General features: G+C 35.7%; 25 protein-coding genes. 15 read left to right on the top strand and 10 right to left on the bottom strand.

Going from position 1 to position 41,001, the window contains the following annotated elements:
- The first annotated feature begins 179 nt into the window (after nt 1-179).
- The 13 genes from PL77_RS25940 (at nt 180) to PL77_RS25880 (ending at nt 14,078) form a co-directional block, all read left to right on the top strand.
- Nucleotides 180-941 (top strand): GNAT family N-acetyltransferase, encoded by a 762-nt coding sequence (locus PL77_RS25940; protein WP_044211711.1) that lies wholly within the window; start codon nt 180-182, stop codon nt 939-941.
- A 199-nt stretch (nt 942-1,140) separates the two neighbouring features.
- Complete coding sequence (locus PL77_RS25935; RefSeq protein ID WP_044211710.1) at nt 1,141-2,082, top strand: DNA-processing protein DprA; 942 nt, start codon at nt 1,141-1,143, stop codon at nt 2,080-2,082.
- Nucleotides 2,083-2,331: 249 nt separating this feature from the next.
- Nucleotides 2,332-3,393, top strand: a complete 1,062-nt coding sequence (locus PL77_RS25930) for an L-dopachrome tautomerase-related protein (RefSeq protein WP_052444740.1) — start codon at nt 2,332-2,334, stop codon at nt 3,391-3,393.
- Between the two features lie 143 nt (nt 3,394-3,536).
- A complete protein-coding gene (locus PL77_RS25925; protein ID WP_156152547.1) occupies nt 3,537-4,184 on the top strand; it encodes a hypothetical protein in 648 nt (215 codons plus the stop codon).
- A 301-nt stretch (nt 4,185-4,485) separates the two neighbouring features.
- Nucleotides 4,486-5,349, top strand: coding sequence for an HAEPLYID family protein (locus tag PL77_RS25920; RefSeq protein WP_044211708.1), 864 nt, complete (start codon nt 4,486-4,488; stop codon nt 5,347-5,349).
- 694 nt (nt 5,350-6,043) lie between these two features.
- Nucleotides 6,044-7,108 (top strand): ribosome small subunit-dependent GTPase A, encoded by a 1,065-nt coding sequence (rsgA, locus tag PL77_RS25915; protein ID WP_052444739.1) that lies wholly within the window; start codon nt 6,044-6,046, stop codon nt 7,106-7,108.
- A 308-nt stretch (nt 7,109-7,416) separates the two neighbouring features.
- Entirely contained in the window at nt 7,417-8,652 is a 1,236-nt protein-coding gene (locus tag PL77_RS25910) for a serine hydrolase (RefSeq protein WP_044211707.1), read from the top strand.
- 11 nt (nt 8,653-8,663) lie between these two features.
- Nucleotides 8,664-9,737: a serine hydrolase gene (locus tag PL77_RS25905; protein ID WP_044211706.1), complete on the top strand. Its 1,074-nt coding sequence runs from the start codon at nt 8,664-8,666 to the stop codon at nt 9,735-9,737.
- Nucleotides 9,738-10,024: 287 nt separating this feature from the next.
- Nucleotides 10,025-11,383 carry a fibronectin type III domain-containing protein gene (locus tag PL77_RS25900; protein WP_082026741.1) on the top strand — a complete coding sequence of 453 codons (1,359 nt, stop codon included), beginning with the start codon at nt 10,025-10,027 and terminating at the stop codon, nt 11,381-11,383.
- Between the two features lie 147 nt (nt 11,384-11,530).
- Nucleotides 11,531-11,764 (top strand): hypothetical protein, encoded by a 234-nt coding sequence (locus PL77_RS25895; protein ID WP_044211705.1) that lies wholly within the window; start codon nt 11,531-11,533, stop codon nt 11,762-11,764.
- Between the two features lie 35 nt (nt 11,765-11,799).
- On the top strand, nt 11,800-12,474 hold the full coding sequence (locus PL77_RS25890; RefSeq protein WP_044211704.1) for a CatB-related O-acetyltransferase: 675 nt from the start codon (nt 11,800-11,802) through the stop codon (nt 12,472-12,474).
- Between the two features lie 31 nt (nt 12,475-12,505).
- Entirely contained in the window at nt 12,506-13,090 is a 585-nt protein-coding gene (locus tag PL77_RS25885) for a Crp/Fnr family transcriptional regulator (protein ID WP_044211703.1), read from the top strand.
- A 145-nt stretch (nt 13,091-13,235) separates the two neighbouring features.
- Nucleotides 13,236-14,078: an oxidoreductase gene (locus PL77_RS25880; protein ID WP_044211702.1), complete on the top strand. Its 843-nt coding sequence runs from the start codon at nt 13,236-13,238 to the stop codon at nt 14,076-14,078.
- A 122-nt stretch (nt 14,079-14,200) separates the two neighbouring features.
- Here PL77_RS25880 and rocD read toward each other — a convergent pair whose 3' ends face one another.
- The 9 genes from rocD to PL77_RS25835 form a co-directional block, all read right to left on the bottom strand.
- A complete protein-coding gene (gene rocD, locus PL77_RS25875) occupies nt 14,201-15,454 on the bottom strand; it encodes an ornithine--oxo-acid transaminase (RefSeq protein ID WP_044211701.1) in 1,254 nt (417 codons plus the stop codon).
- A gap of 4 nt (nt 15,455-15,458) precedes the next feature.
- Nucleotides 15,459-17,549: a GEVED domain-containing protein gene (locus PL77_RS31400; RefSeq protein ID WP_063769055.1), complete on the bottom strand. Its 2,091-nt coding sequence runs from the start codon at nt 17,547-17,549 to the stop codon at nt 15,459-15,461.
- Between the two features lie 555 nt (nt 17,550-18,104).
- A complete protein-coding gene (locus PL77_RS25865) occupies nt 18,105-19,481 on the bottom strand; it encodes a YfcC family protein (protein WP_044211700.1) in 1,377 nt (458 codons plus the stop codon).
- Between the two features lie 67 nt (nt 19,482-19,548).
- Complete coding sequence (locus tag PL77_RS25860; RefSeq protein ID WP_044211699.1) at nt 19,549-20,478, bottom strand: isoaspartyl peptidase/L-asparaginase family protein; 930 nt, start codon at nt 20,476-20,478, stop codon at nt 19,549-19,551.
- 12 nt (nt 20,479-20,490) lie between these two features.
- On the bottom strand, nt 20,491-21,363 hold the full coding sequence (locus tag PL77_RS25855; RefSeq protein WP_156152546.1) for a cyanophycinase: 873 nt from the start codon (nt 21,361-21,363) through the stop codon (nt 20,491-20,493).
- Nucleotides 21,364-21,387: 24 nt separating this feature from the next.
- Nucleotides 21,388-22,623 (bottom strand): PKD domain-containing protein, encoded by a 1,236-nt coding sequence (locus PL77_RS25850; RefSeq protein WP_044211698.1) that lies wholly within the window; start codon nt 22,621-22,623, stop codon nt 21,388-21,390.
- 416 nt (nt 22,624-23,039) lie between these two features.
- Nucleotides 23,040-24,419: a RagB/SusD family nutrient uptake outer membrane protein gene (locus tag PL77_RS25845; RefSeq protein ID WP_044211697.1), complete on the bottom strand. Its 1,380-nt coding sequence runs from the start codon at nt 24,417-24,419 to the stop codon at nt 23,040-23,042.
- 11 nt (nt 24,420-24,430) lie between these two features.
- Complete coding sequence (locus PL77_RS25840; protein WP_044211696.1) at nt 24,431-27,397, bottom strand: TonB-dependent receptor; 2,967 nt, start codon at nt 27,395-27,397, stop codon at nt 24,431-24,433.
- Between the two features lie 21 nt (nt 27,398-27,418).
- Nucleotides 27,419-29,332 carry a cyanophycinase gene (locus tag PL77_RS25835; RefSeq protein WP_082026740.1) on the bottom strand — a complete coding sequence of 638 codons (1,914 nt, stop codon included), beginning with the start codon at nt 29,330-29,332 and terminating at the stop codon, nt 27,419-27,421.
- A gap of 575 nt (nt 29,333-29,907) precedes the next feature.
- On the opposite strand from PL77_RS25835, the gene PL77_RS25830 reads away from it, so the two are divergent.
- On the top strand, nt 29,908-31,326 hold the full coding sequence (locus tag PL77_RS25830) for a DUF4919 domain-containing protein (protein ID WP_044211694.1): 1,419 nt from the start codon (nt 29,908-29,910) through the stop codon (nt 31,324-31,326).
- A 1,147-nt stretch (nt 31,327-32,473) separates the two neighbouring features.
- On the opposite strand, the gene PL77_RS25825 is transcribed toward PL77_RS25830, so the two are convergent.
- Nucleotides 32,474-37,690: a T9SS type A sorting domain-containing protein gene (locus PL77_RS25825; protein WP_044211693.1), complete on the bottom strand. Its 5,217-nt coding sequence runs from the start codon at nt 37,688-37,690 to the stop codon at nt 32,474-32,476.
- Between the two features lie 555 nt (nt 37,691-38,245).
- Between PL77_RS25825 and PL77_RS25820 the strand changes: the two genes are divergently transcribed.
- Complete coding sequence (locus tag PL77_RS25820; RefSeq protein ID WP_052444736.1) at nt 38,246-40,744, top strand: glycoside hydrolase family 2 TIM barrel-domain containing protein; 2,499 nt, start codon at nt 38,246-38,248, stop codon at nt 40,742-40,744.
- The last annotated feature ends 257 nt before the right edge of the window (nt 40,745-41,001 follow it).

Raw genomic sequence — 41,001 nt, 5'->3', positions numbered from 1 at the left:
TAATCATAAGAGAAATGAAGAAGAAGAAAACTTGAAAGTAGGTCCTATTAATGCCCGTATAAAGCTCGATTGAAAGTTGGTGAAAATTTAGTTTATAATATGCAACCTAAATTTACGCACGTATGTGCGTATTATTGTTTAAACTCTTACCTTTGTATTTTATATAAAAATATAGAAGGATGAAAGACCTAATAGATCAAAATTTTAAAGAGCATGCCGCTACTTTACCTTCCACTTGTAATATTATGCAAGTACTTCAAGCCGAAGGTTTAAGTTATATCGATAGTGGATTAAAAGTAGATACATTTAATGTAATACATATACATAATGGAGAAGAATTAAAAGCAGAAGGCTTAAAATCAGCTGTTGCTTTTTATGAAAATAGACTTAGAGCATCATGTATTTGGATTAGTGAACATCAGCTAACTGATAATGTGAAAGCTATTTTCGATCAACTTAATATTAAAAATACAGGAATCAATAAGGGGTTTGGGGCTCAAGTAAAAGCACTTCAGTCAGGTACTCATGATAAGATTCGTATTGTTGAAGAAAGACAAGATATCATAGATAATGCATTTGTGATTGCCAATAATTGGGAACCATTTGATGTTAATGTATTACATTATTATAATCATGTGCACCCAGAAGTATTACAACGTACACATACTGTCATGTTCAATTATTATGAAGGAGAACAAGTTGTAGGAGTAATCGAATTATTTATATCACCTTCTAATCCTAAAGTTGCTGGAATTTATAACCTTTCAGTGATGAAAGAGAATAGGAAACAAGGAATTGGAGAGGCACTTGTAAAGCAGTCGATTGACTATGCAAAGAATAATGGTGTGGAAACAATTGTAACGCAAGCTTCTGAAGATTCTGAAAATATTTTTAGAAAAATAGGTTTTACAGAGGACGGAAAAGTATTTGAATTTGCTTAAAAAAATAAAAGCATCCTGAAGATCAGGATGCTTTTAGTCGAAAATTAATCCGACTAGTTTTTTTTTATATAGGTGACTAACCTATGATTCTTTACCCATGTGCAATATAATATCTTTTTTTTATTACTTCATAGAAAAAATCTAAAAAATCGCCGTAATATTACATTATATTCAATGCTTCATTAATAATCTTGGAAAAATGATAGAATTTCTTATTTTGTCAATATTAAATATCAAAGGATTTGGTCCTAAATTTCTTTTTAGAAACGAGAAAGCATTACGTAATGCTGAAAAAAAATGTTCTTCAGTACGAGAGGCAATAACGCTTGTGTTGGAGGAGACCAAAAGAATCAATAAGACAACACTAGAGGATATTGAAAAAGGCATAACTACTGCTTCTCAAATTTTAGATAATTGTAAGAAATATACAATTCATCCAATATCATTTTTAAATGATCATTATCCACAAAATGTGCTTCAAGCAAGTGAACTTTGGCCGGTACTTTATGTCACTGGAAATGAGCAAATTCTCAATGAATACAGTGTAGGGGTGATCGGAACGAAAAACCCTGATAAACATGGGCAAATTATCAGTCAAAAAATTACAGAATTTAGTGATGAAGAAGAAATAACATTGAATGTAATGCATCAGAAGGGCGTTTCTACTATTGTCAAAGAAACAAAGGATAACTTTTTGATTGAGGTAGTAGCTTCTGGAATTGATCAAGTATACCTTCCTGATAATGACATTTTTCATTCCGATTCGATCACAGTCGTTTCACCTTTTCCTCCTGAAGTAACCTATGATGATTATAAATATATTGAAGCTTGTAAAGTGTTGGCAAGCCTCTCTAATAGAGTAGTACTTATCCAAGATGCGACTTCAGATGATACTCGTTTTGTATTAAGTTATTTTGCTCGTTCTGAAAAGGTACTCGGAGTGATAAAACCGATCGATACAGCGATAAATTATCCTATAAACAGCGGTAATAAACTATTGATCTCTGAAGAAAAAGAAGGGATTATTTCTTATTGTCGAGCAAAAGATGTTCATAAAGATAGTGTGATTTGTGATATTAAAATAATTACATCAAAAAACGACTATCCACAATTTTTTAAAGAGGAGGAATTGCCTTTTTAAGGAAATTATAAATAATCCTACATTGTTACCAATAAATTTGGAGTGAATAAAAAGTTCAATTTTTTTAAAATTGTATTGCAAAATATAGAGTGTTGTAGTATTCTGTACAATTCTAAACACTTCCTAAAAATTGAGCTATTCCGAATAGCAAATTTTAAGATTCAGCGTAAGTTTTTTAGTTTTGTTCACTAAATAAATAAAAGTGCGAAGTGATTTTTGAATTTCGCACTTACATCTTGCTTAAAATAAATGAATATTAAACCTTTTTTAAATCTCATTTTTTGCTTTTGCCTTTTGTTAGGCTGTCAAAAAGCAGAGAAAACCTCAAATCAAGACCCACTTACTCTTATAGCACAATCTGCTGAGCAATGGACAGGAATTGCAGTGAGTAAAAACAATAGAGTATTTGTAAATTATCCTACATGGACGGATAGTATTACTTATTCTGTAGCTGAAATTAAAGATGGAAAAGCCTATCCTTATCCCTCTGAAATGTGGAATACCAAAATTGGTGATTTTTCATTCTATGCGGTTCAGAGTGTAGTATGCGATAGTAAAAATAGATTATGGGTCTTAGATACTTCCAATAAGCAGTTCAAAGGAGTAATAGAAGGAGGTCCTGTTCTATATGTTTTTGATTTAAGCACAGATGAATTGATTAGATCATATAATTTTCCTAAGGAGAATTATTTCAAGAACTCTTATTATAATGATGTCAGAATTGATATTGAGAACGATGTCGCTTATATCACTGACTCAGGCATTGGTGGAATCATTCTTTTAGATTTGAAATCAGGCTCCTCAAAACGTTTCCTGACAGGTCACAAAAGTGTACAATCTGAGTTGGATCACTTGATATGTGATGGGTTAAAATGGGAAAATAGCGTTGCTTCAGACGGCATTGCATTATCACCTGATTTCAGTGAATTGTATTTTATTGCACTTACTTCTCATACTTTATATAAGATAAAAACAGCAGTGTTGTTGGACGAAAACGCTTCTGAGGTAGATGTTCAGAACGCAGTACAAAAAGTAGCAAATATACCAGCCACTGATGGGATGTTATTTGATAGAAAAGGAAATCTTTGGTTAGGAGGTTTGGAAACGAATGGCGTGAACGTTTTGACAAAGGAAGGTAAATTGATTCATTTGCTGAAAGACAAACGTATCCGTTGGGCTGATTCTTTTGCTAAGAACCTAGAAAGAGAAATTTTCTTTACCACTTCTCAAATTCACCTTCCAGAAGAAAAAAGAGGAAAGTACGAAGTGTACAAGGTCTCAATGTCATTGCTCGATGAAATGACCCATTAAATCTTAGTTTCAAAACTATAGATCAAAGCTCATAAATTTCTTCAACTCTAGAGTATTTCATTTAAAATAAAGTGATACTTTAGAGTTGAAATGAGTTAACTAAACTAACTCAATTACTCTTCAGCAAACTAAAAAAGCTAATTATGAAATTGTTAAACATCACCCGATTATTCTCTTTGCTCATTTTACTTCTTTTTGGAGGATGTAAGGATGACGAATCCGGAATAATGGTAGATTTAGATGAGTTTAATCCAATCACTGATTCCTACCCATTTCAGAGCTTATCACCTCATGAAGATTTCGATTATTTAGAGTTAATTTTTTCTTTTGAATTCGAAGAAGAAGAAATTCTATTTAGTGATGGGTCGAAGTGTCAAAATGCTACAAATCAAGCTGATTGTGAGAAGTCATTTGATAATCATAAAAATGAAATCGGTGGTTTTGGTTCTGGTTGTCTTCCAGGGTATTGTTTTCATTATGTGAAATTTCAGAGAGGAGATACCATTAAAATTTTGACGAATAAGAATGACTTACTTTCATTTCTTGGGACTATCGATTCTGAGTCAGATGCTATATTATTGGCACTTTCTGAAAGTTATGGTTATAGTATCGAAAAGAAAGAAGTGGGAGCAATTCGAAAAACGTCAAATGGATATGAGTTGTTGGTGACTAAGCTTGTAGCCGATTGTGCTCCAATTTTGGTCAATCGATTTTTAATTGAGGTCACATCAGAAGGTGAAATTAATATTTTGGCAGAAGAAGAGTACTCTAGATCCGATGCTTGTATTTAGTAATTGATCAACTTTTTACGAAGTAAATGGTTATGAATTGAGCTTCTTGAGGACTTGCAATACAATGGCTTATATAACTGTACTTAAGTAGATTGATGCATAATGATCATTTAGTACACCATGTATTGTTACTATTTTTACTATAACAACCCTTACATTTTTAACATTGATTATATTTGCTCGTTGTGATTTAGAAGCCTAATTTTTTTAAATGCTGTGGCATTAAATACTTATAATTATTAAATCACAGAAATAAATAATAATTTACTTATCTATCATCTGTAAAATTTACTTTATCCTCATGACAATCAGGAAAATAGCGGTTGCTATACTGTTCAGTTTGTTCGCTTCTGTTGCTGTTTTTGCTCAAGAAGAGCTAAGAAGCAAAAGAGAAATAGACAGCTTATTTATTGAAAACTATCAAGACAATAATTTACCTGCAAAGGTACTTCACGCAGAACCCTTATATATAGACCTCATCAGAGACCTTGGTGCTCGTAAAGGTGAAAAGGAATGGAACGTCGGTATGGAGTTGGTAGATAATCTTGACTATGACAAATATGAAGCTTTAGTAGAGTATGAATGGGCACCCATTAACCGTTTAGGTTTTGAGGTAGAATTGCCTTTTACTTTTTATGCTCCGCAAAAAGGAGTGTCTTCGGATTCTATTCCTGCTGATCGTTTAGAAAGTATAAAACTCGCTACGCAGTGGAGTTTCTTTGTGAATGAGAAAATGGCAATGTCAATGGCTCTTGGTTATATCAATGAGATATTGTTGTCAGATTTTCAGCAATTTGGAAATCCCTTGGTAAGAGGTAATTTATACAATCCATTTTTTGTTATTGCTAAAAGGTGGGGACGTAATTTCCACTCTTTGATTTATACAGGGCCAAAAATTGAACAGGTTTTCAATAGTTCAGAAATCAATACCTCTTTTGAGTTTAACCCCAGTGTACATTATATGATTCCTGGAACCACTAACTTTATTGGTGTAGAATTTAACCAATCCTTTGAACATCAGGATTTTGATATGACCATTAGACCTCAAATGAGAGTAGCCTTATCCGATAACCTGTTGATTGGTATTGTGGCAGGTATTCCTGTAGCCAGAGAAAATGAAAGGTTAAGTGCCTTCTGTCGTTTGATTTGGGAACCAGGACATTAATATATAGTTGATTATTTTGGCTTAATACTTATCACAAATATTGAGCTTTCTAGAACCATAAATGATATCAATGTACTATTACTTAGTTGAATATCAGTAGTAAGTATATTGTAAACTAAATTTTCATTAACTAATATAATTACTTTTACAAAGGGAAATGGTAGTGTATTGTGGTTCGCGAGGACGTTGCAATGCAACGTCCCTACAGTACTGCATTTTAGATGATTATTATAAAACCTTTGTCTTTTGACATGTAATCAGACCATCATTTAGTGGTATCTTCCTTCAATGCCAGGGGGAAAACTACCAAACTAAAATGGTAGAAAACTCAATGGCGCGAATGTTAAGCGTCAGCGTCATTCGTGTCCTTCAGATCATCAGAAATCTCCTGATTTCTAAACAATATAAATAACGTAAACTTAGTTTACAATGTATTTACTTCTTACGCATTATTTCTTAATAACTATTTCTCTCGCTGATCAAATTTTGGAAATAACAATAGAATAAATAACCTTTGTATTGTATGACAACAACATTTACATATAGCTCACCTATGGTGCACTTGATCTCCGCTTAGTCCGGCAGGTGCTTCTTCTTACCATAAAATATGTAAGGTACTCCAAAGTACCTTTCGGTTTATTGTATCTGATATTCAGATGAATTAAATCAAAAAAGTCATATAAAATACAAGACATTGAAAACAATTTCACTTGAACAATTAGGGTTCAATTCAACGATATATTCTAATCATTCGACATTAAATAGAAACGAATGGGCGAGAGTCATTGCAGAGCATAAAGAACGTTATCTTGTGCAAAATGAGGAAGGTATATTTGATGCTGAAATTATGGGTCACCTTCGTTTTACAGCAGAAGATAGAACTGATTTTCCCATGGTAGGGGATTGGGTACAAATCATGCCTTTTGATGAAGGAAAAGCATTAATTCAGCAAGTTTTATATCGAGATAATATACTCAAACGACAAGCCATAGGGAAAGAGGGAGAAGCACAATACATTGCTTCAAATATAGACAAGGCTTTTATCGTTTTTTCTGCCAATAGGGATTTTAACCTGAATAGGGTAGAGCGTTTTGTGGTACTCTGTTACGATGCTAATATAGAACCGATTCTTATTTTGAGTAAGGCGGATCTAGTTAGTGATGAAGAATTACAAAGATTGGAACTACAGATTATCGATCGTTTTCCAGAGTTAGATATTCTAATCACAATGATAGAGGATACTGCTTGCATCGAACAATTAAAATCGCAGGTAGAAGTAGATAAGACTTACTGTTTCTTAGGGTCCTCGGGTGTTGGTAAATCCACTTTGGTCAATCTTCTTTTAGGAAAAGAGAAGATGCTGACATTAGCGATTGGAACTTCAACCAATCGTGGAAAACATACAACAACACACCGTGAATTAATTGTAATGGAAGAAGGTGGAGTCTTAATTGACAATCCAGGTATTCGTGAGGTGGGGATGACATCTTCTCAAAGTGGAATGGAAGACGCCTTTCCTCTCATTATGGAGCTTTCAGAACAATGTAAATTTTCAGACTGCACACATCAACATGAAAAAGGATGTGCAGTGATACAAGCTGTAAATGACGGAGAACTATCAGAAGCAGCCTATGAAAATTATCTTAAACTCCATAGGGAACAGGAACATTACACAAGTTCCGAAGCTGAAAAAAGAAAAAAAGGGAAATCTTTTGCAAAAATGGTGAAAACCGTAAAACAGCATAAACAACGTTTTTAAGCAGTTTTATACTTAAAATCATTTAGGTAAGAGAAATGGAATTCAACTTTTGACTTAGAAGCTTTGACCTTTTTGCTTCGTTTTTATGTTAAGACACAAATGAAGAAGGAGGAAGTTTGACAGTTAAGAAGAGTTTCGTTTACCCTGATTTTAAAATAGGGAACCAATTCATAACAATACATGCCTCATTGTCTTTTGATGGATGGGGTATGTATTTCTTTTTGATATTACTGATTTTTTTTACAATTTTAAATCAAAACTTTCATTGATCTAATCTTATAAACTAAGCTCTCTTTCTAAATAAAACCATGAGAAAATTTTTACTATTATTCATTGTAGGACTCTTTAGTTCGTGTCATCTTGGTAGATATGTAACACGTTTAAATGCCAATATCACCGACCATAAAATTTTTCCGAAAACAGAAATATCCACGGGTCAAGATACATTTCAATTTCTAGAACATCCAACGGAGTTTACCGTAGTATCAGAAGGGGTTTCAATGTCCTTAGATGAACGTTTACGACAAACATCAACCGTGTCTTTTTTGGTCATTCATAAAGATACTATCCTTTTTGAAAACTATTATAAAGGATATAAACCTGATTCTATTTCTAATATTTTTTCTGCATCTAAATCCATCACTTCTTTATTGGTGGGGATTGCGATTGATGAAGGAAAAATTAAAAGTGTGAAAGACCCAGTTGTCGACTATATCCCAGAATTAAAAGAGGGAGATCCAATGTACCTTCAATTAACGGTGGAAGATCTACTTGAAATGCGTTCAGGGTTGAAGTTTAAAGAAGCCTATTTAAATCCTTTTGCTCACGTTGCTCGATTGTATTATGGCAAAAATCAATTAAAACAATTTAAAAATTTAAAGTTTGAATATGAACCAGGAGAAGTTCATGATTATCAAAGTATTTCAACCGCTATTTTAGGAATGGTCGTAGAACGTGCCACACAGATGGAACTTGGTAAATACCTTGAGCAAAAAGTTTGGCAACCGATGGGAATGGAGTTTAATGCTTCTTGGAGTGTTGACGATAATAAAAATAGATCAACTAAAGCTTTTTGTTGCTTAAATACAACAGCAAGAGACCTTGCAAAAATAGGTCGTCTATACCTAAACAACGGAAATTGGAATGGGACTCAAATAGTAAGTAAAGATTGGGTTTTAAGGTCCAAAACTGCAAACATGGAAAACGACTGCTACCAATATCAGTGGTATAGCCAATCTGCTGAAAACGATAAAGATAAAGATGGAAATGCGTATACTGATTCTCTGAGTGCTGTGAATGCTGCTATTGAAAATAGCTATCAGAACTTTTATGTAGAAAGAGTATCCAATGCATCAGAGGAGTGGCAGATTAATTATTGCTCCGAGAACTTTTATGCAGTTGGTATTTTGGGACAAATCTTATACATGAATCCCTCTGAAGACATCATTATGGTTCGTTTGGGTGAAAAAAGAAAAGTCAGTTATGGAAAGATTTTTACTCAAATCATAGCTCAAATAGAGAATAAAGAAAAAGAAGTACTTTAATTATCACGTTTATGAAATTATATTTAGTGAGCATTTTGTCACTTGTGTTCTTAAATGTTCATGCTCAGCATATTTCACTCCAAACAAAAATCGATTCAATCGTTACTTCTAATATGGAACTGTATATGATTCCTGGAGTTAGTATTGGTGTGGTGCACAATGGATCTGTGCTTTATACGAAGGGGTATGGAGTGAAAGAGATCAACACAACTCAAAAAATAGAAAGTCAATCTGTATTTCATACAGCTTCCGTAAGTAAATTATTGACGGCCCAAGCCATAATGCTGTTGGTCAAAGAAGGTAAAATAAACTTAGAAGACCGATTAGTAGATGTGATCTCACCACTTAATTATTCCGATAAGAGCGTGGAGGAAATTGATATCAAGTCGTTATTGAACCATACTTCGGGTTTGCCAGATATCAATAATTATCAATGGAAAAACAACCATCAATCAGATAAAACGCTTTCATCTTATATTCAAAACTACAAGCTGAAAACAAAGTATACACCTAAAACAGCTTACAAGTACAGTAACTTGGGATATGATATTTTAGGTCTTGTGATAGAAAAAGTCTCAGGCCAATACTTTGAAGATTATATAGCAGATCAAATATTAAATCCCATAAAAATGGAGGATAGTGATTTTAGGTATTTCAAAATAAAGGATGAGTTGAAAGTAAAGCCTCATACTAAAAAAGGGAATAGTGTGATGGTGCGAAAAATCTATCCTTATACCAGAGAACATGCACCGAGTAGTACACTAAATGCTTCTTCAATTGATTTATCAAAATGGATGAATTACTTTCTGAAACAACTGCAGAATAGTGACTCCAACAATATTTACTATCAAATGCAAAACTCATCAACTCCGGTATATGACCATATTGGTTTAGGGTTTCAAATTTTTGAAATTGATGGATATAAGGTCATAGGTCATTTTGGTGGAGACAGGGGATTTCGAAGTCTACTTTTAATGGTTCCAGAGAAAAATATTGGGGCAGTCATTTTAGGTAATTGTGATTATAATGAAGATTATAGGCAAGAGATATTGAAGCCTATATTGAAGTTGCTTTTAAAAGAATAAACCATTGATGATTGTGAACTTCAAAGTAGAGAGGACTTCTCATGATCCTAGAGATCGGTTGATCTATTAAGCTTTGACTTTTGCTTCTCTATTGTGTTATGACTTAAATGAAGAAGAAGGGATCTGAAAAGTAGATTCTAGAACGAGTCCAACATGAATCTTGCTTGTTATTTTATAGAATCTGATTAAGAATTAACATCATAGGTCAAGTATTAATATTTTATTAATCATAAAATCGATTTTTTTAATTCTTTTGCCACATAAATTAAACTAATAAAAATGTAGTTATGAAAGTCTATACATCAATACTCACTTCAATCATTTTATTGTGTCTTCTTGGAAATCTCGCCATGGCACAACATCATCATGATCATAGCCACGATCATTCGCACTCACATGAAGGGTTGCATCATTGGGAAATACCAAGTAAGGATCCTGACAGAATTATATTAACTTTTCATGGAGACCCGGCCACAAGTAGAGCAGTAACTTGGAGAACGGATACAAGTGTGGAAAGTGCAGTTGCTCAAATAGCGGAAGCTACAGTCAACTCAAAGTTTACTGAAGCCTCAAAAGAATTTAAAGCTACTACTGAAGAGTTTGATTTGGGGTTGTACAAAAGTAATGCGTCTTTAAAAGTACACTATCATAGTGTGGTATTTGAGGGATTAGCACCTGATAAATTATATGCTTATCGTGTTGGAGATGGAAAAGAACATTGGTCTGAATGGATTCATTTCCGAACGGCCAAAAGTGAGTATGCACCCATTGAGTTTGTTTATTTTGGAGATGCTCAAAATGATGTATTAGACCATTGGTCACGTGTGATCCGAATGGCTTATCAGACCGCACCCAACGCATCTTTTGTAGTACATGCTGGTGATTTGATCAACAAAGCCCATCGAGATATGGAATGGGCTGAATGGTACAAAGCAGGTGGGTTTATTCATAGTCAATGGACAGCGGTTCCAGTAGTCGGGAATCATGAATTTCGAGGTTTGGAAAAAGGAGAGAAGAAGCAACTAGCAATTCAGTGGAAGCCTCAATTTACGTTACCTGTCGAGAAGTCTTTAGATAAAAATTTACATGAAACTGTTTACACCGTGGACTATCAGGATGTGCGTGTGATCGTATTAAATTCAAATGACTTACTTGAAGAACAAACTGCATACCTAGAGCAACAGTTAAAAGATTGTGATGCAAAATGGAAAATTATCACTTGTCATCACTCTGTTTTTTCGCCTGCAAAGGGACGTAATTTTCAATTTGCAAGAGACCATTGGAAACCGCTTTTAGATAAATATAATGTAGACTTAGTATTAAATGGCCATGATCATACTTATGCTAGAGGTCACGTTCCCACAAGAACTTCAGATAATAAAAAATCAAAGCATTTAAGTACTGTTTATGTTACTTCAGTAAGTGGTCCAAAACAATATAAATTAGACCCGGAGCAAATGAAGGAATATGAAGCAGATGGTTATGAATTGGATGAATCAGGTGAGCAGATACAGTTTTATCAAGTCATCAAAATTGATGGAGAAAAGTTGACTTATGTGGCGTATACAGCGATTGGCGAGGAGTATGATAGAGCTGTCATCACAAAAGACTTCAAAACGGGTAAGAAAAAACTTACTGAAAAGTAAAATGACAACATGGTCTTTCTGCTACTGTAATGAAATAGCGGAAAGACCATTTTAAAATACGCTTTGGACAATCTTGTGTCTACAGTCTAATCAAAATAATGTAAATTGAAATGTATTGACTTTTACCTTAATTAATTCAAAATCATCATGAATGAAATAGATTGGATTGGTTCTTTAGGCGTATTCCAAATTCTACTAGCCTATACTTTAAATGTTTCAGGAAAATTAGAGAGAAGAAGTATGGCCTATAAGCTCTTAAACCTATTTGGAGCTTCCTTAGCATGTCTGGCTTCTGTTTTGATGAATTATATTCCATTTATTGTGTTAGAAGGCGTTTGGGCTTTTGTATCTTTGGTTTCATTATTTCGAAAGAAAGAATAAATTATACAGTACTTATCATCAACTATTATTAATCCATGAATAAAGTAAATTTTGAAACACTCTATCCCATTGCTGAATTTAAAAATACGGTTTCTTTAAAAGTATTAGTGGAAGATAGTGGAGTGAATAATGTCATTGTTGGCGACTACTCTTACTACAGCGATTTTGATGACCCCACTAAGTTTCTAGAGAAAAATGTAATGTACAATTTTGGGATCTCAGGAACTGCATTGAAAATCGGTAAGTTTTGTGCAATAGCTCATGGTGCAAAGTTTATCATGGCAGATGCTAATCATTCTACAAAAGGCGTATCCACCTTTCCTTTTGCTGTTTTTGGATCAGAATGGTCAGATAAACTGCCAATAGGAGAATACCCTTTTAAGCAATACAAAGATATTGAAGTGGGCAATGATGTTTGGATTGGGTATAACGCTACCATTATGCCGAATGTAAAAATAGGAGATGGGGCCATCATAGGTAGCAATGCCACTGTAACCTCAGATGTACCTGATTATGCAATTGTGGGAGGAAATCCTGCGAAAGTCATTCGATATAGATACACGAAAGATGAGATTCATCTTTTAAAAGGTCTTAAATGGTGGGATTGGGAAAGAGCTTATATTGATGAAGCCATTGAAATCTTAGTGAAAGGTACAGTGGAAGATTTATTATTTTTCGCGACGAAGCAAGGATTAATAAAGGGTTCATAATTACTTATTTCTTACCATTATCCATTTCAAGTTGACAGAATATCAAAATATACTCCGTAATATCAACCGATATGTTGAGCTGAACGAGCAGGATGAGCAAGAGTTCACCAGCATTATAAAGACTTCTTCAGTAAAGAAAAGGCAGTTTATTGTTCAGCCTAACTTTGTTTGTGAGTTTCAAACTTATGTTGAAAAAGGAGCTTTTAGAAGCTATTTTGTAAGTGATGAAGGGGAAGATCATACCATACAATTTGCGATAGAGGATTGGTTTATTAGTGATTTCAATAGTTATATTAGTCAAGAACCTGCATCTCTTTTCGTAGAAGCATTAGAAGATGGAATCATTCATCAAATTGCATATCAAGATGTAGAAAATCTTTGCGAGAAGAATCCAAAATTTGAGCGTTTTTTTCGATTGGTAGCCCAAAAATCTTTTGCATATGCTCAAAAGAGGGTTTTGTCGAATTTAGGTAAATCGGCTGAAGCGAGATACATTGAATTCCAAGCGCAGTATCCGACTATAGTACAACGAGTGCCACAATATGCATTGGCTTCATATTTAGGTATGTCGGCTGAGTTTTTAAGCAAAATAAGGAAACGTTTAAGTAAAGCTTAAATTTTTAATCGGTCTTCCTACACGATTTCTATTTACGATATAAAATCTTGAACTAGTTCAAGAACATTTCTTGTTCTAGTTCATTTCTATTCGATTCGTGATCCCTCACTTTTGTATTATCAATAATCATTAAATACAAAAGCAAATGGAAAAGACATCAAAACGAGTTTGGTTGATTACAGGAATTTCAAGTGGATTAGGAAAAGCGTTAGCCACTGAAGTAATGCAAGAGGGTGATTTCGTAATTGGAACTTTTAGGCAACAATCGCAAACTGATCAATTCAATATTGAATATAAAGACAAAGGTTTTGGTATCACACTTGACATAACAAACACTAGTAAAGTGACAGAGGCTGTTGATTTCGTTTTATCTCAGTTTGGAAAAGTGGATGTTTTAGTAAACAATGCAGGGGTTGGTTTTGTGGGGGCTATTGAAGAAACATCTTTAGAGGAGACAAGAGAAGTAGTAGAAGCCAACTTTTTTGGAGCACTTCATCTAACCCAACTAGTACTCCCTTCCATGCGAAAAGTACAAAAAGGACATATTGTTCAAATTTCTTCTCATGGTGGTATCAAAGCTTTTGCAGGATTTGGGATTTATAACGCCAGTAAATTTGCCTTAGAAGGATTTAGTGAAGCTTTAGCGCAAGAAGTATTGCCTTTTGGCATCAAAGTTTCTATCGTTGAACCGGGGCCATTTAGAACTAATTTTGCCGGTAAAGGCCTAAAAATAGCGAAGAAAACTATTGAAGATTATGACACTACTTCAGGTGCTTTTAAAGCGAAATTGAAAGGCGTTGATGGAAAACAGGAGGGAGATCCAATAAAAGCTTCAAAAGCAATCATTGACTTGGTCAATTCAGAGCAACCTTCTTTACGTTTACCTTTGGGTAAGACGGCGTTGATGACCATCAATATGAAACTGGAGAGTGTGAAATCTGATTTGGAAAAACATAGAGAAGTAGCTTCTGAGGCCATCTTTCTTTAAGAAAAACAAGCACCAAACAAAAATTTGGTGCCTGAGTCATTTTCTAGGTTCTTCTAAAATAACCACAATTACCGAAAGTAATCAGTCAGCCATAACTAGTAAGAATAGTTATTTTTGACTGCTTACTCCGATTCAACCAATTCAAATTTCTTAATGGTTGCTTCAATTATATCAAGACACTTATTCAATTGATTTTCTGTAATGACTAATGGAGGTGCGAAACGGATAATGTTACCATGTGTAGGTTTGGCAAGGAGACCATTATGCATTAATTCATAACAAATTTCAGTAGCAGTACTACTGTCTTCTGTATCGTTTACAATCAGTGCATTCAATAAACCTTTTCCTCTGACACCCACCAAAAGGTCTGTTTGCTTACACAATTCAAGTATTCTTTCTCTAAAGATTTTTCCAAGGCGATAAGCATTTTCCGTTAACCTTTCATCCTGAAGAACTTGGAGTGCTTCCATCATTACTGCACATGCTAGTGGATTCCCTCCGTAGGTAGAACCATGCTGCCCTGGCTTGAAAATATCCATTACTTCTGATGAAGTCAACACTGCTGATACAGGATAAAAACCACCCGAAATGGCTTTACCGAGGATGATCATATCGGGTTTGATCTCTTCATAATCAGACGCCAATAATTTTCCGGTTCTTCCTACACCTGTTTGCACTTCATCCACCATGAAAAGAACATTGTACTTTTTACAAAGTGCTTGTGCCTTTTTCAAATATCCTTCTTCAGGAAGGTAAACACCTGCTTCTCCTTGGATTGGTTCTAACCATAAACCTGCCACATTGGGGTTTTGAAGCACCTCCTCCAAGACTTCTAGATTATTGTAAGGCACAATCTCAAAACCAGGCATAAAAGGCCCGAAATTGGTTGTGGCAACTGGATCTGTAGAAGCAGAAATAATAGTTGTTGTTCTGCCATGGAAGTTTTTTTCTACGCCTACTATAATCGCTTTATTTTGAGGAATACCCTTCTTTTCATATCCCCATTTTCTAGCGAGTTTAATAGCGGTTTCATTTCCTTCAGCTCCTGTATTCATAAGAATGGCACGCTCATAACCAAAAAGGCTACAAAGCATTTTTTCAGCTTTCCCTAATTGGTCAGAGTAAAAAGCTCTGGAAGTAAGTGTCAATTTTGACGCTTGTTTTGTCAAGGCATTCAGAATTCGAGGGTGCACATGACCTTGATTGACGGCACTGTAGGCAGATAGAAAATCAAAATATTTTTTACCTTCTACATCCCAAACATAAACTCCTTCTCCTTTTTCGAGTACTACAGGAAGTGGAGCGTAATTATGGGCCCCATATTTTTTTTCTAAAGCGATAGCCTCTTGTGAAGAGGTGGTATGGTTAGTATTCATTCCTTTATTTCTTTATGATTTTGTGCATTGACTTTTTACCGTTTTCGTCTATCTGAACGATGTAAATCCCTTTATTCAAAGAAGAGATGTCAACAGTATTGGTCTGTACTTTGATTAATGTATTTCCCAACATATCAAACACTGACATTTCAACAACTTCAGCAGAAGTACTGTATGTGATTTGTCCTTCGGTTGGGTTTGGAAATACTTGATTTGAAATTTCTATAGCTGTAAAATGCTTTGTTCTGGCAGAGGAACCATCACTGATCATCACGGTATAATCTTCCACTTCTCCATAACTAATCACATCACATGGATTGGGATAACCGTCATTTGCATATTGCATACTTACTCTCATTCTAGTAGTACCGCTTAATGCTGAGTTAGGAACAGTGAAGTTACTTGTAAAAGATCGTCTTGTTGAACGATAGGCGATTTCTTCAGTATTGGTATCAAAAATACCATCTTGATTGTAGTCAATCCATATCACAAATCGCTCTCTATCAGAAGTGTTTGGATCTACAAAAAGCGTATGCGTATTTCCTTTTGTAAGGTTGAAAGTTACCGAAGTATAATTTCCATACCCATTATCATTTCCTGAGAAATTGTAAATTCCATCAATTCCCACTTCATCGATATATTCATAACTAGTGGAGTTGCCATAAGATGAACAATAATCAACTGCTGAAGCCGTAGTGACAATTTGGATAGGAGAGTAGTTACTTTGATCGGTGCCACAAACACTTCTCACACGAAGATCATAGCTTGTAGAAGAAGATAGACTTTGGATTGAATAACTAGTAGTATTGACAGTAATAGTTGTCCATGAAGAAGTACCCGTCACCCTATATCTCAATTTATAAGAACTTGCCCCGGTGTTATTCCAAGAGGTTGTAATGCTTGAAGCGGTTGTTCCATCGATCGACAAATTGGGAATATCACAAACGGTTGGGGTTGTTCCACCATCACAATTGGGTGCAGTGGCTCCAGTTGTTGCACCACTTCCATTGATGTAATTAAAACCATTGTAACCATTGTTTGTGTACATGTCTAACCAACCACCACCTGATGCAGTTTTCCAATCGTTTAAATTAAATGAATTACCATTTCCATTGATAGATCCTTGAATCACGTAGGCTTTCACTGCAGCCGAATTGTTGTTCCATACTAAAGATTGACCAGAAGTGATATTCTCAGGGACTGCACAGTTGACAACCATAAAGTAGGTTTTAGTAGGGTATTGCGTTTGTCCTCCATCTCCAAAAACTTTTGCATTACCACTTCCATCTATACATACAAAAGTAGCTTCATCACATGCAATAGCATACCGGTTAGTTTCATTTTTGTCCGCAACGGTTCTCGCTAACAATCCGAAAGCTCTACCGTATCTGTTTTCATTATTTGTTCCATGTGTGCGGTCTAAATGTGTGTCAGTGATGACATTGGTGAGGAAAGGGTTGTCAATAAAATCGTTGTAAAAAAATGAATTGTTGGTATAAGGATGGTAGGGGTCATCCAGAATCTCTGAGCTTAATATTCCCGAAGTGGCTGGAGCATAATAAGTACCGCCCATAATTGCCATTCCTGCAGAAGTACCACCTACAGGAACCTTCTTATCATTAATGAGGTAATTTATTGCATCTTCTACAGCTGTCCCTTTCCAAAGGTCCATATATTCTCTTTGATCTCCACCCGCAATAAATACAGCCTCAGCATCACGAATGTATTGTGCTACCGTTGTATTGTTGGCAGCATTTCTAGTCGTAATTGATAGTTCAGCAGCAGCACTTATTGAGTTGCTGAAGTTACTCCATATCCATGAAGCCTGATTGCCCACTGCATCCGTTCTTAGTACCAAATAATCACCTCCATCTGCTTGATCTAAGAACCACTGCGTAGCATTTACTTCTCCATCACCACCCACTTCAGCACCGCCTACAAGCATTGTTGCACCATTAGGCGAAATGCTTCCGTGCCCGTTCCATGTACCACCTTCCAAAGAAAAGTTATACCCTTGAGCATAGGAGTTTAAAACATTTAGAAACAGAATAGCAATGAATGCAATTCCTTTTACATTGTAATAGTTACTTTTCATAATAGTTATAATTTAAGGTATGAATTTTAAGAGACATTCTTGAGGTAAATTATAGAGTGATGCATCACCAAAGCCAAACGAAATATGCTATGAATTAAGTGTTTACATCCTATAAGACAACCCCAAGATTGTACTTGAAAAAAGAGCTAATAAGTTATAGTTGGTTGAAAATATTTTTATGCTAATGAGTTGATTCTACTCATCAAGTATATATCTATAAGTTTACGATGGTCGACTTCCAAACACCCTTCTTCTTCATTTTTTCCATTGCTGAAAAAACAAAGCAAAAAAAGCTAGGCTTAGAAGTCAAAAGCTAAATTCCATTTCTTTCGCCTAAATGATTTTAAACTCGCTAAAGCTCAAACAGCAAAATCATTTTTAACGGCTCATTCCATGAAATTCTTCACGCTTTTCCCTTCAAGGCCGGGGGAGTACTACCAAACTAAAATGGTAGAAAGCTCATTCGTGTCCTTCAGATTATCAAAAATCTCCTGATTTCTAGAAACTAATAAATAATGAAATCTCAGTTTAAAATTCACTTATTTTAGGTCGTTATTATATCAAGTGGAAATAGAGTGGTAGTACCAACAAAACTCCTGCTGCGAGCATCAAAATACCTAGTAAAGGTAACATCCATTTGAGCCAAATTTCATAGGGTATTTTGGCAATAGACAATACTCCCATAGTGACCCCGCTCGTTGGAATCACGAGGTTAGTGAGTCCGTCACCAAATTGGAATGCTAATACTGCCACTTGTCTTGAGATGCCCAAAAGGTCACTTAAAGGAGCAGTAATGGGCATGGTCAAAGCGGCTTGTCCTGACCCTGAGGGTAATACGGTATTCAATGCACTTTGAAATAAGAACATCGCTTCGGCTGCTGCAAAATCTGGCAATCCATTCATAAGGTTAGAGATGGAAAATAAAACGGTGTCAATAATCTTCCCTTCAGTAGCTACAATCAATATTCCCTTACAAGATGCAATCACCATTGCAGCAGTCATCATTTCCTTAGCACCTTTTATAAAATGATCACTCATTGCGTTGGCATTTACACCACATATGATGCAACCTAAAAAGCCAATAACGAAAAATAGCGCTCCTATTTCAACCATATACCATTGGTATTGAGCCACCCCAATAACTAGGCCGATAATTCCCATTAGAAACAAAAAGAGTACAGCCTTTCTTTTGATATTAAAGTCGACAGCTTTGATTGTATTTTCACCTCCTTTTTCATCATTTGGAGCGATTAAACTTTTATGAGGATTTTTATCAATTTGTGAGACGTAATACATGATATACATTACACCAATCAAAGTGAAAATACTCCAAATGACGATTCTATATTCCCATCCACTGAAAAGAGGGATTTCTGCTATACCTTGTGCAATCCCTATGGTGAAGGGATTACTGATTGCACCTGCAAACCCAACACCAGCGCCTACAAAGGGAATGGCAATCCCAACGATAGGGTCCAACTTTAAGGCTTTAGCCATAGGAAGTGTAATTAAAATAAAGATGAGCACTTCTTCGGACATTCCAAAAGTGGCTCCAGCAAGAGAGAAGCATACAATCAAAAATGGAATCATTATCATTTTGTAAGTTGATTTTCTATTACTCCAAACCACCAACTTTTGTAAGCCAGCATCTATGGCTTCAGTAGAAGTGATCATACCAAAAGCACCTCCTACAATAAAAATAAATGCAATGATTTCGGCTGCAGCAATAAATCCTTCTATCGGAGCTGTAAAAAAAGAAGTGATACTCTGAGGTTGGGCTTCCACCAAATGATATGTATTGGGAATTAGAATATTCCTTCCGTCAATTATTTCTCTCTGGTATTCGCCTGCTGAGATTACCCAGGTTAGGCCAATAAAAAAGAGCAGAATAAATGAGGTAATCACCAAAGTATCAGGTAACTTCTTAATCATTATTTCTTTGTTTTCTTGTGATGAATTGTACTAAGAAAAAAGGGGATTCTTTATGATAGAATTGAGCTTATTTGAAAATAGCAACGTTAAGTTTTTGCTCATCAGATGATGTCCAACCTCTATACATGCCTTCTGAATTAAAAGAAAGTTCAATGTTTCCTTCATGGTCCACTGCGATAACTCCTCCTTCGCCTTCCATTTTTACTAATTTATCATGGACCACTTTGTCAGTAGCTTCCTTCAATGAAAGTTGTCCCATTTCCATATAAGCCGAAATATCTCTTGCTACTGTAGCTTTCAAAAAGAATTCTCCATAACCAGTACACGAAACTGCACAGCTTTCATTACTGGCGTAAGTACCTGAGCCGATGACTGAACTATCACCCAATCTTCCGTACTTTTTGTTAACCAATCCGCCAGTTGATGTGGCTGCGGCAAGGTTTCCGTCTTGATCTAAAGCAACAGCTCCAACCGTTCCAAATTTTCTCTCACCGTCATGATCCACCAACATTTGATTGGTTTCTTTGGCCATCAGCCATTGTTTATATCGAGATTGAGTGAAGAAATAATCATCTTTTTCTTCTTTCAGTTGATGTCTTCGAGCAAATTTTAATGCCCCTTCACCATGCATAAAAACAAAGTCAAGGTCGTCATGGATTTTCTTGGCCAATTGTATTGGATTTTTAACCCCACGGATTCCTGCCACTGCACCTGCTTCTAGTGTCTTACCTGACATGATTGAAGCTTCCATTTCAAATGAACCATCATGTGCCATTACTGCTCCTTTTCCAGCATTGAAAAGCGGACAGTCCTCTAAAGCCTTCACAGCAATTTCAACGGCATCTACAGCAGTACCTCCATCGGCAAGACATTTCTTTCCTTCGTAAAGTGCATGTTGCAAGGCTTCGTGTATTTCATCTGCTTTTTCAGGTGTAATTTCCGTAGGTAAAAGTGTTCCGGCTCCTCCGTGAATAGCAAGGGCAAATTTATTTTTCATATTACTTTTTGCTTATAATTTTATCTTATCACCACTTCGAAGTATACTTACATTCATTTTTCGAGTGCTGATTTTTGTTTTGTCTGTGTTGATATGTTGTGGTTTCTCTACAAGTATTACCTGACTTTCTCCCACCACTTCGGCAGTATTGTTCTCTACTAAAATTGCCGTTGATTCATCAATCCCTATTCCTTTTAATTCAGGATGTTCGATGACCGCAGAAAATAAACGATTATATCTACTTCTTTGGATAAAATGCTGATCTATAATCACGCTTTTGAGCATGCCTAGACCTGTACTATAAATTAGATTATTACTTTCTATGGTTCTGCCGGTATCATCATATTCTGGGTAGTTTTTTTCATCACCAGTGATCATAACATGACTCATTACGGCTGCTCCTGCACTAGTTCCGGCAATCATTCCTCCATTTTCAAAACAATCATGAATTGCTTTGTATATTCCAGTACCTTCGATTCTCTTCATAAAACGGTTTTGATCACCCCCTGTGATGTAAATTAATTTAGCATTTCTCAAAGAATCTAACGCAGTGAAAGAAGGCATGTTCTCAAATGTATAATACATTGATTGAATATTTGTGAATCCCAATTCTCTGAATTGCTTTATACCATAATAACTAGATGTATCGGGCTCAATGCTAGACATTGCAAGCACCACACCATATCCCTCTTTTAAATCTGCTTCATCTGCTAATCTCTGAATCAATGCAGGTGGCCTTTTCCCTCCTCCGATAATAAAGAGTTTTCCTTGTGCTAAAACAGAAGCTGACAAGAGCAGTAATGCGGGTAGTAATAATTTAATTTTCTTCAATGTCTTAAGATTTTTAGCTCCCTCTTCCAAACTAGAAGAGGGAGTGTTATTCACCTAAAATTTAGCTAAGCTAACCGTTTAAAACAAGCCTAATGCAAGCGCATATGGTCTCAATATTTTAACATCATCAACTGCAGGAATATTATCAATATCTAAAACCACTTTGATATCTGAACCATCTAGGTTGGCAGACATAATTTTACCATCTGTACCGTCATCATTTGTACCTCTGTCAGTCCAGTATACTCTTTTTGTAATAGGGTCTGCAATTGTCCCCCAAACAAACTCTTGTGGATAATCCACAAATTCTGTTTTAGTTTTAGAAGCAATTTCGTAGATCGTTCCTTTAGCCGTAATGAAATCAAAATAGTATAATTTACCATCAAGGTAAGAAATATCACCAGCATCAACCTCAGGGATGATTTCTTCTAAACCTGTACCGTCTAAATTAACTTTGTAAACACCTCCACCGAAGTCGTAAGCATCATTCGCAAAATAGATCACTTGATTTTCTGCGTCATATGAAATACCTAATGGTAATGAACCTTCAAATGCCCCGTTTGCTGTTGAAAATTCAACAAATGGTTTTAAATCAGAACCGTCTAAAGCAGAAGTATAAATACCACCTTCAGCACCCCAGTATAACCTTCCCTCAATCACTTTGACACCTGCTGGGTAGTACATCATATAAGCGTCATCACCAAGATCAGCTACATTTAATATTACTGATTTTTCTCCTTTTACAAGTGCATCGTATTGATACATTAATTCGTCTTCTTGGTCTACAACATATAAATTTTCGTTATCCAAGTCAGCAGCAATACCGTAAGGCTTGGTATGTTTTTCTCCAAAAGTCTGTACAATTGGTGTTTCAGCATCGTCATCCAAAATAATCATGTGAATTTGACCTGTAGCTCTATCAGTGTAGTAAAGAGTAGGTTTTTTACCTCCTAGCGGATCTTTAATGACAATCGTTTGAGTCGTAGTATCTGCTCTGTCATCATCAGCTCTTGCAATTAATGTAACGTCAAAAGTACCAAACTCTTCGTACGTGAATTCAGGATTTTCATCTGTTGAAGTTTCTCCTTCTATACCGAAGTTCCAAACATATGAAGTAGCTGCAATTGATGTATTTGTAAAAGTAACCGTTGAAGGAGCAACTCCTTCATTCGATAATTCATAATCAAATTTGGCCACCACACTTGCTATTGCAGGTAGCTCTTCATCAGAGCTACTACAGCTTGTGAATACTATAAATGAAAGTGGAAGTAAGGTTGCAAATAACCTTAGTAATAAGTTAGAAAAAGTTTTCATAGTTCGTAAATAATATAATTAAAAAGATACTCTGTTGTGGGGTAGACCTTAGGTCTGTCCGCTTTGAAATATTTTATCATTTAGCAGTTGAATAACTTAAAACTGGAAGTGTTGGATGTTCTTTTTCTATCTACTCTTCATTAGAATATCATCACATAGCTATGCTCTTCTATTCCGCTTTGATTAGGCTGAAAAATTCTAATTCAACGTTTCCCAATTTCAAATGTGCAACTGCGAGAGTCATGGAAAATGACCGTCAATGATTTGTTGAGGCAATAACTATCCACCCTGTAAAAAATACTTACAGGTTAAAATTGTCGTTGCTTTGTTTTCTCTTTTTAGTCACTGGAGTGATGAAGAAAGTAGACTTTTGAACTACTTTTTTTCGGCATCACTCCAATGATGATTACCAAAGTTTAGTATCCAGGATTTTGATCGTCCTGATTGATACTTGTATTGGTTTGGATTTCTTTGAGAGGAATTGGATACAATTGTGAATTTACAGAAATCCCTAATGTTGAGGTAGCTCTATCCGTTCTCACAAGGTCATTCCATCTATGTCCTTCAAAACAAAGTTCCCATCTTCTTTCATCAAGAATCGTTCTGATAGGATCGCTACCTAGACTCGTTAGAGGAGTAATTGCTCTTTCTCTTACAGCATTCAAAGCCTCAAGAATCTTCACTTCGGCACTCATTCCACTCATTCTATAATGCGACTCGGCTTGGATTAAATACATTTCTGCTAATCGTAGGATAACGATTGGATCCGCACCGTTGGCTGTATCTTGATATTTCGCGACTCTTTTACCTGTACCATTACCATCAAGTGTAGGGAACTCTTGGAAAATGAAGGTGGAACGTGCATCATCTTTTTTATAAGAGTTGGAAAGACCGTTGGTAAAACTCACTTCACCACGACCTCCCAATGAAGTAGGAGAGAGGTAGTAAGACATTCTGTTTCGGTCTTGAGCCGAGTAATTTAATTGGAAGATGACTTCGGTATTTTCTTTAGAAGTAAAGATTGATCCATAATCCAACACAAGTTCATGCTTACTATTTTCAGTTACTGAAGTTGCAAGGTCAAGTGCTTTTTGATAATGAGGTTGACCGTCTTGATTAGTATTCTGAAGATAGCTCCCATAATAAAGTTCTACCCTCGCCATCAAAGCATCAACTGCAGTTGAACTGACAAAGAAGTTTCCTTTATCCAGTGTAATTCGCTCTTTTGCTGCAGTTAGATCTTGAAGGATTAAATCATACACTTCCTCTCTTGATAACCTTGGTAAATTAATATCACTTCCTACACCTTGTGTTGAAGTTGCTTTGTAAGGAACTCCACCGAAATTTTTCAGTAAATCAAAATGTGCCAAAGCACGCATGAAGTAGGCTTCACCGATAGTATTGTTTCTTTCTGCCTCATCCATCACAATTGTTTCACCTCTTTCGATAATATTGTTGGTGGTATTGATAGCAGTATAGACACTTGACCAAAAGCTCTCTACAGTAGCATTGTCACTTAGGATGGAATGATTTTCAAATTGCTGATAATCTAATGATGTACCTGTTCTTTGGCCGTCATTCGAAGAAAGTGCCCCTAAAATATAAAGGTCCCTTCCGTAGTAGCTGTCCGATTGGAAGTCGTTGTACATACCCATCAAAGCAGAATTCAAACCGTTGGCATCAGTAATGGCATCTTTTGCGTCTATTGAAGCAACGGGCTTCACATCCAAATTACTTTCACACCCAATTAGAAGTGATATAAGTAAAATACCTGATATATGTTTTAATTTTTTCATGATTGATTGCTTTAGAATGAGACATTTAAACCTGCTGTGAAAACTCTAGCGTTAGGGTAGGTGAAGAAATCTGTACCCATTCTTACACCATCATCACCTGCATAATTTACCTCAGGATCCATACCGGAGTAATTGGTGAGTGTAAATAGGTTTTGACCTGAAACATAGACTCTCATTCGCTCAATAAAAGCCTTTTTTGTGAGTACTCTTGGAAGTGTGTATCCTAGTGTTACATTTTTCAAACGAATGTAAGATCCGTCTTCAACAAATCGACTTGAAGCTCTATTATTATTGTTGGGGTCATTGGCTGTAGCTCTTGGAATATCTGTGATATCACCTGGCTGTCTCCATCTGTCCAAAATTGCAGTAGTTTGGTTGTCTTCACCTTTCATTGATTCCAAGTAAACTCTCGTACCATTGTATATATCATTCCCTACAGAATACTGGAAGAAGATACTTAAATCAAAGTTTTTGTAATTCAATGTATTGGTAAATCCGCCATAGAAATCAGGGTGAGGATTTCCGATTTTTGTTCTATCATCTGATGTGATTTCTCCGTCACCATTTACATCTTTGAAAACCAAATCACCAGTAGAGGAGTCTACCCCTAAAACTTTGTAACCGTAAAAAATACTGATTGGCTCACCTTCTTCAATTCTATTATTTCCTCTACCAATATTATCAATAGGCTGTCCGTTATAAAGTTTTAAGACCTCGTTTCTGTAAGTAGAGACATTAAGTGATGTTTTCCAATTAAAGTCTTTCTTTCTAAAAATCTCATAACTTAACAAGACTTCAATACCTTGGTTTTTCATTTCTCCAATGTTGGAAATTACGGAAGAGAAACCAGATGTAGGAGGTAAAGGTCTTGATAATAACATATCAGTGGTCATTTTCTGATAGATATCTGTTGTCATCGTAAAGCGATTTCCCCATAATCCTAAATCAATACCGAAGTTGGCTTGTTTTACAGTTTCCCATTTCAGATCTTCATTTGGTAATTGTGTGGGAGCAATACCTGGCTGACCGTTGTAATCAGCACCAGAACTGTAAAGTGCTTGGTATCTGAAATCGCCAATAGCATCATTACCCGTTAAGCCGTAACTACCTCTGATTTTGAAGTCTGAAATAGCACTTATGTCTTTCATAAAGTTTTCCTCTACAATTCTCCAAGCTACAGAAGCAGAAGGGAAAGTACCGTATCTGTTGTTTGTTCCGAATTTTGATGAACCATCCCTACGAGCACTAAATGCGAATATATATTTGTTTGCATAACTATAGTTGATTTTTGTGAAGAAGGAATTCAATCCTCTATCCAATCCATAGCTGTCCGCTTCAATAATTTCTGATGCCGATGTGATGTATTCAAACTCTGGTCTTGAGAAATTTTGAGCTCTGATGTAATTGCTTCTATTCTCATAGCTTTCACTACTAAAACCAGCCATCACATCAAAACGATGGTCATTAATTGTTTTGACGTACTGTAAAGTGGCATTAATCGTTGAGTTGATCGAAGTGTTATTCGCACTGAAACCCAAACCATTGTAAGATGCTCCTTGGCGTGTATTCACTGGATCATAACTATGTTCTCTCAAATTATAATAATCAAAACCTACTTGTGTACGGAAGGTAAGGTCATTGATAATCGCTATATCCAAATAAGCATTTCCAAGACCTCTGTACGTGTAAGCCTTATTGATAGACTCATTGGCAATGGCCACTGGGTTAGCATAAGGGCCATCTTCATTATAGCTACCATCTTCATTATATACAGGGTAAATGGCAGGGAGTGAAAGTGCGTTTGGAAGAGGAGCATTTAAAGATTGATCACCTTCAATTCTGTTGTTTTCAGACATGCCGAATTGCAAACTAGTTCCCATTTTAATTTTGTCTGAAAAGTGGTGGTCAATGTTTGCTCTTAAGTTACTTCTATCATAACCACTACCTTTTACGACCCCTTTTTGATCAAAATAACTTCCCGAAAGATAAAAGCTCGTTTTTTCACCGCCACCTTGAAGAGAAAGATCATAAGAAGCGATGGGGGCATTTTGGAAAATTTCATTTTGCCAATCCGTATCATGCTCAAAATTATCAATGTATTCTTGTGTGTATTTTTCAATACCTAACTGATCATTTTTATATTCAAACCATTGCTGCTTGTTCAATAAATCTAAACGCTTATAAACTTGTTGTACCCCTCCAAAGGCATTAAATGTAATTTTTGTTTTTCCAGATGCACCTCTTTTTGTGATGATCTCCACCACACCGTTAGCTCCTCTAGCCCCATAAATTGATGCTTCAGTACCGTCTTTTAATATTCTGATGGATTCAATATCAGAAGGAGATAAGTCAGATAATGCACTAATCGTTTGTCCACTGAAACTAACTTGAGAGCTGTTTTCTGTAATGACAGGAATACCATCAATTACATAAAGTGGTTGGTTGGCGGCATTGACAGAACCTACTCCTCTTACTCGAACAGAAAGAGCACTACCTGGTGTTCCAGAATTGGAATTGATCTGAACACCCGAAGCTTGACCAGCCAAAGCGGCATCTAGTGTTGCGACTGGAAGATCTTGTAATGTTTCACTGTCTACAGACTGTAATGAGGATGTCAATAATTTTTTGCTTGTCGAAGAATACCCAATGACGGTTACTTCTTCTAACTCTTCTAGTTCTGATGCCATACTGACATTCAGGGTCGTACGATCACCAATGGTATGTTCTTGGTTGATCATACCAATATGATTGAAAACTAAAAGTTTACCTTTGTCTGCTTCAGTGAGTAAAATAGAGTATTTACCATGAAGATTCGTTACTGTTCCGTGTGTTGTTCCTTTTATAAACACCGTTACTCCGGGAATCGGTAATCCATCTGTCTCGCCAATCACTTCTCCTTCGATTTTAAAATCTTGAGAATAGGCTAAGCTTATGCTAAACAAGAGAATAGCAGTAAAAATTAGTCGAATATGTTTCATAATTATTGTACTTGGGTGCCTTTAGTTTCGTTTGATTTTCAATGTCTTCTGAGCCCCTGAATTGCGATCGATGGCTCTAATGATCATTGGATATTTGGTAGGGATAGGGAATTCAATGATTTGACTCGTACTATAGACTTCTTCTTTTATTCTTCCTTGAAAGTCGATGAGTTGGATTTTTCTATCACCCAGTTTTTGAAAAATCAATTGCTCATTTTTCCATTGAAAGTTAATGTCATTTACCTCATTTAAATCATTGATAATAATTGAATTGAAGGTTGGTTCGTAATCCTCAAAAGTAGAAGACTTTAATCGAATTTTGTTGTTATAAATGATATGAGATTTGATTTTATTGTAACCTACAATAGCTCGTTTACTATTGGCCAAACTATAATTTTCAGTTTGATTTTCAAGAAGTATAGAAGAATGCTCACCGCTGTAATCAACTTCCCATTGATCATCAATTACCGTAAATGTGATGGAAGAATTTTCCGTCAAACCAAGTGACCATTGTACATCTTGAGTGATGAGCCCTTGCTGAAGTACAGCTGTAAGGTTTTCATTGTACTCACTGTCATCAAAAATTGCAGTGGTGATTAATGTTTTCTCAACAAGCCCTAACCCAGTGTTATACCTTAAACTTCCATTGTAAGCTGCAGTAGTACTAGAATTGATATTTGATGCATAAAATTCACCTACATAAGGAATAGCCTCATCAAATACATACAAATGAGTTGTACTACTTTTCATTTGATTGTAGACCCAATTTAAAATGGAGGTTTTATCTAAAAAGGAATTTATGTGAGTGCTACTAAAAGGGAGTAAAAAGATATTTTCTGTTTCTTGTAAAGTAGTTTTGAAATCATCCAACTCAGATGTAGGGATTGCTCTCAAATTAAGAAGAGAGACATGATCACCCCAAACATTTTCAATTGATGTACTTTGATCATATACAATCATTGTTTTTTGATTGAGATTTTGGATATAATCTTCAAACTTCTTGTCACTAATTAATGATACTGTATTTTTATGTATCTTGGAATTGTTCAATTTATCAAGATTGTCAACATCCATTTTTTGCTGTTGAGTTAGGTCAAACTGCTGTCCATGTACACAACTAATGATTTCAGTTTCACTCAACTGAAGTGGTAATGAAGGATCAATGTTATGAGATGAATTCAACTTGATAAATGAAGCAGCTCCAGTTCCGTAAACAGTCCCAACTTTTTGTGTATTAATACATAAAGCAGTTCTGTCATCCACACCAATACCAATTGGGGATTCATCAGAATTATGAATATTCCAATAAGCAAGCATACTGATCAGTCTTGTCAAACGACCACGTTCGGCAAAGTGTGTATCCACTAAGGTATGGGGTAGGAGGTTTAAAAAGTCATTTCTGAAAGTAAAATACTTAGCATCCATACTGTTTAATCCATCCTCAGGATAGAGACTGCCTTTCTCAGCAGTATATACAATAGAGGCTAAAATAGCCATTCCAGCAGAGGTCCCTCCAAGTACAACACCATTGTCTACTTTATCAGTGATCAACTGATGGAAGAGGGTGTTTTTGTAGTAAGAATAATATTTGTTTTGATCGCCACCTTTGAAGAAAAATGCGGTATAATCGCCTAATTCGTCTATTATTTCATTATTGTTAGCGTTTGTTCGATCAATTTTAAAGTCCTTGACTTCTTTAGCTCCTAAAGAAAGAAAGTAATTTTTTAGCCAGTCATCTTCGACTTCGGCATAAGAGATAATTGCTATTTTTTTATTTTCCGACTGATCCACAAACCATTGATACGGTTCATCAGACCATCCTCCTTCTATCTCACTGCCACCACCTACTAATAAAAGTGGTATGTCTTGTGCGAATGATGATGAATAAAATAAAGAAGACACAAGGACAAGCATTAAAATATAATACTGTCTCATGAATCAAGTTATTTGAATAGGATTTAAACGAGAGATTATAAGATGATAAAATCTAAAAAAATTGGGTAAATTGATTTTATCAGCAATTAAAAATAGGCTGGAGTCCTTGTAATCCTAGATCCTTACAAGGCAAACATTCGGGCGATATGTTTATTAAAAATAATTTCATTTTCTCTGTTGCTTATCGCAATTAAGTAAATAAAATTTAACGAAACAAGCCTCCATTTATTTTTTTGTGACTTCTTGTTAAAATCTAATTTTTATTCTGCTAAAACGCAGATTTATGAATCATTCTTCATTGAAGAAGTTGGATTGCAGTGTAAATAAGCGACTTAGTAGTAGAATGCAATTTTTAATTTGTTGAATATAATTTCGATTTCTTTTCATTTTATACTTTCATAACTTAAATAACTCTAATAATAGAAGATGAATTAATAATTAATTAGTTATTCACTGATTGTTACTTTAACTTCATTACGGTATCAAAAAAATTCTGCATAAGCAGTGTGGAAGTTAATTATTAATATATAAAGCAAACCTTTTTATTTTCGAATAAAGAAACTATACAATAAATTATGAAAGCATACTTCAGTCTATTACTCCTTAATTGTTTACTGGCAACATCTGTTTTTTCTCAAACATTGAAGCAGCATCTTGATGTAGCTTATGAACTACGTGAGACCAAAAAGTATAATGAGGCTATTGCCTTACTTGATAGTCTAATTACAATAGATTCCGTAAGTGCAGAAGTCTATTATTTAAAAGGAAGTTGTTATCATCATACCAATCTTTATGATCTTTCGGTACTGAACTACCAAACTGCTATTGCAATGGATTCTCTTTACAGTAATGCAATATACAATTTGGCGAATAGCTACGAATCTCTCAGTAAAATGGATAGCGCTGAGCTGTACTTTAGGAGGTACATTGAGTTAGATAGTGGTGATGCCTATGGGTATATGAGATTAGGAAATACTTTAAGGAGCCAAGGAAAGGAAGACAGTGTCATGTATTTTTATGAGAAAGCCTATGCGGTCGATTCGGTGAATCTTTATGCTATTTATACTTTAGCCCAGGAGTACTTTATTTTAGAAGATGTTGAGAAATACAATACTTTTATTGAAAAGGGTAAGGCCTTGTCTGAAGGAGACGTTGATTTTTATTTATTAGAGGGGGCTCTTGAAAGTGAAAACAACAATTATGAGAAGGTAGTAGAAATTTGTGAGGAGGCCATGAAGTTGGATTCCACTAATTTTGAACTAAACCGATTATATATTGAGTCAGTCATGTTACAAAAAACAGATCCAAAAGCAATTTGTAAGATTGATTACCGAAGTAAGTTTGTTGACTATAATAACGAAAAGCTCCAAGATATTTTAGCAGACATCAATGAGGACGATCATGCCAAAAATATGAAATTGATGAAAGAGGGAACGATACTATCGCTGGAGGATTATTTCCGTTTTTATCTATCTCAAAAAAATAAGCCTGGTTTTTCCGCTTATTTTAGTCAAGCTAATCCTAATATCGATAAGTGTTGGGAAGAAGAAAATTATGAAGAATTGGTGAAATATGGAGAGGAAGTATTTGATAATACACCTTTGCGATTATCTGATTTATATAGAGTTTGTAGTGCTCATTATTCGCTAGGCAATATTGAGGAGTTTAGAAAGTACTATGCTATTTATTTTGGTATTTTAGAAGGTATGTTAGCGACAGGAAATGGTACAGAACCAGAGTCGGCTTATATTGTAATTACCGTTTCAGATGAATATGCAATCCTTAACTATTTAGGAATGAGTTCTTCTTCTCAAGCTTTAGTAAAAAATAATGGCCATAGCTATGATATCCTTACAGGCCAATATAGTGACGGAGAAGAAAAGAAAGTATACTTCAATGTTGATGTTCCACTGACAAGTTTAAACTCTAGTTTTACTTCATCAAAAGGGAAGAACAAGAAAAAGAAGAACAAAAAGAAACGTAAAAATAAATAATGATCATTACTCTGAAAACTCAGCTTTTGACTTCAAAGCCTAGATTTTTTGCTTCGTTTTTCATCAATGGAAAAATGAAGAAGAAGGAAGCTTGAAAGTAGGACATAAAAGCCTGCTGAATAGTTGATTGAAAATTTGTGGTAATCTAGTATACAATGTATTACTACACTGTAAACTAAATTTTCATTAATTAATATGACTCCTTTTATGAAGGATTAATGGTAGTGTGTTGTGGTTTGCGAGGACGTTGCAATGCAATGTCCCTACAGAACTGCATTTTAGAAAATTATTATAAAACTTTTGTCTTTTAATATGTAATCAGACTATCATTTGGTAGTATCTCCCTCGGCCTTGAAGGGAAAAGCGTCAAGAATTTCATGGATTGAGCCGTTAAAAATGATTTTGCTGTTTGAGCGCAGCGAGTTTAAAATCATTTAGGGGAGAGAAATGGAATTTAGCTTTTGACTTCAAAGCCTAGATTTTTTGCTTCGTTTTTCATCAATGGAAAAATGAAGAAGAAGGAAGCTTGAAAGTAGGACATAAAAGCCTGCTGAATAGTTGATTGAAAATTTGTGGTAATCTAGTATACAATGTATTACTACACTGTAAACTAAATTTTCATTAATTAATATGACTCCTTTTATGAAGGATTAATGGTAGTGTGTTGTGGTTTGCGAGGACGTTGCAATGCAATGTCCCTACAGAACTGCATTTTAGAAAATTATTATAAAACTTTTGTCTTTTAATATGTAATCAGACTATCATTTGGTAGTATCTCCCTCGGCCTTGAAGGGAAAAGCGTCAAGAATTTCATGGATTGAGCCGTTAAAAATGATTTTGCTGTTTGAGCGCAGCGAGTTTAAAATCATTTAGGGGAGAGAAATGGAATTTAGCTTTTGACTTCAAAGCCTAGATTTTTTGCTTCGTTTTTCATCAATGGAAAAATGAAGAAGAAGGAAGCTTGAAAGTAGGACATAAAAGCCTGCGGAATAATTGATTGAAAGTTTATAGTAATTTAGTATACAATGTATTACGTATTAAAAATCATCTCTAGTTTACATGATTGATATTGAAAATAAAAAAAGCTTCCCAATACATTGGGAAGCTTTCTATTTATTGAATTATTACTAAAATGTTGTGTTAGTTATTATTTTTTGATCACTTTTACGACCTCTACGGTATTTTCAGATTGAATATTAATCATATAAATACCGAAGTTGTAAGAAGAAAGATCAATTGTATTTTTACCTTTCAATAAGCTTACTGTTTGAAGCATTTTACCATTTGTATCCATCACATAAGCCGTAGCATTTTGTGTCACTTCAATATTGATGTTATTTGAAGTTGGGTTAGGATATGCACTTACAGTGTTTACCAATGAAGGGTCAACAGATGTAGGATCTGAGATTGGATTGACAGTAACGATTACTTCATCCATTACTTCTTGACCAAATGTATCTGTCACTTTTAACGTCAATGTGATTTCAGTGGCTTCGTCTACTTCTGGAGCAGTGAATGAAGGACTAGCTTTATCTGCATCAGTGATTGTGATGGTCTCATCACTTGAAGTCCAAGCATAAGTAACATTGTCAGCAGTTGACAGAGAACCATCTAATGTCACTACATCACCTTCAGTTACCGTTTGATCATCACCCGCGTTTGCAGTAATTACTGGATAAACCGTTACTTTAATTTCATCTGTTGCAGTTTGATTAAATAAATCTGAGACTGTTAAAGTGAAAAGAATTTCAGTTACTTCAGTAACGTCAGGAGCAGTGAAAGTGGCAGCAGCCATATCTGCATTTGTAATGACTACATTATCATTGTTTGATGTCCAAAGGAATGAAGCATCAGTTGTACCAGTGTTTGAGCCTGTTAAGCTGACAGTAGTACCTCCTTTTACCGTTTGATCATCACCGGCAGCAGCCGTAATTGTAGAGTAAACCGTTACTTTTACTTCATCCATTACTTCTTGACCGTAAGTGTCAGAAGCCTTTAAAGTGAAAGTGATTTCAGTAGTTTCATCTACTTCAGGTGCCGTGAATGAAGCTGAAGCCATATCCGCATTTGTAATTACGATATTAGCATCACTTGAAGTCCAAGCGTAAGTTACGTTCGCAGAAGATTGTGAACCATCTAAAGTGACAGTACTTCCTTCCATTACCGTTTGATCATCGCCTGCAGCAGCAGTGATTTCAGGATAAACGGTTACCACTACCTCATCAGAAACAGTTTGATTAAATTGGTCAGAAACCGTTAAAGTGAAAGTGATATCTGTTGTTTGATCGACTGCAGGCGCTGTGAATGAAGCCGAAGCCATATCCGCATTTGTGATGACTACATTATCATTGTTTGACGTCCAAAGGAATGAAACATCTGTAGCTCCTGTATTAGAACCTGTTAATGAAACATTTGTTCCTTCTTTCACAGTTTGATCATCACCGGCAGCAGCCGTAATTGTAGAGTAAACCGTTACCGTTACTTCATCAGATTTCATTTGATTGAATTCGTCCGTAATTGTCAAAGTAAATGTGATATCGGTAGTTTGATCTACTTCAGGAGCCGTGAATGAAGCCGAAGCCATATCCGCATTTGTAATTACGATATTAGCATCGCTTGCAGTCCAAGCATAAGTTACATTCGCAGAAGATTGTGAACCATCTAAAGTGACAGTACTTCCTTCTAATACTGTTTGATCATCGCCTGCAGCAGCAGTGATTTCAGGGTAAACAGTAATCACTACGTCATCTGATTTTTCTTGGTTATTTTGACCAGAAACCGTTAAAGTAAATGTGATTTGAGTCGCAGTAGTAACGACAGGAGCTGTAAATGAAGCCATTGCCATATCTGCATCTGTAATAATAACATTATCATTATCAGATGTCCAAGCGTAGGTAACGTCTGTAGAAGACATAGAACCATCTAGCGTTACTGTTTCTGTTGACATTGCAGCTTGATCATCTCCAGCATGTGCCATGATTTCAGGGTAAACAGTTACGATAACATCATCAGTTTCACTTAAGTTTTCATCATACGTCACTGTTAATGTGAAAGTGATGTCGGTTGCTGTAGTAACCTCAGGGGCCGTGAATGAAGCCAAAGCCATATCTGCATTTGTAATTACGATATTGTCATCACTTGCTGTCCAAGCATAAGTTACATTTTCAGTAGTTGATTGAGAACCATCTAAGTTTACAGTTGTATTCTCAATTACACTTTGATCATCTCCCGCTGCAGCCACAATTACAGGATAAACTGAAACTGTTACCATGTCAGTATCTTCTTTACCTTCATAAGTGACTTTTAAAGTGAAATCATAATCAGTTTTCTGAGTAACAACAGGAGCTGTAAATGTAGGCATAGCAGCAGTTTCGTCAGAAAGTGTAATTCCTTCAGGAGCCGTCCAAGCATATGTAGCTGTAGCCGGAGTTGAAGCCGATGCATCTAACGTTACTAACTCTCCAGATTGTGCTGTTTGATCATCACCAGCCACTGCTTTTGTAATTGGTAAAACAGTGACCACTACTTGATCTGTCACTTCCATTCCTTTATAGCTCGCAGTGAGTGTGAATGTGTAATCTGTTTTTTCAGTCACAAGCGGAGCTGTAAATTTCGGTTGAGCAATTGCATCATCATCAAGAGTAATTTGGTGCTCGTTTGTCCATTTTAATGTCACATTAGCAGGTAATGAAGCCGTTGCATCTAGTGTCACTTCTTGGTTTGCTTCAATAGTTTGAGCTTCACCAGCATCAGCTACAGCATTCGGGATCGCAGTATATACTACCTCTACTTTATCTGTTCTTAGAGCTTTTGTAACATTAAATGAGAAGGTATAATCCGTATCTTCCATTACGTTTGGAACTGTAAAAGAAGCCTTCATTTTATCTGCATCAGTTATTGCAAGATCTTCTTTTGAAGTCCACATAGTAGATAACATTTCACTTGAAACATATGAACCCATAAGATCCACCATGCTACCTGCTCTAACTTCTGAACCTTGACCTGCACTTTGCATAATGTCTGCATCATACTCTACAATGCTTAAATCATCTAAGTAAATTTCATCTTCAGGATCAGTATCTGCAGCAAGTCTTGGTGAAGGGTAGATGTTTAATTTCGCCAACACTTCATCACCAAGACCGTCTCCATCATTTGATGTAAACTCAGGTGAAATTGTAATGATTTTTTCGAATTCAATCCATTCGTTCAGCGTCAATTCTTTACCCCAAGTTACTGTTGGTCTTGTAAGTCCAATCTTCGCACCGTCATACCATTCAGTTTGTGGCATTACACGTAAGTTGATCACGTTCATGCTCATTGCGACTGCTTTCACTCTACCTCTTAAAAGGTAAGTACGACCAATGATTAATGGCTTTTCAATAAATGATGCAATTTCTGTTGCTGAATTGTGATAACCTCCTAATTGTTTTTCTTTGGAGAAGAAACGAAGACTTTTAGTACCTTCAGTCTTCTCACTGTCCACCTCATCAGAAGTAGAATGCACACCATCTAAGCCAATCCAACCTTCAGTTAATTCTTTCTCAAAAGAACCGTTGGCTAATAATTCTAACCCGTAGAAAACACCACCTTTCACTGTAATGTCAACTTCAGCAGTGCTTTCAACGGTGCCATCACCTACTGTTACCTTAAAAGTATAAACGGTAGTTTCTGTTACATCTGGAGCAATAAAAGTTCTGACTCTATCTACATTCGCAGAAGTAGGAGACAAGACAATATCGTTACCTACAGGTTCCCAAAGGTAAGTCAGTGCATCACCGTTGGCATCTGAAGAAAGGGAAGCATCTAAAGTTACTAAATCTCCCGAAGCCACAACTCTTGGCAAGCCAGCATCAGCTACTGGAGCTTTGTTATCTTTATCTAATGTGATGTCAAATGTTTCATTTTGCGTTACAGTGAAAGTACTGTTTTTCTCAAGGAATAAATCTTTAGTGGCAGTGTAAGAGTACTCTTTTGCCAAAATACCATTGATACTGATCATACCATCAGCATTTGTGATATAATCATTATTGAAAAACTGACCATCTGTAATGGTTACAGCAACGCCTTCAAGCACTGTACCCCCTTCTTTCATGAACTTTAATGAAATATCGAAAGACTCTTCGCTATCTGTTAAGAAAACAACGTAAGTCATTTCCTCATCATTTGTACTTAGTGAACCACTATTAGTTTTGTATCCGTCTTTCGTTACTGTAAAATCATAGCTACCAGGCTCAAATAAATCATCTATCATGCCTTGAGCATTGGTGGTATACTCTACTTCATTGATTGTAACAGTTGCACCTTCAATTGGAGTGGTGTTGTCAGAAGCGATGATTTGAAGTGGTAATTGCTCAAAAGTAATTAAGCCATCAAATACAGTGCTTTCAAAGCCTTGCAATACAGCAAAAGAGTTTTGTTTCATCACCCATTGCCCTGTTCCATCCGTAAAATCAAACCCAGTATAGGCCGCTGGAGTAGTTAATTCAATAGGAGTTCGAACAGTAACTGTATTGTATTTTGGTGTAGTTTGAACAATAGTATAAATGTTTTTTACATATTGAGGGTCTACAATAATAACCTCACCTGGCTTACCATCATTTCCATTGAAACCAGAGTCACCAGTAGATTGCTTATTGTACTCTTCACTCCATCCATATTGACCATAGAAAACAAGGTTTTCAAAATAACATAAGTTCGTAATGTTATCAATATCTCCGAAGATCGCACCGTTTTTGATGTAACGTGCTCTCAATTCAACAGAAGAGAAGCAGTTTTTGACAATAGTACCATTGTTGGGTTTACCCATGATACCACCCACTTTTCCTTGACCTTCAATAGAACCACCAATAATAAAGCAGTTTTCCATTGTTGTCAAAGCGGCATTACCTAATATGGCACCGACTCTTTCTGCCACCACATTAATATAAGGATCAATCAATCCTAAGTTGATCACAGAAGCGTTACTAGTATTACCAAAAAGACCGTGACCGATCAAAGTTTTAGTTGTACGTGATTCTGTAATAGAAAGATTACGGATAACGTGATGATTACCATCAAAATTACCTTTGAATTGCGAGACTACTTTATCGCCGTCAGTATATTCATAACCGATCGATTTCATACCGGTAATACCCTCCATGTCGATATCAGTAGTTAGCTTAAAGTGTGTACCCTCTACCCAATGAACTTCAGCTTCAGTAGTACTCAAGGCCAATAAATCTTGAGGAGTACTAATAAGGAAAGGATCGTCTTGTGTACCGGTTCCTCCTGAATAAGTGGGAGTTTGTGCAAATAGGGACGTGTTCAGTAAGGTGACTAGATTGATAATAGTCACTGTAAGTAAAATAAAGTAACTTCTTTTCATTTCGTTAAAAAATAGTTTAAATGTAAGAACTATAGTTGTACTGTTTTTCGGATTTACTTCAGATGTAGACTTCTAAATCGTTTTATTTTTAGTAGACATAAAAAATGTATTGAGTTCGTTTATCATTTTCATTCCGAATGACATTTTCTAGTACAGGATCAATATTAGACGTTCCCCTTCGAATAATCGCAAACAAATTTCTCATAAATAGTGGGGGATATTTAAAGCTGTTAACTGAATTCGAGGTTTTTTGAACTTATTTTGATGGGAAAAACGTCGTTTTTACGATTATTTAAAATTAAAAGGTGTGTAAATGATTGAATTGAAGGGGGGGAGATCTTTTTTCGTTTTTTTTGTGGAATACTTCAAAAAAAATACCTGCTATAATTGTCTTAAGAACAAAAACAGAAATTTTGATAAAAAATGAAGAGTGATGAGAGTAAAGCTAAAATAGTAGCAAGGACCTCACCATAGAATCAATTTTGTTTTAGGGCTTATTCTTCAAATGAGGAAATGAAATAAAGTAAATGGATCAAACATACTTGAAGTAAAGAAATGAGATTTAGTAATTATTTATGGCTATTATTATTAATGCCAATGTCGGTTTGGGCACAGTCCAAAGGGCAAGTCGATTTCAATAAAGATTGGAAGTTTTATAAAGGGACAGTGGAGAACGGTGAGAAGAATACTGTCAATGATGAAAAATGGGCTACAGTTCGAATTCCACATGATTGGGCAATCTCAGGCCCTTTCTCAGATGAATATAATGCAAGAAGTGGTGGATTGCCATTTCACGGTGAAGGTTGGTACAGAAAACATTTTACTTTGACCAACACTCAAAAAGACAAGCAAGTGGCGATTGAATTTGAAGGAGTGATGAACAACTCTGAAGTTTGGATCAATGAGCACTATTTAGGAAAAAGGCCTTTTGGTTATATCGGTTTTGAATATGACCTAACACCTTACCTAAACAAAGACGGGGAAAACGTAATTGCAGTGAAAGTAGCGCCTGAAGACCTTTCTTCAAGATGGTATCCTGGTGCTGGTATGTATAGAAAAGTTTGGCTGAATGTAAATAATCCTGTTCATATTGCACATTGGGGTACTTTCGTAAAAGCAACGAATGTAACTTCAAAAGTAGCAACTGTTGAAATGGAAGTGGAAGTGGAAAACCACTTGAAGAATGATGAAGTAATTACTATTATTCAAAAAGTAATTTCTCCTGAAGGAAAAGTGGTGGAGCTTTTGGAAACAAAAACTGTTGCTGAAGCAGGAAAAACAATCCATGCTTTTAAATCCTTCAATATGTTGAAGCCTCAGTTATGGTCACAAGAAAACCCAAATCTTTATCATTTAAAGACGGAGATCAAAAATCAGAAAGGGGAAGTAACGGATACTTACATTTCTCGTTTTGGTATCAGAGATATTAAGTTTACAGCCAAAGAAGGATTTTTCTTAAATGGAAAACTGACAAAGTTCAGAGGTGTTTGTCTACATCACGATTTAGGTCCTCTTGGTGCAGCGGTCAATCGTAGAGCTACAGAGCGTCAGCTGCAAATCATGAAAGATATGGGCGTTAACGCAATCCGTACTTCGCATAATCCTCCGAGTAGAGAGTTATTGGAATTATGTGATGAAATGGGATTAGTAGTTTTGGACGAAGCATTTGATGAGTGGGGTGTTGCAAAAATTGAAAACGGTTACCACAAATATTTTGATGAGTGGCATGAGCGTGATTTAAGAGATATGATTCGTAGAGATAGAAACCACCCTTCTATTATTATGTGGAGTATCGGTAACGAGATCTTGGAGCAAGCTAAAAAAGATGGTTGGAAAGTGGCGCAGCGTTTGGCTGAAATCTGTCATGAGGAAGACCCATCAAGACCTAATACAGCAGGATTCAATAACTATTATGGTTCTATCAAGAATAAGTTAGCTGACCAAGTTGATATTGTTGGGTTCAACTATAAGCCTGCTAAATATAAAGAAGTAATTGCCGCACACCCAGAGTGGATTATTTATGGTTCTGAAACAGAATCAGTAACAAGTTCTAGAGGGGTTTATCATGATACTTTCTTAAAGAAGTATGATAAGTTTAGTGACAACCAAGTAACAAGTTATGATATTGTTGGGCCAGTTTGGGCGTACCCTCCAGATATGGAATTCAAATTCGAAAAAGAAAATCCATCAATTCTAGGTGAATTTATGTGGACAGGCTTTGATTATTACGGTGAACCTACTCCATATGGTGGTAGAGACAACTCTACAAATGGATATTGGAACGATGATTGGCCTTCAAAATCGTCTTACTTTGGTGCAGTGGATTTATGCGGTTTCCCTAAAGATCGTTTTTACTTATATCAAAGTGAATGGACTGATACACCAATGCTACATTTACTTCCTCACTGGAATTGGAAAGGTTTTGAAGGAAAAGAAATTCCAGTATTTGCTTATACTAATGCTGAAGAGGTGGAATTATTCCTAAACGGAAAGTCATTAGGTAAAAAAGTAAAAGGAGTAGATAAAGCTATCATTCCAGTGAAGTTTAGATTCTATGAGGGACCAAATAACTTTGAATCGCCGTATAGATTACGTTGGGATGTTCCTTACGCAGCAGGTGAGTTAAAAGCAGTATCGTATATTGATGGAAAAGTAGTTGGTGAGGAAATTATCAATACTACTGGTAGAGCCAAAAACATTGAGCTTTCAGCAGATCGTCAAGTCATTTCTTGTAATGATGGTGAAGATCTAGTATATATCACTGCGAAAGCTGTTGATCAAAATGGCAACTTCTGTGCAACATTCAATGGTGAATTACAGTTTGACGTAAAAGGTACAGGTACTTTTGAAGCTTCAGGAAACGGTGATGCTGCATCATTAATTACGCCTAACAATAAGAAATTAAAGTTTTTCAACGGTTTAGCATTAGTGATTGCAAGAGCCAATGAGGGACAAGAAGGTACAATTACCATTTCTGCAAAAGGAAAAGGTTTAAAATCGACTTCTATTGAAGTAGAAACAAAAAAGACAGAACAAGCAAAGGGATTGTTATAAGAAAATGAGGTAGGAGTGAAGAAAGATAAAAATATAGTGAGGTATACTTTTTATTCTTCTTCCTACCTTTTCACCTTACTACTTATTACACTGTAAACTAAGTTTTCGGCTTTTTTTGGTTTTTAGAAATCAGGAGATTTCTGATGATTTATTGGACACGAATGACGCTATCGCTTAACATTCGTGCCAATGGGTTTTCTACCCTTTTAGTTTGATAGTGCTTCCCCTGGCCTTGAAGGGAAAAGCGTTAAAAATTT

Source organism: Flammeovirga sp. OC4, from assembly GCF_000812565.1.
Classification (GTDB): Bacteria; Bacteroidota; Bacteroidia; order Cytophagales; family Flammeovirgaceae; genus Flammeovirga.
Note: the sequence above shows the minus strand (reverse complement) of the source record. Positions and strands in the feature narration are given on the sequence as shown.

Excerpts from the sequence above, each read along its gene's own strand:
- PL77_RS25865 (WP_044211700.1), bottom strand. The coding sequence starts at position 19,481 with ATGATTAAGAAGTTACCTGATACTTTGGTGATTACCTCATTTATTCTG.
- PL77_RS25895 (WP_044211705.1), top strand. The coding sequence starts at position 11,531 with ATGAATGAAATAGATTGGATTGGTTCTTTAGGCGTATTCCAAATTCTA.
- PL77_RS25925 (WP_156152547.1), top strand. The coding sequence starts at position 3,537 with ATGAAATTGTTAAACATCACCCGATTATTCTCTTTGCTCATTTTACTT.
- PL77_RS25900 (WP_082026741.1), top strand. The coding sequence starts at position 10,025 with ATGAAAGTCTATACATCAATACTCACTTCAATCATTTTATTGTGTCTT.
- PL77_RS25820 (WP_052444736.1), top strand. The coding sequence starts at position 38,246 with ATGAGATTTAGTAATTATTTATGGCTATTATTATTAATGCCAATGTCG.
- PL77_RS25890 (WP_044211704.1), top strand. The coding sequence starts at position 11,800 with ATGAATAAAGTAAATTTTGAAACACTCTATCCCATTGCTGAATTTAAA.
- PL77_RS25850 (WP_044211698.1), bottom strand. The coding sequence starts at position 22,623 with ATGAAAACTTTTTCTAACTTATTACTAAGGTTATTTGCAACCTTACTT.
- PL77_RS25825 (WP_044211693.1), bottom strand. The coding sequence starts at position 37,690 with ATGAAAAGAAGTTACTTTATTTTACTTACAGTGACTATTATCAATCTA.
- PL77_RS25880 (WP_044211702.1), top strand. The coding sequence starts at position 13,236 with ATGGAAAAGACATCAAAACGAGTTTGGTTGATTACAGGAATTTCAAGT.
- PL77_RS25930 (WP_052444740.1), top strand. The coding sequence starts at position 2,332 with ATGAATATTAAACCTTTTTTAAATCTCATTTTTTGCTTTTGCCTTTTG.
- PL77_RS25835 (WP_082026740.1), bottom strand. The coding sequence starts at position 29,332 with ATGAGACAGTATTATATTTTAATGCTTGTCCTTGTGTCTTCTTTATTT.
- PL77_RS31400 (WP_063769055.1), bottom strand. The coding sequence starts at position 17,549 with ATGAAAAGTAACTATTACAATGTAAAAGGAATTGCATTCATTGCTATT.
- PL77_RS25920 (WP_044211708.1), top strand. The coding sequence starts at position 4,486 with ATGACAATCAGGAAAATAGCGGTTGCTATACTGTTCAGTTTGTTCGCT.
- PL77_RS25935 (WP_044211710.1), top strand. The coding sequence starts at position 1,141 with ATGATAGAATTTCTTATTTTGTCAATATTAAATATCAAAGGATTTGGT.
- PL77_RS25910 (WP_044211707.1), top strand. The coding sequence starts at position 7,417 with ATGAGAAAATTTTTACTATTATTCATTGTAGGACTCTTTAGTTCGTGT.
- PL77_RS25905 (WP_044211706.1), top strand. The coding sequence starts at position 8,664 with ATGAAATTATATTTAGTGAGCATTTTGTCACTTGTGTTCTTAAATGTT.
- PL77_RS25845 (WP_044211697.1), bottom strand. The coding sequence starts at position 24,419 with ATGAAAAAATTAAAACATATATCAGGTATTTTACTTATATCACTTCTA.
- PL77_RS25840 (WP_044211696.1), bottom strand. The coding sequence starts at position 27,397 with ATGAAACATATTCGACTAATTTTTACTGCTATTCTCTTGTTTAGCATA.
- rocD (WP_044211701.1), bottom strand. The coding sequence starts at position 15,454 with ATGAATACTAACCATACCACCTCTTCACAAGAGGCTATCGCTTTAGAA.
- PL77_RS25830 (WP_044211694.1), top strand. The coding sequence starts at position 29,908 with ATGAAAGCATACTTCAGTCTATTACTCCTTAATTGTTTACTGGCAACA.
- PL77_RS25940 (WP_044211711.1), top strand. The coding sequence starts at position 180 with ATGAAAGACCTAATAGATCAAAATTTTAAAGAGCATGCCGCTACTTTA.
- PL77_RS25860 (WP_044211699.1), bottom strand. The coding sequence starts at position 20,478 with ATGAAAAATAAATTTGCCCTTGCTATTCACGGAGGAGCCGGAACACTT.